This window comes from Tsukamurella sp. NPDC003166, from assembly GCF_040611135.1.
Classification (GTDB): domain Bacteria; phylum Actinomycetota; class Actinomycetes; order Mycobacteriales; family Mycobacteriaceae; genus Tsukamurella.
In genome coordinates, this window is record NZ_JBEXNL010000017.1 from 1 (window position 1) to 55794 (window position 55794).

A 55794-nucleotide genomic window follows, 5' to 3' on the forward strand; every position below is an offset into this window, starting at 1 on the left:
GGGTGTGGGAGAGTAGGACACCGCCGGACTAAAATTAGATACAGGACGAGCCCTCGGAGGCCGGTGAGCGGAAACGCTCCCGCCTCCGAGGGCTTCGCCGTATCCGCGGTCCTCGCCGTAGCAGGACCCCGCGCCCCGGGGACGGGGCACCGTCGAACCCGTACCGTAAGGTGGAACCCGTGCGTGTCGTGATTGCCGAATGCCAGGTCGACTACGTGGGCCGGCTCACCGCCCACCTCCCGATGGCCCGCCGGCTGATCCTCGTCAAGGCGGACGGCTCGGTCAGCATCCACGCCGACGACCGCGCCTACAAGCCCCTGAACTGGATGAGCCCGCCGTGCTGGCTGGAGACGGCACCGTCGGACGAGGAGTCCAAGGACGTGCCGGCGGGGCACCAGCTGTGGATCGTCCGGAACAAGGCGGACGAACAGCTGCGCATCCTGATCGGGGAGATCGAGCACGACAGCAGCCACGACCTGGGCGTGGACCCCGGCCTGGTGAAGGACGGCGTCGAAGCGCACCTCCAGGAGTTGCTGGCGGAGCACACCCAGACCTTCGGCCCCGGCTACACCCTCATCCGCCGCGAGTACATGACGGCCATCGGGCCCGTGGACCTGCTGTGCCGCGACGCGGACGGCGGGACGGTGGCGGTGGAGGTGAAGCGCCGCGCGGAGATCGACGGCGTCGAGCAACTCACCCGCTACCTCGAGCTCCTCAACCGGGATCCGCTCATCGCGCCCGTCACGGGCATCCTCGCGGCGCAACAGGTGAAGCCACAGGCTCGGACCCTTGCGGAGGACCGCGGGATCCGCTGCGTCACCGTCGATTACGACGCGTTGCGCGGCACCGAGGACACGTCCTACAAGCTCTTCTGATGGGGCGCAGGCCCGTCTCCCGGAAGCGAGCGGCCGCCCGGGACGGCAACCGCCCGCTCAGCACGGGCGGGTTCGGGTCCCGGGTCGAACTGGGCGACGAAGCCTACCAGGTGCGGACCGTCACCGGCAGTGGCGCCGCCAAGGACTACCGCTGCCCCGGGTGCGATCAGCTGATCCCCGTGGGCACGGCCCACGTCGTCGTGTGGCCGTCCGCGGAGAGCGGCGGGGTCACCGACCGCCGGCACTGGCACAGTGGTTGCTGGCGTCGGGAGGCCGGCCGACGGTCGCGCTGATCAGCGCTTGGCGACGGTGTTGATCGCGACCGTGTCGTCGGTGGCCGGCGAGGTCTTCATGGCGACCGTGTCGGCGGAGGCGAAGTCATCGGCCCCGAGGACCTTCTCCGCGCGCTGCGCGGCCGTGGGCCCGTCGTCGGTCACGTGGTCGGCCCGCGGCGGCGTGGCGGCCTCGTAGGCGGCCGGATCGATGCGCTTCTCGACCACGGGCGTCTCGTTGTCACCCGTCGCAAGGGCCTCGGGCACCAGCGAGAGCTGGCGGCGCACCGTCTCGAGCTGGTCCAGGATCGATGCGCGCAGCGCCTGCATGTCCTCGGTGATCCGCCGGGCATTGGCGACCTGCGTGGCGATGCGGGTGTTGGTGTCCTCGAGCTTCTGCTCCGCCGTCGCGTTCGCGGTGTTGAGCGTCTGCTCCGCGCGCTCATTGGCCGCGTCGATCCGGTCCCTGGCCTCGGTCTTCGATGCTTCCTCGAGCTCGGTGATCGTGCGGATCGCCTTGTCCCGGCGCATCGACATGGCCATGTCGAAATCATCCTGCACACGCTCGCGGTTCTCCGCCGCCGACCGCGAGAGCTTGTCGGCCTCGGCCTCCGCCTCGGCCTTGATCCGGTCCGCCTCCTCGCGGGCACGGGTCATGGTGGCCTCGTGCTCCTGCTCCATCGCCTCGCGGCGCGAGGTCATGTCGGCGCGGATCCGGTCCGCTTCCCTGCGGGTCGTCTCCGCCTCCTGGCGGGCGAGCGAGCGTACCTCGGCGGATTCGTTCTGCGCCGCGGCGCGGATCTCGGAGGCCTCGTCGGACGCGAGGCGCATCATGCGGGCGATCCGGTCGCTCATGCCCTCCGCGCTCGTGGGCGGGACGCTGAGCCGGTCCACCTCACGACGCAGGTTGTCGATCTCGTCCTGCGCCTCGTCGAGGAGGTCGGTCAGTTCGCGGGCGTGGGCCGACGCGGCGTCCCGATCGGCCGCGAGAACCCGCAGTTCAGCCTGGTAGCGGTGGAACTGCTCGCTGACCTGGTCGCGGTCGTACCCGCGCAGGACCACCGCGAACGGTGCGGGCGCCGGGCCGCCCGCGATGTTGTCCGAATTCGCCATGCTCCGATGGTACGTGGGCGCCCCGCGTCCGCGGCGTCAGCAGTCGCACAAGGTCCGATTCCCGGGACCGGGTCCCGGCGTCAGGATGCGGGCTCGACCAGCTCCACGAGGATCCCCCCGGCGTCCTTCGGGTGCAGGAAGTTGATCCGGGAACCGGCGGTGCCCATGCGGGGGGCGTCGTAGAGCAGACGCACGCCCTGCTCCTGCAGGTGCGCCGTCACCGCCGCCAGATCGCTGACCCGGTACGCGAGCTGCTGCATGCCCGGGCCGTTGCGGTCGAGGAACTTGGCGATGGTCGACTCGGGGGTCAGGGGGGCGAGGACCTGCAGCTGGGCCGCGCTCGACGGTGCGCCGTCGGCCGCCAGCAGCGAGGCCGGGGACAGCATGCCCTCGCGGACGCCCTGGGCCTCGTTGATCTCCTCGTGGGTGCACACCATGCCGAGCACGCGGGCGTACCACTCGAGCGCCGCGTCGAAATCGGACACGGCGACGCCGACGTGGTCGATACCCAGGACGTATTCGGCCGGGACCCCGTGCGAGGCGGGGTGCTGGCCGTGGGCGGTGTGATCGGTTCCGTGCGATTGGCTCTCTGTCATACCTCGAATGTAGCTTTGAGGTGGAAGTCCCATGCCCACGAGGAGGAACGAAGTGGCTCCGTCCGCATCTCATCAGGATCCCAACACCGATCCGACGGTCATCGTCGCCGGCGCTCGGACGCCCTTCGGCAAGCTGCTCGGCGCGCTCAAGTCGCAGTCCGGCACCGATCTGGGAGCGGTCGCGATCCGCGGCGCCCTGGACAAGAGCGGCGTCGACCCGCAGACGATCGACTACGTGATCATGGGCCAGGTCCTCACCGCGGGCGCGGGACAGATGCCGGCGCGCCAGGCCGCGATCGCGGGCGGCGTCCCGTGGGACGTGCCCACACTGACCATCAACAAGATGTGCCTGTCGGGTATCAACGCCATCGCGCTCGCGGACCAGCTGATCCGCGCCGGCGAGTACGAGGTCGTCGTCGCCGGCGGTCAGGAGTCGATGACGCAGGCGCCGCACATCCTCACCGGCAGCCGCGAGGGCCACAAGTACGGCAGCATCGAGATGCTCGACCACACGGGGTACGACGGCCTCCACGACGTCTTCACCGACCAGCCGATGGGCGGGCTCACCGAGCAGCTCAACACCACCGACACCGTCACGTACTCCCGCGAGGAGCAGGACGCGTTCGCCGCCGACTCGCACCGCAAGGCCGCCGAGGCCTGGGCCGCGGGTAAGTTCGCCGACGAGGTCGTGCCCGTCGAGATCCCCCAGCGCCGCGGCGAGCCGGTCCGCGTGACCGAGGACGAGGGCGTCCGCGGCGACACCACTGTCGAGTCGCTCGCCAAGCTGCGTCCGGCCTTCGCCAAGGACGGCAGCATCACGGCCGGCAACGCCTCGCAGCTCACCGACGGCGCCGTCGCCGTCGTCGTCATGCGCAAGAGCAAGGCGCAGGAGCTCGGCCTGCCCTACCTCGCCGAGATCGGCGCGCACGGCGTCGTCGCCGGCCCGGACTCGTCGCTGCAGCACCAGCCCTCGAACGCCATCAAGAAGGCCTGCGACAAGCAAGGCATCACCCCCGCTGATCTCGATCTGCTCGAGATCAACGAGGCCTTCGCCGCAGTCGGCCTCGCGTCCACCGCGGACCTGGGCGTCGACGCCGAGAAGGTCAACGTCGACGGTGGCGCCATCGCCATCGGCCACCCCCTCGGCGCCTCGGGTGCCCGCATCGTCCTGCACCTCGCGTTGGAGCTCGCCCGCCGCGGCGGCGGCACCGGTGCCGCGGGCCTCTGCGGCGCCGGCGGCCAGGGCGACGCGCTGATCATCACCGTCCCCGAGCAGTGAAGGAAGCTGTGAACACCAAGAACCTCACCACCGCGTTCAAGATCGTCGCCTTCCTGGAGGCGCTCACCTGGGTCTGGCTGATCATCGGAATGATCATCAAGCGCGTCAACGACGAGCCCGGCGCGGTGCAGGCGCCCGGCATGACCCACGGCGTCGTCTTCATCGTGCTGGTCGCCCTCACGCTCGCGGTCGCCCGCGCGCTGAAGTGGGACGCCAAGACCCTGGTCCTCGGCCTGCTGGCCACGATCGTCCCGTTCTGCTCGGTGGTCTTCGAGGTGTGGGCGCAGCGCGCCGGCAAGCTCGACGCCCCGATCGTCGCGGCGAAGGCGGCGGAGCCCGCCGACGCGATCGGCGGTTAGGTCAGCGCGGCTCGGGGCCTGCGGGTACGTTGATTCGCTGACCGAGACGTCAGTCGACCGGAGGACGGGGACATGGTGGACATCCTGGGCGGACTTCCCGGAGGCAGGGCACTCGAAGCGTCGGTGAACCGGCTGGCGGCCACCGCGCGCAACGGCTTCGAGGTACTCACCCAGGGCGGCCTCGAGACCGGGCAGAAGCCCTCGCAGTACTCGGTCCTCGAGCGGTCTCCGATGTACCGGCTGCGGCGCTACTTCGCGGACCGCGCCCCGGCACCGTCGGCGGACGACCGCCCGGTGATCCTGCTGGTCCCGCCGATGATGGTCGACGCCAACGTCTTCGACGTCACCGAGCACAACGGCGCGGTGTCGGTGCTGCATCGTGCCGGCGTGGACCCGTGGGTCATCGACTTCGGCTCGCCGGACCGCGAGGAGGGCGGGCTCGAGCGCAACCTCGCCGACCACGTCGTCGCGATCTCCCGCGCGATCGACCAGATCGCGGCTTTCCGCGGCCGCGACGTGCACATCGGCGGCTACTCGCAGGGCGGCATGTTCTGCTACCAGGTCGCCGCGTACCGGCGGTCGCGGTCGATCGCCAGCCTCGTCACCTTCGGCAGCCCCGTCGACATCTCGGCCGGGCTGCCGCTGGGCGCCCCGCCCGCGCTGGTGAACAAGGGCGCCGAGTTCGTCGCCGACCACGTCTTCAACCGCTTCTACCTGCCGAGCTGGATGGTCCAGCGCGGTTTCGAGATGCTCAACCCCGTCAAGGCGGTCCGCTCGCGGATCGACTTCGTGCGGCAGCTGCACGACCGCTCGGCCCTCTTGCCACGCGAGGACCAGCGGCGCTTCCTCGAGGCCGACGGCTGGGTCGCGTACTCCGGCCCCGCAGTCGCCGACCTGCTCAAGCAGTTCGTGGTGCACAACCGCATGCTCACCGGCGGTTTCGCGATCGACGGTGACGCGGTCTCGCTGGCATCGATCACCAGCCCGGTGCTCGCCTTCGTCGGCCTGTCGGACCAGATCGGCCGGCCCAGCGCGGTGCGCGGCATCCTGCAGGCCGCTCCGAAGGCGACGGTGTACGAGGCGCAGGTCTCCGCCGGGCACTTCGGCCTCGTCGTCGGCAGCTCGGCGGGCGCCGTCACGTACCCGACGGTGTCGCAGTGGGTCCTCTGGCAGGAGGGGCGCGGGCCCGAGCCCGAGAACATCGCCGCCATGCAGCCGGACGACGACCGCGACGCCGGTGTCAATCCTCTGGTCGCGGGCGTGGGCGGGCTCGCGACCGTCGGCTTCGTGGCGGCCCGCGACCTGCTCGACGCGGCCTCCGCGACCGCCGCGGGCGCGACGGCGGTGGCCCGCGAGGTCACGCGCGGCCTGCCGAAGCTGGCGCGCCTGGGGCAGCTGCAGGCGCACACGCAGGTCTCGCTCGGCAAGCTCCTCGCGGAGCAGGCCGCGAGCGACCCGCATGGCGAGCTGTTCCTCTACGAGGACCGGGTGCACACCAAGCAAGCGGTCAACGAGCGCATCAACCGCGTGGTCAGCGGTCTGCTGCAGGTCGGCGTGCGGCAGGGCGAGCACGTGGGCGTGCTCATGCACACGCGGCCCTCGGCGCTCGTGGTGATGGCGGCGCTGTCGCGGCTCGGCGCCGTCGTGGTGCTGCTCCCCCCGGGCACCGACTACGCCGCGGCGCTGCGGCTCGGCGAGGCGACATCGGTCATCACCGATCCGGAGCACGCGGAGGAGGCCGTGGCGGTCGCCGAGCGTGTGTTCGTCGTCGGCGGTGGTGACCGCCGCGACCGCCCGGGCGCGGCGCGGCAAGACCTGGGCGCCGAGCTCGTCGACCTCGAGCAGGTCGACCCCGACAACGTGCGGATCCCGCGCTGGTACCGGCCGGACGCGGGCCTGGGCCGTGACCTCGGGTTCGTGATGTTCTCCGAGGTGGGCGGCAGGCTCCGGGCGAAGCGGGTCACGAACGGCCGGTGGGCGTTGTCGGCGTTCGGCACCGCGTCGGCCACGCGGCTCTCGCAGAGCGACACCGTCTACTGTCTCACCCCGCTCAGCCACAGCTCCGGGCTCATGACGAGCCTCGGCGGCGCGCTGGCCGGCGGCTCGCGGATCGCCCTGACCCGCGACTTCGACCCGGACCGGTTCATGGTCGAGGTGCAGCGGTACGGCGTGACCGTGGTCTGCTACACCTGGAACCTCATGCGGGCGGTGCTCGACGATCCGCGCCTCGAGGTGCCGCGCTACCACCCCGTTCGCGCGTTCATCGGCTCCGGCATGTCGGCCGAGCTGTCCCGCCGGGTGGGCGAGGCGTTCGCGGCGCAGGTGGTCGAGTTCTACGCCTCGACCGAGGGCGAGATCGTGCTCGCCAAGGTCCGCGGCGGGAAGCCCGGCGCCAAGGGCCGCAGCCTACCCGGCAGCGCCGAGGTCGCGCTCGTGGACTACTACTTCGACACGGGCCGGTTCGTCGAGAACGGCGACGGCTTCCTGCAGGAGGTCCAGCAGGGCGAGGTGGGCGTGCTCATCGGCCGCGCGGATCCGGACACCACCCATCGGGACGTCCTGCTGCGCGGCGTCTTCCGGCCGGGCGACGCGTGGTTCTCGACGGGGCACCTGTTCCGCCAGGACGAGGACGGGGACTACTGGCTGGTCGACGACGTCCGCACCGTCGCGGTCACCGAGCGCGGCCCGGTGTACTCGATCCCCGTCACCGACGTCCTCGAGCAGCTCGGCCAGGTGGAGCAGGCCGTCGTCTACCAGGTCCCGGGTGAGCAACCCGACGGTCCGCCCCGCGTCGTCGCCGCGGTCACGCTCCGCGACGACGCCACCCTCACCGCCGACGACATCACCGACACCTTCGCCGGCCGCCACGGCCAGTACCCGGACGCGGTGCACGTGGTCGACGACGTGCCGCTCACCAGCTGGTACCGGCCCCGGCGCGGCGCGCTGGCCGCCCGCGGAATGCCCGTGCCCGGCCCCACGTCGTGGCGCTTCGATCCGGACCTGCAGCGCTACGTCTGATTCCGGGGCCGTGCCAAGATGGAGGGGTGACTACACCGCGCGCCCCTCGTGGCGCTTCCAGGCAGGACCAGGAGCGGGCGCTGCGCACCGCCGCTGCGATGGCGGGGGCGGTCGACCTCTCGGGCCTCAAGGCCCGCGCGGAGGCGAAGGCTGCGCAGCAGGCTCGGCCCGCACCGTCGGACCCGCAATCGCAGGGCGACGGTGCCCCCGGGCCCGGCATCGTCGACGTGACGGACCAGAGCTTCCCCGTGGATGTGATCGACCGATCCGCCGGCTCGCTGGTCGTGGTGCTGCTGTCGGCGGCCTACAGCGAGCAGTCGCAGGCGATGTCGGCGGTGCTGGAGAAGCTCGCCGCCGCGGACGGCGGCCGGTGGACGCTCGCCCGGGTCGATGTCGACGGTGCGCCCGGCGTGGCGCAGGCCTTCGGCGCGCAGTCGGTGCCGATGGTGATCGCGGTGGCCGGGGGCCGCGCGGTGACCGCGTTCGCCGGCGCGCAGCCGGAGGCGGCGGCACGGCAGTGGCTCGACGACGTCCTGGCCCAGCTCCCGCCGGAGTTCGGCGGCGGCGGTGGCACGGGTGCGGGGGAGGCACCGTCGGACCCGCGGCGTGAGGCGGCGGAGCAGCTCGCGGCCGACGGCGACTACGACGGCGCCCGCGCCGCCTACGAGGCGATCCTGCACGCCGACCCGGGCGATGCGGATGCGGCGGCCGCGGCCAAGCAGATGGCCTTCTTCGCGCGGGCCACGCGCGGCGAGCCGGGTGCGATCGAGCGGGCGGACGCCGCGACGGGGGCGACCGGCGCGGAAGCGGTGGAGCTCGCGCTCGCCGCAGCCGACGAGGAGCTGCTGGCGGGCACCCCGGCGCGCGCCTTCGGACGGCTGATCACCGCGATCCGAACCACCTTCGGTGACGACCGCACCGCGCTGCGCACCCGCCTGCTCGAGCTCTTCGACCTGTTCGACCCGGCGGATCCCGCCGTGCTGGAGGCCCGCCGGGGCCTGGCGGCCGCGCTGTTCTAACGAGCTTCGGCGGCGTCCGGGGGCCCACACGCCGTGGGTTTGCGATACTTACTCCCGTGTCTGACTTCAGCATGTCCCGTCGCTCGATGCTGACGGGGATCGGCGGCCTCGCCCTCGCCGGCGCTCTGGCGGCGTGCGGCGGAAACACCGGCCGCGATGGCGGTGCCGGGAGGGACCTGCGGGCCTGGTTCCACCAGTACGGTGAGAAGGGCGCGCCCGAAGCGCTCGCCCGCTATGCGTCCGAGTACCCCGGCGGCGGGGTCCGGGTCAGTTCGTTCCCGGGCGACTACGACCAGAAGATCTCCTCGGCGCTGGTGAGCGGCGACGGCCCGGATGTCTTCGAGTTCGCCAACGGCCCCACGATCGACATGATCACGGCGGGCCAGGTCGCGGACCTGACCGACGTGCTGGGTGACGCGCGCTCGGATTTCACACCGTCGCTGCTGGACCGGATGACTCACGGGGGCCGCGTGTACGGGATCCCACAGGTCATGGACATGCAGCTGCTGGTGTACCGGCGGTCGACGCTCGAGCAGTCCGGCGTCGTGCCGCCCCGGACGCTCGGCGAGCTGGTGTCGGCGGCGCGGGCACTCAACAAGGGCACCACCAAGGGCCTGTTCCTGGGGAACAACGGCGGCGCGGACGTGCTCGGCGGTGTGCTGCTGTGGTCGTCGGGCCACGACTACCTCACTCCCGAGCGCAAGCCGGGCTTCGTCGACGAGGAGGTCGCGGCGGGCCTGCGGACGATGCGCGCGCTGTTCACCTCGGGCGACCTGTTGCTGGGCGCGCCGCAGGACTGGTCCGATCCCGGGGCGTTCATCGCGGGCCAGACCGCGATGCAGTGGACGGGGCTGTGGGCGCTGCCCGCGATCACCGCGGCGCTGGGTGACGATGTCGGCGTCCGGGCCTTCCCCGCGATCGGCGCGAACGGCGGCACCAGCGTGCCCTTCGGCGCGTACGGTGCGGCGGTGAACGCGAAGGGCGATGTCGCGCGGGCGAAGAAGTTCGTGCAGTGGCTGTGGGTCGAGCGCACGGACCTGCAGCTGGACTGGGCGCAGAGTTACGGCCTGCACGTCCCGGCGCGGCGCTCGTTGCTGCCGCGCGCCACCAAGCTGGCGACCGGGTTGTACAGGGAGGCGGCCGATCTCGTGAACACTGTGGGGCATCCCCAGACGCCGCTGCTGTGGACGGCGCGCTGCGCCACCGCGTATCGGGACGCGCTCGACCGGATCATCCGGGGCGGCGCCGATCCCATGACCGAGCTGCGGGGCGTCGGAGGCGTGGTCGAGAAGGAACTCGAGCGGTTCCCGAGCTGATGCGCGCGCGCTCGGCACGGACCGAGAGAGGCGGGTGGCGCGACTCGCCGCACCTGTGGTTCTGGGTGCTGACGGGGCCCTTCCTCGCGGGACTGACGATGTTCGTCGTCGTCCCCATCGGGTGGAGCGTGTGGCTGAGCCTGTTCGAGGCCCGGAACACGGTGACCCCGACGCATTTCGTGGGACTGGACAACTACCGCGACATGCTGGGCGACCCGGCGTTCCGCTCGAGCCTGGTCACGTTCGTGGTGTTCGCCGTGATCCTCGTCCCGCTGACCTTCGCCGGCTCGCTCGCGCTGGCGGTCCTGGTGAACGGGGTGCGGCTGTTCCAGCGCTTCTTCCGGTCGGTGTTCTTCCTGCCGATGGCGTGCAGCTATGTCGCGGCGTCGCTGATCTGGCGCGGGGCGATCTTTCCCGGCGTGCCCACGGGCGTGGCGAACACGGCGCTGCGCGCGGTGGGGCTCGAGCCGGTCGCGTGGCTGTCGGTGGTGCACCCGCCCTGGTACTGGTTGGTGCTGGTCACGGTGCGCCTGTGGTTGCAGCTGGGCTTCTACATGATTCTGTTCCTCGCGGCCCTGCAGCGGGTGCCGGCGACGCTGTACGAGGCGGCCGCGCTCGACGGTGCGTCCGGCTGGACCGTCTTCGCCCGGATCACCCTCCCGCAGCTGCGCGCGGTGTCCGTCGCCGTGCTGCTGCTGGCGACGGTGAACGCGTTCTCCGCCTTCGACGAGTTCTACGGCGTCATGTCCACCGCGCAGGGGTATCCGCCGTATGCGCGACCGCCGCTGGTCTACCTGTACTACGTGGCCGTCGGCAACGGTCAGGACTTCGGCAGCGGCGGTGCGGGCGGGGTGATCCTCACCATGCTGATCGCCCTGTTCGCCCTGCTCCAGGGCAGGCTGACGGGGTTGCTGGGGCGGAGGGGCCCCCGATGACACTGTCCCGCGCCGCCCGCTACCTGATCCTGACCGGCCTCGCCGTCCTCTTCCTGGTGCCCTTGTACCTGCTGGTCCGCGGCGCCCTCGGTACGTCGATGGACGTCGCGACGGGGTCCTGGGGGCTCCGAGCGCCCGTCTGGAGCAACCTTTCGGAGGTCTTCTCCGACGATGCCCGGCCGCTCGGCCGCGCCCTGCTCAACTCGACGGTCGTCGCGGTGCTGCAGACGCTCGGGACGGTCGCGCTGGCCCTGCCCGCCGGGTACGCCTCCGCGCGGATCCGGGTCCCGTACGCGGGGGCGGTGTTCGGGGTGGTGCTGGCGACGCTGCTGGTCCCCGCCGCGGTCACCTTCGTGCCGACCTTCGTCATGGTCTCCTCGCTGGGCTGGGTGTCGTCGCTGCAGGGCCTCGTGGTGCCGGGTCTGTTCCAGGCCACGGCGGTGTTCCTGTTCCGGCAGCACTTCCTGGGGTTCCCGCGGGAGCTCGAGGAGGCCGCCGTGCTCGACGGTGCCGGCCCCGCCCGGATCCTCCTGCGCGTCGCCCTGCCGGGCGCGGGCGCGGTGACGGCCGCGGTCGCCACGATCACCTTCGTCGGCAGCTGGAACGCGTTCCTGTGGCCGCTGGTGATCGGCCAGGACCCGCAGTCCTGGACCGTGCAGCTCGTCCTCTCCAGCTACATCACCGCGCAGTCGGTGAACGTGCCCGCGATGTTCGCGGCCGCGCTGGTATCGATCGCGCCGCTCCTGGCGTTCTTCCTGGTAGCACAGCGATGGATAGCGGCAGGCGTGGAGCGCAGCGGCATCTCCGGCTGACGGGTGACGGTGGTCACCGCGGACGGCGGGCGGTCGAGCGGGACACGTGCGTGCGGAAAACCAGCAGATGTGCTGGATCGGGGTGGCTGTTCCGCTTAGTCTGAACCGGTTCTGTCCGACCCCGGAGGTCGGGCGAGAGGAGACGACGATGTCTGTGACCGCGCATCGCGGCGTGAGCGCCCAGTCGGCGCTCGCCATCGCGGGAGCCAAGCTGCTGCTGCGGCCCCTGATCTCCCTGTACCCCGTGCGGTCCTGGAGTTTCGGGCCCCTCGCGCTGGGCGAGGCGCTGGCCGAACTCATCGGCTGGATGCCCGACGACGTCGAGGTCGACCGGATGGAGCTCGCCGGCGTGCAGGTCGAGCGCCTCGTGCCCACCGCCGGTGACCTGCGCACCGACGTCGCGATCTGCTACTACCACGGCGGCGCATTCCTCGCGGGCGGCCCCGCGACGCACCGACGGGTCGCGGCCGCGCTGGCCCGCGCCCTGGGCGTCACCGTCTTCAACGTCGACTACCGCCAGCTGCCCGACGTCGGCATCGGCACGTCCGTCGAAGACGGTTACCGGGTGTACCGAGCCGTCGTCGATTCGGGCCGGTACCGCCAGGTGGCGGTCGGCGGCGATTCCGCGGGCGGCTACATCTCCGCGAAGGTCCTCGAGCTGGCCTACCTGGACGCCGCGCCGGCCCCGGCGGCCTACTTCGGATTCTCTCCGCTGCTCACGCCCACCGTCGAGGACGGTGACCCGCGCTACGACATCGACGACGCCTACCTCACGGCCGGCAAGCTGCGCGGCCTGCGGGAGTTCTTCGATCGCGGACCCGTCGATCCGCGCGGCCACGACGACGCCACCGAGATCAGCCCCGCCGCGTTCCCGCCGGCGCTGGTGATCGCCTGTACGGACGAGATGCTCCGGGTCGACGCCGAGCGCCTGCACGCCCGCCTCGACGGTGCCGGCAAGCTCTGTGACCTGCACCTGTACGAGGGCGGCGTGCACGCCTTCCCCGTACTCGCCGGCGCGACGCCGGAGAGCGAGCAGGCCGTGCAGATCACGGCCCTGTTCCTCGAGGCCGCGTTCGACGCGCGCCTGCAGCACCACGCGGCGTAGCGGGGCCGTCGGCAGCGTGTCGGCATAGGCTGGGGGCATGCTGCTGCCGCACACCGTGACCCCCGTCCCGCCCGGCTCCGACGGTGAGCCGGCCGTCACCGTCGGGGGCAGGACGCTGACGCGGACTGAGCTGATCGGCGCCGCCACCGCCGTCGCCGAGCGGCTGAACGGCCTCGGCGTGCGCGGCCCCGTCGCGGTGTGGGCCGAGCCGACCCTCGCCACCGTCATCGCCATCGTCGGCGGGCTACGTGCCGGCGTGCCCGTGGTCCCCGTCCCGCCCGACTCCGGCAGCGCCGAGATCGCGCACGTCCTCACCGATTCCGGCGCCCAGGCCTGGTTGGGCGTCACCCCGGAGGATCCGCACGGCCTGCCCGCGGTTCCGGTCCGCGAGCACGCCCGCGGCTGGCACGCCCTGCCGGAGCCGCCGGCCCGCGCGACCGCGCTGATCATGTACACCTCGGGCACGACCGGCGCCCCGAAGGGCGTCCCGATCCGGCGCGAGGCGATCGCGGCGTGCATCGACGGCCTCGCCGACGCCTGGGCCTGGACCGCGAATGACACGCTCGTGCACGGTCTTCCGCTGTTCCACGTGCACGGGCTCGTCCTCGGCGTCCTCGGCCCGTTGCGCGTGGGCAGCCCGCTCGTGCACACGGGCAGGCCCACGCCGGAGGCCTACGCCGCCGCCGTTCGGGACCACGGCGGCACGATGTACTTCGGCGTCCCCACCGTGTGGTCGCGGATCGCCCGCGATCCGGAATCCGCTGCGGCGCTGCGCGATGTGCGCCTCCTGATCTCGGGTAGTGCGCCCCTGCCCGCTCCGGTGTTCGAGCGGATCCGCGAGCTGGCGGGCCACGAGATCGTCGAGCGGTACGGGATGACGGAGACGCTCATCACCGTGAGTGCGCGTGCCGACGGCGAGCGCCGTCCCGGCTGGGTCGGTTTGCCGATCACGGGCGTCGAGTCGCGGATCATCGGCGAGTCGGGGGAGGAGGCACCGCACGACGGCGAGTCCATCGGCGCGCTGCAGATCCGCGGCCCGATGGTCGGCACCCAGTACCTCGGCCGCCCCGAGGCCACGGCCGAATCCTGGGTCGGCGAGGGCTGGTTCGACACGGGCGATGTCGCGGTCATCGACGCGGGCGGCTTCCACCGCATCGTGGGCCGCGCGTCCACGGACCTCATCAAGACCGGCGGTTTCCGGGTCGGCGCGGGCGAGATCGAGGCGGCGCTCCTGGGGCATGCGGATGTCCGCGAGGCGGCCGTCGTCGGACTTCCGGACGAGGACCTTGGGCAGCGCCTGGTCGCCTTCGTCGTGTCCGACGGTGCCCACGACCCTGCGGCGGCCGCCGCACTCACCGAGTTCGTGGGGGAGGTCCTGTCGAAACACAAGCGCCCCCGTGAGATCCGCTTCGTCGACGACCTCCCGCGCAATCCGATGGGAAAGGTGCAGAAGAAGCAGTTGCTCGCCGACTGAGCCGGCGGGGGCCGCCCTGTGGTGTAATCGCGGCATGAAGTGGGGATGGATCACTGTGCTCGTGGCGGGCGCGCTCGTCGCAACGGGATGTTCGTCGTCGACGGGCGGGACGGCGGTGCCCACGAGCACGACGACCTCCGCAGCGTCGCAGGGCGGCGGCAACGGCATCCCCGCGGGGAGGGGCTCGTTCAAGCTGGACGGTGCGTACGTCCAGAACGCCGAGAACATGACCGTCATGTGCACTGTGACGAGGGAGAAGACCACTGTTCTCACCGTCGGCGTCAGCATCTCGATGGAGGTCCGGAACGCCGTGGTGCCGCAGGTGACGAAGTTCAGCTATCTCTCGGCGAACGGCGTCCTCGAGGGCGCTCCCGCGGGCTTCCGGCTCACACACGACGGTGACGCCACGGTCGTCACCGGCAACCTCTCGGGCACGGTGTTCACCGCGGGCGGGGCGATGGAGTCGGTCACCAAGCCGTTCGAATTCCGTTACACCTGCTGATCCCCGGCGGCGCGGGCGATCACGAACTCGTGCAACCGTCGGGTGACCGGACTGACCGTAGCCGTCGCTCGCGCCAGCGCGATCGCCCGGCGGTGCTCGCCCGTCAGCGGCACCTCCACCACGTCCGACGGTGCGCGGTCGTCGTGCGGCAGCAGGGCCACGCCCAGGCCGCGGGCGACGAGCTCGCGGATCGTGGTGAATTCGGTGACCTCGACGGCGATGTCCGGGGTGAAACCGGCCGCGGCGCACCACTGTTCGGTGGCGGAACGCAGGTGGTAGCTGGGCGGGTTGGCGATGAAGGTCTCAGCCCGTAGGTGCGCCAGCGGGATCCGCCGGGACTGCGCGAGCGGATGACTGATGGGCAGCGCCGCCCCGATCTCCTGCGCTCCGATGATCGTGTGCGGCAGCCGGTCCGGCGGCGGGATCGTCACGGCCAGGTCGAGCGATCCAGTCTCGAGGTCGCGCACGAGCTCGGAGCCGTGGGCCTGCTTGAGGGTCACGGTGATCCCCGGATGCGCCCGCCGGAACGCGGCCAGCAGGTCGGGGACGAGCCCGGCACCCATGGTCAGGGGGAATCCGAACCGGACGGTGCCGTGCTCGCCGTCGGTCTCGCCGACCACCGCGTCGATCGCCATCTCCAGTTCGTGTAGCGGATCCCGGACCCGGCGCGCGAGCTCCTCTCCGGCCTCGGTGAGGCGTACCGTGCGCCCGGCGTGGATCAGCAGGGGCGTTCCCAGGTCGTTCTCCAGCGCGTGGACGCGCCGGCTCATCGAGGACTGCGGGATCCCGAGCGCGGTCGCGGCGCGGGTCATGTGTCCGTCGTGCGCTGCGAGCTCGGCGAGTGCCTGGAGCTGTGGGGCGAAAAGGCTCAACCATTGATCCACCTTCGGATCATATCGACGCAATACTTCATTGGACGGATGGGTGGCGGCGGATCGATGCTGGAGCGGTACCCGATCACGCGGTACCGCCCACTGTTCGAGGAGGATCCGATGGCCACCCATTCCACCCGGGGATTCGACGCCGATGTCGTGCTGATCGGCGGCGGCATCATGTCCGCGACGCTCGGCGCGATGCTCGTCGAGCGCAGGCCCGACCTGCGGATCGTGCTGCTCGAGCGCGCCGACGCGCTGGCGACCGAGAGCAGCGGTCCGTGGAACAACGCGGGCACCGGGCACACCGGCTTCTGCGAGCTCAACTACATGCCCGATCCCACCGACGGCGCGAAGCCGATCGCCATGGCCGAGCAGTTCGGCCGGACCCGTGCCTGGTGGGACGGGCTCGTCGCGGCGGGCCGGCTCGACGGGGGCTTCCTGCACGCGACCCCGCATCTGGATGTCGTGTTCGGCGAGCGCGACATGACCTACCTGCGGCAGCGGTACGAGACCCTGCGCACCCACCCGGCGTTCGCCGCGATGGCGTACACGGAGAACCCCGAGACGATCCGGCAGTGGGCGCCGCAGGTGATGGAGGGGCGCGGTCCCGACTCCATGTGGGGCCGGATGGCCGCGACGCGGCACCCCGGCGGCACCGACGTCGACTTCGGTGCCCTGACCCGCGGACTCACGACGATCATCACCGGCGCGGGCGGCGAGGTCCGGTTCGGACACGAGGTGACGCGGCTGCGTCGCACCCTTGCGGGCTGGACGCTGCGCGGTCGCGGCCCGCACGGTCGGTTCGAGATCCGCGCCCGCCGCGTGTTCGTGGGTGCCGGCGGCATGGCGCTGCGGCTCCTGCAGAGCGCGCGGGTCCCGGAGGTGCGCGGCTACGCGGTGCTTCCGGTCGGGGCGGCGTTCCTGCGCTGCTCGGACCCCGACGTCGCACGCCGCCTCGACGGCAAGGTGTACGGGCAGGCCGCGATCGGCGCGCCGCCCATGTCCGTCCCGCACCTGGACCGTCGGTACGTCGACGGTGCCGACCACCTCATGTTCGGCCCGTACGCCACGTTCAGCACGAAGCTGCTCAAGCGGGGGAGCCTCGTCGACTTCTTCACGACGCTGCGGCTTGGCAACCTGCACGTGATCGCGGCGGCGATGGCCCAGAACCTTTCGCTGGTGCGGTATCTGATCACCGAGCTGGCCGCCGGGAAGCGGAAGAAGTTCGCCCAGCTCCAGCGGTACTACCCGGACGCCGATCCGGCGCAGTGGGAGCTCATCGCCGCCGGGCAGCGCGCCCAGCTCGTCACCCCCGACCGCCGCCGCGTCGGCGTGCTGCAGCAGGGTACCGAGCTGGTGACCGCCGCCGACGGGACCATCGCCGGCCTCCTCGGCGCGTCGCCCGGTGCGAGTACCGCGGTCCCGATCATGCAGGACCTGCTCGCGCGCTGGGGATTCGGCGAGGATCAGGAGGGCGTGGCCGCGAGCGGGCTGGTCGCGAACGCCGCCAGCACCGACGCCGGCACCTCGCCGTCGGCCCCCGGCGAGGGCTCGATCGCGGTGTAGCCGGTGCGGACCGGCAGCACCCCCGACCAGCCGCCCTCGCTCGCGGATGCGCCGCCGCTGCGCTGCTTGGTGATCCAGTTGTCCGCCGTGATCGGCAGCGTGAGGACCAGCGTCGCGGCGAGTTCCTTGCGGGTGTTGGCCCGCAGCTCAGCACTCCGCCCGGGGAGCAGTCCGTCGACGAACCGGTCGAGAAGCTCCGTGGCGTCCGCGGATTCGGTCGCGAGATTCCCGCGGACCACCGCGGACCGGTAGTTCATCGAGTGGTCGAACGCGGTGTCGGCCACGACGAGCCCGTCCACGTGGGTCACGGTCAGCGTGGCCGGGGCGCCCGCCGCGACCCGGCGCAGCGCACCCGCGCCCGTCGAGCCGTGCAGGACGATGCGGTCGTCGACGCGGACGTAGGCGAGGGGGACGGACCAGGGCAGTCCGTCGACCACCGTCGACAGGACGGCGACCACCCCGTCGTCGAGCACCTCATCGAGCAGGGCGCGGTCGCCGCCGCGGTCCGGGTAGCGGGTGAGTGTCTCCATGGGACGATCCTGGCATCGATACCGGCACCCTGTCGCTACCAGTTTCAGTCAGAATGTGAATCCAGTATTCTCGGTCGGTGCCCCGGCCTCCTGCACAGATCCCCGACCTGTGGCCGTCGCCGCTGCCGCCGCGCGACGACGGTCGGGGCGCTCCCCAGGCGATCGTCGACCTCGTACTCGACGCGCTCGACCGCGCGACGCTGCACCCGGGCGATCGTCTTCCCTCGTCCCGCGCGCTGGCCGTGCACCTGGAGGTTCCGCGGGGCGTGGTCACCGTCGCCTATGACACCCTTGCGGCGATGGGTGTGGCCCGCACGGTGCCGGGGAGTGGAACCACGATCGCGGAGGGGTCGGACGGCCTCGCGCGCGCCCTGCTGTCCCCGGGCCCGACGGTGCCCCCGTCCCCGCCTCCGGCTCGGCCGGTGATCAGCCTCGAGCCCGGTCTGCCGGACGTCGCGCTCATCGACGAGCGGCGGTGGCGCCGCTCATGGCGGCACGCCACCCGGCTGACCGCTCCCGCCGACCTCGACGCACGGATCGCCGAGCTCCGCGCGGTACTCGCGGCGCAGCTGCGCCGGAGCCGTGCCGTGGTGTGCGCATCGTCGGACATCCGCCTGTTCCCCGGGGTGAACCCGGCGCTCCGCACGATCGCCGACTGGTTCGGTGCGCCGATCGCGATGGAGGACCCCGGGTACCGGCGGGCGTTCGACGCCTTCCGAGCCACCGGGAATCGGGTCGTGTCCGTCCCCGTCGACGACGAGGGGCTCGTCGTCGACCGGCTCCCCGATCGACGGTGTCTGGTGTACGTCACCCCGGCGCACCAGTACCCGACGGGCGTGCGCATGTCGATGTCGCGCAGGCTCGCTCTGCTGCGATGGGCTCGTGGGACCGGCGGCCTCGTCCTGGAGGACGACTACGACGGCGAGTTCTCCTACGACGTGGCCCCGCTGCCGGCGCTGCACCGCCTCGACCCGGAGTCGGTGGTCTACATCGGGACCGCGTCGAAAGCGCTCAGCCCGCTGTTGCGGATCGCGTGGGCGGTGCTCCCGGAGCGGTGTCGCGAACTCCCCAACGCCGGAAACGGATCCGGCGCGGGCGTGGACGGCACGGCGGCGACGATGCTCGCGCATTTCATCTCCTCCGGCGGGTGGGACAACCACATCGCGCGGGCCGGCCGGACCTACGGCGCGCGCCGGGCCGCGGTGCGGCGCGCGCTCGCGCTGCACGTTCCGGACGCGCACGTGATCGGCGTCGAGGCGGGCCTGCACCTCACCGTCGACCTCGGATCGCCCGATGCGCTCGCCGCGGTGCTCGACAACCTCGAGGACCACGGCTACCGGGCGAGCACCGTCGCCGCCCACGCGCTGCAGGACCTCGGATCTCATGATCGCGACCCGCGCGAGCGCGCCGGGCTCCTGGTGTCCTACGCGGTGATCCCGGAGACGCGAGCGGACACCATCATCCGCCTCCTCGCCCCGCGGTAGGCGCGGAGTGAGGGGCGGCACGGTCAGAAGGGCGGCGGTTCGTCGTCGGGCGGTGGGAGCGACGCGGGAGTTGCGCCGGCGAGTACCGCGGCGAGGCGTCGTTCGACGGCACTGACCGTGTCGGGGTGGGTGCGGCGTTCGAGTTCCTCGAGATTCCGGTCGCGGATCCGTTCGCGCCGTTCGTGTTCGCGTTGCAGCCGGGTGGGACCGCCGGGTCTCCGAGGCTTCGACGGTGCCGCCGACGGATTCGTCCAGGTGATGCGGGTCAGGTCGGGGAACAGACCCAGGATCGTGCCCGACGGGTCGACGACGACCCGCCTACCGTTCGGTCCCGTCCACAGGATGCGGCCGTCGGCGAGGTGGGAGTCGACCCAGATCCCCGCCGTCTTCAGCTGATGGTGGGGCACGCACAGGGGCTGGCCGTTGTCGGCAGTAGTGGCTCCGCCGCGGGCGGGGTCGAGGTGGTCGTACTCGCGGGCGTGGTCGATCTGGCAGCGTGCCGCCGGCCGCGTGCACATCGGGAACACGCAGCGGGGGAACAGGATGTGGAAGTACCGCTTCAGGTCCGCCGAGAACCGGTACCCCGCGCTGCCCTGCGCGATCACCAGTGCCCGTGGGCTCAGTGCTCGCGGGGAGCGAGTCGGAGCGACTCGAGTATGTGCCGGAGGGGGAGTGGCGGTATCCGCTGCGCCATGAGTGTCTGCCTCACCGTCCGCGTCTGCGGCGCGGCGGCAGCGTGACGCGAGCAGGATCCCCACCGGACGACGGCGCACGAGGTCGATTCCGGACCACCGGTACATCGAGCCCGACAACGGTTCCGCGGTGCGGTCCGGAACGAGCTCAGCCTCCGGCGACGTGCTCGGATCATGTGTCCGCTCAATTGATTCAGGGTCTGCGCTCACCTCGGGATCGACGCCCGCCGCGGACTCGGCGGTGGGGGAGTCGTCGAGCTCCTGGCCGAAGGGGCGGATCACGGCATCGTTGCGGCGACTGATCTCGCGGGCGTGCTCGGCGGTGATCGGGCCGTGGCCGATCAGGTACGCGGCATCGGTATCGCTGGGATCGGCGAGGGTCTTCTCGTTGATCACGACGTGGATGAGGGTGCGGTACCGGACGATGACGCGCGCACCGTCGGAATCCTCCTGGCACTCACCCGCATGCCGGATCGGGGCGAACCGGCACACGGGGAGGGCGCACCGGCAGCCCAGCGTCACGAAACCGCGGACGAGCATGACGAAGGCGTCGGCGCGCCGCTGGGAGGCCGACCGCGGATCGCAGTCGCACACCGTTGCCGCGACCTCGTCGACCCGGGACTCGAGCTCCCGGATCTCGTGTGCGGTGAGCAGTGCGTAGGCCACCGCCATGCCGTCGTCCGCGGGCCGCACGGTGAACGTGCGGTCCTCCTCAGCCTGCTTGCGCTGCCGTTCCGCGGCCGCGGGGTCGATGTCGTGCACGATCCGGTCCGCAGCTTCGCGCAGCGCGGGAATCGCGGTCAGCTGCTCGGCGCCGGCCGTGAGCACCTCGGCGAGGCGTTCGTCGAACTCGAGCGCCTGTGCCGTCGACAGCGCGCGGCACCGGCTCAGCGACTCCTGCCCGCCGCGCGCAGAGATCACGTTCGCGTCGATGAGCGCGAACACCCGCGGCAGCCGTTCGACGAAACCGATCGCCTGGTCGATCGCCGTCTCGGCCGCGGTGGGACCGAGACGCAGAGCGACCATCACCTCCGCCTTCAGCGAGGAGTACGCCAGCGACAGCTCCTGCCGTCGCGCGTAGAAGTCCGCCCCTTGCTCGATGTCCGACGACAGGAACGCCGACTCGCGCTCGCCGTATCGGTCCCGGAACAGGGCGTACGTCGCCGTCATCGTTCGACAGAACGCCCTGTTCTCGACCCGCCGCTGCTCGTCGAGCACCTCGCCCAGCTCGACCGAGGGCACCACGGCACCGACCAACCGCGGAGGCAGCAGTGCCTCCGGGATGCTCGTCAGGGCGGCGGTGTGATCCATGACTCAATGGTACAGGTGTTCGAATGGGGCCGCAATGATTGATCTACAGAGAGCGAGACGCGCATCGCGGCAGTGCACGTCGCGGACGAGCCCCGGATTGCCACTGCAAAACTCCGGCGGATCTCGACCGAATACTCGACGCGTGTGCTTTCCTCCAGACGGGCGTACCGCCCGAAATCGGTTCCGTGCCTAAGGAGGCCCGCTATGAATCGCACCCTAGCCCTCACTTCCGCGATCGTGTTCGCGTCGATCGGACTCGTCGCGTGCGGCGGTGGCTCCGACAAGGGGTCCGACTCGAATTCCGCGAGCACGGACGCCAAGACCACCGTCACGGTCGACGGGAAGGAACTGACCGGCGTCGACCTGAGCAAGGTGGGCTGCACCAAGCAGGGCGACCGGATCGCCATCGGCGCCGGCGGCACCTCCGGCGGCGTCGGCGCCACCCTCAAGGACGGAAACCCGCCCACCGTCGAGACCGTCGCCCTCACCGTCGACGGGAACGCCCTCGGCGTCGGACCCGGTGTCGGCGAGGCCACCGTCAAGGTCGACGGTAAGCGCTACACGATCTCCGGCACGGCGCAGGGCGGCAGCCTGAGCAACCCGATGGCGGGGATCGTCAAGAAGCCCTTCGAGATCGTCGTCACCTGTAGCTGACGCGCGCCCGCGCGACCGCCTCGGCGGGGCTCCCGTGCCACGGCTCGCCGTGGCCGGGGGCCAGCACGCCGGCGTCGAGCGCTGCGATCGCCTCGAGGGTGTCGACGGTGCGCGGCAGGTCGTGGCTGAAGAAGCCGGGCAGGAGCTGCGGCCCCGTCGAACCCGACAGCGGATGGCCGGTCACCAGGGCGTCACCGGTGGCGACGACGCCGCCGGGCAGGAGGAACGCGGTGTGCCCGGAGGTGTGGCCGGCGCAGGGGATCGGTACGGGTGCGCCGGGCAGGTCGAGCGGAGCGCCCGCCGCGCGCACGGAAAAGGGTTCGGCGTAGGGCATCTCGACGTGGCCGAGCACGCCGACGCGCGCGACATCGGCCATCCACCGCAGCGTGCGCGGGCGCCAGGCGATGGGCAGCAGGTCGAGCGGCGCGGCCTGCTCGTGCGTCTCGCCGCGGGCGTGTGCGATCTCGTCGGGGTGCGCGAGAACCGGTGTCCCGTAGCGCTCGTGCAGTCTCGCGACGCCGCCCACGTGGTCGATGTGCGCGTGCGTCACGAGGATCGCGCGGACGTCCTCGGGGCGCCGGCCGATCGACGCCAGCGCGGCCTCGACGCGGTCCACGTCGCCCGCCCAGCCCGCGTCGATCAGCGTGACCTCGGCGCCGTCGACCAGGGCGAGGAAGTTGACGTGCGTCCCGGACCCGAACCACACGCCGCTCGCGAGCTCGCGCATCAGGCCTCGACCGCGGGCTTCCCGTCGAAGGTCAGCCACACCGCCGAGTTGGGGCCCAGTACGACTTCGACAGAGGCCTCGCGGCCGTGCCAGGAGCGGGACTCCGCGCTCACGCCGCCCATGTTGCCCGCACCGGTGCCCTCGTATGCCGAGGAATCGGTGTTGAGGATCTCGCGCCACGAGCCGGCGAAGGGGACGCCCACGCGGTAGCGCTCGTGCGTCTGCCCGGAGAAGTTGTACAGGCACAGCACCACGGAACCGTCGCTGCCCCAGCGCAGGAAGCTCAGCACGTTGTTCTGCGAGTCGTTCGCGTCCACCCACTCGTAGCCCGACGGGGTGGTGTCCTGGCTCCACAGCGCCGGGTGGGAGCGGTACGCCGCGTTGAGATCCCGCGTGAGCGCCTGGATCCCGGCGTGCAGCTCGCCCTCCCAGCCGTCGAGGCTGTCCCAGTCCAGCGAGCGCTCCTCGGACCATTCCCGGACCTGCCCGAACTCCTGGCCCATGAACAGCAGCTGCTTGCCCGGGTGGCCCCACATGTACGCGAGGAGGGCGCGGACGCCGGACGCCTTGGTGTGGGCGTCGCCGGGCATGCGCGTCCACAGCGTGCCCTTGCCGTGCACCACCTCGTCGTGGCTGATGGGGAGCACGAAGTTCTCGCTCCACGCGTACATCAGGGAGAAGGTGACCTCGTGGTGGTGGAAGTTGCGGTGCACCTGGTCGCGCCCCAGATAGCCCAGGGTGTCGTGCATCCAGCCCATGTTCCACTTCATGGTGAAGCCGAGGCCGCCGAGGTTCGTCGGGCGGGTGACGCCGGGCCAGCTCGTGGACTCCTCGGCCACCGTGACCACGCCCGGGAACAGCTTGTGGACCGTGGCGTTCATCTCCTGCAGGAACTCCACCGCCTCGAGGTTCTCCCGGCCGCCGTACACGTTCGGCGTCCAGCCGCCGTCGGGGCGGGAGTAGTCGAGGTACAGCATCGACGCCACGGCGTCCACGCGCAGACCGTCGACATGGAACTCGTCGAACCAGTAGAGAGCATTGGCCACCAGGAAGTTCCGCACCTCGCGGCGACCGAAGTCGAAGACATAGGTGCCCCAATCCAGCTGCTCGCCGCGCTGCGGGTCGCCGTGCTCGTAGAGCGGCTTACCGTCGAACCGGGCGAGCGCCCACGCGTCCTTGGGGAAGTGCGCGGGCACCCAGTCCATGATCACGCCGATGCCGCGGGCGTGCATCACATCCACGAACTCGCGGAACTCGTCCGGGGTGCCGAACCGGGAGGTCGGCGCGAAGTAGGACGTGACCTGGTAGCCCCAGGATCCGCCGAAGGGGTGCTCCGCCACCGGCAGCAGCTCGATGTGCGTGAAGCCGGTCTCCGTGACGTAGTCGGCCAGCTCGTTCGCCAGGTCGAGGTAGCTCAGACCCTGCCGCCACGAGCCGAGGTGCACCTCGTAGGTGCTCATCGGCCGGTCGGTGGGGATCTGCTTGGCGCGCTCGGCGATCCAGGCGTCGTCGCGCCACGCGTGATGGCTCTCCGTGACGATCGACGCCGTGGCGGGCGGTACCTCGGTGCGGCGGGCCATCGGGTCGGCCTTCTCGACGGGGCCGCCCTCGGTGAAGATCCGGAACTTGTAGGCGGCGCCGTCGCCGACTCCCGGGACGAAGACCTCCCAGACACCCGACGAGCCGAGCGTGCGCATCGGGAAGGACTCACCGGACCAGTACTCGAAGTCGCCGATCACGGTGACCCCACGCGCGTTCGGGGCCCATACGGCGAAGGAGGTGCCACTGACCTCGCCGTCGGGCGTGGTGTAGCTGCGCACGTGGGCGCCGAGCACGTCCCACAGCCGCTCGTGCCGGCCCTCGGCGATCAGGTGCTGATCCAGTTCGCCGATCGTCGGCAGGAACCGGTAGCCGTCCGCGACGATCGTGCTGCCCGTGGGGTAGAGCACCTCGTAGCGGTAGTCGGCGAGATCGGAGATCGGCACCTCGGTGCCCCACAGTGCGCCCTGGATGCGGGCCATCGGGTAGTGCTCGCCGCCGATCACCGCCGCCACCGCGGTGGCGCCGGGCTTGAGCGCGCGCAGCACCGTGCCGCGGGGCGTCGGGTGCGCGCCCAGGATCGCGTGGGGGTCGTGATAGGCACCGGACAGCAGGCGGCCGGCGGTATCGGGGTCGACGGCAGCCGCAGCCGAACTGGGGCCGACGGGGTTCTCGCTCATCATGCCTCCCGGTAGGACAGGTCGCGACGGTGCTGCGGGCTCAGTTGGGGCAGCACCAGGATGTGCGCGACATTGCGCCAGGGCTCCAGCCGCACGAAATTGGCCTGGCCCCAGTGATAGACCTCGCCCGACACCTCGTCGCGCACGGGGAACCGCTCGTGCCAGTCCATTCCCAGCGCCGGCAGGTCCAGCCACACGTTGCCGGCCTCGGCGCCGAAGGGGTTGAGGTTCACCACGATCAGGACGAGGTCGCCGGTGTTCGGATCGTGCTTGCTGTAGGCGATCAGCGCATCGTTGTCGACCGCGTGGAAGTGCAGGTTCCGCAGTTGCTGCAGCGCGGGGTGCCGGCGCCGGATGTCGTTGAGCCGGGTGATCCACGGCTCCAACGACTCCCCGCGACTCTGTGCCGCCTTGTAGTCGCGCGGGCGCAACTCGTACTTCTCCGAGTCGAGGTACTCCTCGCTGCCCTCGCGGACCGGGACGTGCTCGTAGAGCTCGTATCCCGAGTACATGCCCCAGCTGGGGGAGAGGGTGCCGGCGAGTGTCGCGCGGATGGCGAACATGCCCGGCCCGCCGTGCTGCAGGCTCTCGTGCAGGATGTCCGGCGTGTTCACCCAGAGATTGGGGCGGCAGATGTCGGCGTTGGCGGCGTGCTCGCGCGCGAACTCCTCGAGCTCCCACTTCGCCGTGCGCCACGTGAAATAGGTGTAGCTCTGCGTGAAGCCCAGCTTGCCCAGGCCGTACATCCGTGCCGGGCGGGTGAATGCCTCGGCCAGGAACAGGACGTTCGGGTTGACCTTCTTCACCTCGGCGATGAGCCAGTGCCAGAAGTCCGGCGGCTTCGTGTGCGGGTTGTCCACCCGGAAGATCTCGATGCCGCGCTGCACCCAGAACAGCGTGACGCGCAACAGCTCCCGGTAGATGCCGGTGCGATCCTCGTCGAAGTTGATCGGGTAGATGTCCTGGTACTTCTTCGGCGGGTTCTCGGCGTAGGCGATCGTGCCGTCGGGCAGGACCGTGAACCATTCGGGATGTTCCCGCGCCCACGGGTGATCCGGCGCCGCCTGGAAGGCCAGATCGAGCGCCACCTCCATACCGAGGTCGCGGGCGCGCTGGGTGAAGTAGTCGAAGTCCTCCAACGTGCCCAGCGCGGGATGTACCGCGTCGTGCCCGCCCGCGGTCGAACCGATGGCCCACGGCACGCCGACATCGTGCTCCTCCGGCGTCAGGGTGTTGTTGCGCCCCTTGCGGTTCACCTCGCCGATCGGATGAATCGGCGGGAGGTACACGATGTCGAAGCCCATCTCGGCCACCCGCGGCAGGTCCTCGGCGGCGGTGTGGAAGGTGCCGTGCACCGGCTTGCCCTCGTGATCCCAGCCGCCCGTCGATCGCGGGAACAGCTCGTACCAGGATCCGAAGAGCGCGCGCGTGCGGTCCACCCACACCCGGTACGTCCGCGACTTGGTGATGAGGTCGCGCACCGGATACTGCTGCAGGAGCCGGGTGATGTCGGGATGCAGTGCGGCGCCGGTCCGTTCGACGAGGCTGCGGTCGCCGTCGCGCAGGGCCGCGGCTGCGGCGCGGACCGAGGCCCGGTCACCGTCGGGCACGCCGCCCGCGGCGCGCTCGAGAAGGCGGGCACCGAGCTCGAGGTCGTTCGCGAGCTCCGCCGGGCCCTGGCCCGCGGCGAGCTTCTTCTGCACCGCGCTGCGCCAGGTGGTGGCCGGGTCGGACCAACCCTCGATGCGCAGCGACCAGTAGCCCGTGAGGTCCGGCCGGAACAACGCGTGGAATACGTCGGGCTCCGCGGCCGGCGACATGCGGATGTAGGTGGACGAGCCGTCCGGCCCGGTCACGACGACGGACGCCGCCACGGCGTCGTGACCCTCGCGCCACACTGTCGCCGACACCGGCACGACCTCGCCGACGACCGCCTTGCCGGGGTATTGCCCGCACGAGACCACGGGTTCGATGTCATCGATGCCGATGCGTCCTGTCACCGGGCCAACGGTAGTCGACGCGGCCGGTTTACGGGCGAGTACTCCGGGCTCGTCCGGGCCCGGCGCCGCGCCGCCTGCGGGCCTTTCCGGTTGTGCCCGGACGGGTCCGGAAAACGTGGTCAGGTCTGGGAGAGACGCTGGAGCGCCGCGACCGCGACGTCCCGGTCCGCGGTCTCCCAGAACGGCGGCAGGGAGGCGCGGAGGAAGCCGCCGTAGCGCGCCGTCGCGAGCCGCGAGTCCAGCACGGCGACGACGCCCTTGTCCTCCGTCGAACGCAGCAGCCGGCCCACGCCCTGCGCCAGCAGGAGCGCCGCGTGGGTGGCTGCGACGGCCATGAAGCCGTTGCCGCCCCGCGACTCGACGGCGCGCTGCCGGGCGGTCAGCAGCGGATCGTCGGGCCGGGGGAACGGGATCCGGTCGATGAGCACGAGCGAGAGCGACGGTCCGGGCACGTCGACGCCCTGCCACAGGCTCAGGGTGCCGAACAGCGAGGTCGACGGGTCGGCGGCGAAGTCGCGCACCAGCTGGCCGGTGTTGCCCTCGCCCTGGCACAGGATCGGGGTGTCGATCCGCTCGCGCAGCGCCTCGGCGGCGGCCTTCGCTGCGCGGGTGGAACTAAACAGCCCCAGGGTGCGGCCGCCGGCGGCCTTGATCAGCGTCTCGATCTCGTCGAGGACGGCGGGATTGGTGCCGTCGCGGCCGGGCGGCGGCAGTTTCGTGGCCACGTAGAGGATGCCCGACCGCGGGTAGTCGAAGGGCGAGCCCACGTCGAGGTGGCTCCATTCGATCTTCGCGTCGGGCTTCTTGCCGGTTGCGAGCGACGGGTCGCGGTCCGGTTCGGTCGACGGTGCGCCGTCCGCGCGGGGCAGGCCCCACGATCCGGCGACCGTGTCGAAGGCGCCGCCGACGGCGAGGGTCGCCGAGGTCAGCACCACCGTCGACTCGCCGAACAGCCGGGTGCGCAGCAACCCGCCCACCGACAGCGGCGCCACGTACAGCGTCCGGCGGAAGCCGCCGCCGCGGACCGGGACGTCGGAGGTCCAGACCACGTCGCGGCGCTTCGCCTCGTCGGGCTCGTCGAAGGCGGTGAGGACGCGGACCGCGGTGTCGTGCACGTCGTCGAGGGCCGTGAGAGCGGCGCTGCGTGCGGCCGCGGCGTCCGAGTCGAGGTTGGCTCCGCGCGCCGGGCCGACGGCGGTCCGGACGGCCCACGCGGCGTCGCGGACGGCCGCCAGGGCGGGCCCGGCACCGTCGGGCAGGCCCAGCCAGCGGCGCGTGCCGGACGCGTCCAACAGCTGGGTGAGCCCCTCGGAGGCGGCGACGAGCGCGTCGGCGATCTCCTCCTCGACGAGTTTGCCCGCGCGACGGGCGGCGGCCGCGACCACGCTGCCGGTGAGCTCCGCGGTGGCGACGGAGGTGACCCGGTCCACCAGCTCGTGCGCCTCGTCGACGACGACGGCGTCGTGGTCCGGCAGCACCTTGACCTCGGTCATCGCGTCGATGGCGAGGAGGGCGTGGTTGGTGACCACCACGTCGACCTGGCCCGTCTTCTTGCGCGCCGCCTCGGCGAAGCAATCCTGGCCGTAGGTGCAGTTGGTAGCGCCCAGGCACTCCCGCGCGCCGACGCTGACCAGACGCCAGGACTGGTCGCCGACGGCGGGGGTCAGCTCGTCGCGGTCGCCGGTCTCGGTGTCGCTGCTCCACTCGCGCAGGCGTTTCATCTCGCGTCCCAGACGCGAGGCGGCGAACGGATCGAACAGTTCCTCGCTGTCCGGCTCGGAGGCCACCGAGCTGTGCAACTTGTTGAGGCACAGGTAGTTCCCGCGACCCTTGAGGATCGCGAACTCGGGCTCACGGCCGAGGTCCTTCTTCAGTGCCTTGGCCAGGCGGGGCAGGTCGCGGTCCACCAGCTGCTGCTGCAGTGCGATGGTCGCGGTGCTCACCACGACCGTCTTGCCGGAGGTCACGGCGTGCCGGATCGAGGGCACGAGGTAGGCCAGCGACTTGCCGGTGCCGGTGCCGGCCTGCACCGCGAGGTGCTCGCCGGTGTCGAGGGAGTGGGCCACGGCGGCGGCCATCCGCACCTGTCCGTCGCGCTTGCTGCCGCCGAGTGCGGTGACCGCGATGTCCAGCAGCTTCGGCACGATCGGCGGTTCGGTCACCCGGAGATCCTACCGGCTGGGCGTCGTCGTGATCTCGCCCCGCTGCTCGGCGAGCGCCGCGAACGGGACTGCCCCTGTTCTAGCGGTACTGCTCGGGCGTGAGGTGCTCGCGCAGGGTGCGGGTCATCGCGCCCGCCGCCGCCGACGGTGCCGCCCGTGTCGCGAGGGACAGGTTGGTCCGGGCGGACCGGGCGATCGGCACCGTCGACAATCCCGGGCGTCCGCCCGCCATCGAGGCCGTGAGCACCGCGACGCCGGCGCCGGCGGCCGCGAGTGCGAGGAGGGCCTCGGGGGAGTGGGCCTGGACCGCGGGCTCGACGGTGACGCGCTCCGCGGCGCACGTCATCGTCAGGGCCGTGCGGACGCCGGTGCCGGAGGGAAGGCACAGCACCGTCGTGCCGGCGAGGTCCGCGCACGTGATCGACGGTGCTTCCGCCCACTCGTGGGACTCGGGGATCACCGCGGTCAGGGGCTCGCGGATGAGGCGGTGCGCCGCGAGGTCCCCCGGCAGCGATCCGGCGTGAGCGACCAGCGCCACGTCGAGCGCGCCGGTCATCAGGTCCGCGATCAACTCGTCCGAGTTGCCTTCGGTCACCTCGACGGTGACGGCCGGATGTGCCGCCCGGAACTCGGCGAAGCCCGCCAGGTAGCCGGGGATCGTGCAGCCGATGACGGTGCCCAGGCGCACGTGGCCGCGGACCACGCCGGTCAGCTCGTCCGCGACCGTGCGCACCGTCTCCACGGCCCCGAGCGCGGCGCGCGCGTGCGGGAGGAGCTCGGCGCCCTCGGTGGTGAGCCGGACGGTGCGCGACGCGCGTTCGAGGAGGCGGTGGCCGAGCTCGCGCTCGAGCTTGGCCACCTGCGCGGAGACCCCGGATTGTGCGACGTGCAGCGCCTCGGCGGCCGCGGTGAACGAGCCGTGGTCCGCGACCGCGACGAGATACCGGAGTTGATGCAGTTCCATCACTGATGATGATAGCTCGGATCAGAATCAGCTGTTGGACTTCTGATTGTGGCCGCCGCAGGATGGAGTCATGACCGAGAACATCACCCCCCGCCAGATCGCCGAGACCTACTTCCGCTGCTGGGAGGCGAAGGATTTCGCGCCCCTCCGCCCCTACCTCGCGCCCGACTGTCGTTTCGTCGGAGTCTTCGGGGTGGCGGCCGGACCGGATGAGTTCCTGGCCGGCCTGAACGGCATGGCGCAAGCCACCGACTCGCTCGAGATTCTCGCCCGTCTCGCCGACGATCACGACGTCATCACGTGGTTCGACCTGGGGCTGGGTGGCGCCCCGGCGACGGCGGTCGCGAACTGGACGCACGTGGAGAACGGCCTGATCACCGCGGTGAACGTGACCTTCGACCCCCGCGAGATCCTGGCCGCCTCCGCCTGAGGGCTCCGATTCCGGGCCGCGCCGGCGGTTCTCCCACCCGTTTCGCGGGTGTCCGCGGGCTCCCACCCGTTTCGCGGCAGCCCACCTCGCGTGCGGGGTGGGCTGCCGTGCCAGGGGCGGGAGCAGTGGGCGCTACCGGGCCCGGACGCCGTCGGCGATCGCCGAGATGAACACCTCGATGAGCCGATCGAGCTCCTGCGGCGTCGCCCCGAGGTCGCCGGGGCGCCACGCGAGTGCGAGCAGTCCGTTGACCGCGGCCCAGAGTGCCGTGGCAGTGCGATCCGGGTCCAGGTCAGCGCGCGCGAATCCCGTTGCCATACCCTCGCGCAACACGCCGGCGAGCTTCGCGTTCTGCTCGCGCGTGAGCTCGGCGATTCGGGCGACGGCGGCGGGAACGTCCGGCGGCTCGACGAGGATCCGGAACTCGTAGGGTCGCTCCCGGGCGAACCGCGCGTACTCGGCGGCCGCCACCATGATCTTCGTCTCCGGGTCGCCCTCGGATCGGTACGCGGCGTCCATGTACGCGCGGTTCTCCTCCATCGCCTGCTCGGCGACGGCGGTGAGCAGGGCGGACCTGCCCCCGACCCGGTTGTAGATGGTCTGCACCGCGACATCGGCGCGTTCCGCCACGGACTCCAGCGTCATCGCCTCGGCGCCGTGTACCGCGACGATCTCCCGCGCCGCGTCGATGACGGCCCGCCGGTTCGCCTCGGCTTTGCGTTGGGCGCGGGTCGGTTCCATGGCACGAGCGTAACGCATCACATTGTTGGAATCACTTCCAATGTTGGTATCAAATCCAGTACTCTTGCCGCATGAGCAGAGAAGACATCGCATTCGCGTCCGGAACCTCCCAGTGTGCGGCCTGGCTGTACCGGCCCGAGGCGGCCGAGGGGGAACGGCGGCCGATCGTCGTCCTGGCCCACGGCCTCGGCGGTGTCAAGGAACAACGGCTCGACGCCTTCGCCGAACGGTTCACCGCGGCCGGCTACGCGTGCCTCGTCTTCGACTATCGGCACTTCGGCGCCAGCGGCGGCGAGCCGCGGCAGCTGCTGGACGTGGGGCTGCAGCGTGCGGACTGGCGCGCCGCGGTCGCCTTCGCGCGCACCCTCGACGGCGTGGACCTCGATCGGGTCGTCGTGTGGGGCACCTCGTTCGGCGGCGGGCACTCCATCGTCACCGCCGCCGACGATCCGCGGATCGCGGCGGCCATCAGCCAGTGCCCATTCACGGACGGTCTCGCATCCTCGCTCGCGATTCCGCCACTGACCTCGGTGAAAGTCACCGTGCGGGCGATCCGGGACTTGCTCGGTGCTCGGATCGGCCGCGAGCCGCAGCGGGTGCCCACGTACGGTGCGCCGGGATCGACCGCGCTGATGACCTCACCCGATTCCGTGTCCGGTATGGAGGCGCTGAGCCCTCCCGGGGTGAGCCTTCCGCATGATGTCGCCGCCCGGTTCGCGCTGCAGATCATGCGAGAGTTCCCCGGCCGGCGGATCAAGGACATTCAGTGCCCGCTGTTCCTCGCAATCTGCGAGAGGGACACCGTTGCTCCCGCCGGCCCGACGCGGAAGTACGCGGCGCAGGCGCGCGACGCAGACGTCAAGCTGTACGACGCCGGCCACTTCGACATCTACGTCGGCGACGACTTCGAGCGCAATGTCGCCGATCAGCTGGACTTCTTGCGGCGCCACGTCCCCCTCAGCTGACTCAGGAGATCGCGTCGCTGGGGATCGAGCGGCCAATGCGCTGGAGCAGGTCGGCGGCGTTGGCCATCGACCGCGCCGGGTCCGGCTCGAGTTCGGCGAGTGCCAGTGCGCGCTGGAAGCCCGCTGCGCGGATCTGGTCCGCGCCCAGGAGATTCCGTCCGGACACGGCGATCACCGGGATACCCGCGGCCCGGGCCGCCGCGGCGACGCCCACGGGGGCCTTGCCGTGCAGCGTCTGCTCGTCCAGCGAGCCCTCACCGGTCACGACCAGGTCGGCACCGTCGAGCTGGGCGGCGAAGTCGACCAGCTCGAGCACGATGTCGACGCCCGGCCGCGCCTGCGCGCCCAGCACAGCCATCGCGCCGAAGGCGGTCCCGCCCGCGGCGCCCGCACCCGGGACGTCCCGGGCGTCGTGCCCGCCGGCAACGGTGAGGAGGTCGGCGAAGACCCGCAGCGCGGCGTCGAGCAGTGCCACGTCGCCCGAGGTCGCCCCCTTCTGCGGGCCGTAGATCGCGGCCGCGCCGTCGGGGCCGAGCAGGGGGTTGTCGACATCGCAGGCGAGGGTGAATCGGGCCTGCGCGGCCGCCGGGTGCAGGCCCGCCAGGTCCACGCGCGCGGCCCGGGCCAGCGCCGCGCCGCCGGAGGGGAGCGGGGCACCGTCGGCGTCGAAGATCGTGACCCCGAGGGCCTGGAGCATGCCCGCGCCGGCGTCGGTGGAGGCGCTGCCGCCGAGGCCGACCACGATGGACCGGGCCCCGTCGTCGAGGGCGTGCCGGATCACGGCGCCCAGTCCGAAGGTGCCGGCGCCCAGGGCATCCGGCACACCGTCGGGCAGTAGCTCGAGGCCGACGGCCGAGGCGAGCTCGACCACCGCGGTCTCGCCGCGCCGGGCGTACGAGGTGGAGACCGGGGCACCCGTGGGGCCGGTGGTCTCCACTCGGACCCGCGTCCACCCGGCGGCCACCGCCGCGTCGACGGTGCCGTCGCCCCCGTCGGCGATGGGGGCGCGGCGCACCGTCCACTCCGGACGGGCCTCGGCGATGCCTCGCGCCAGGGCGTCGGCGACCCCGACGGCCGAGAGCGAGCCCTTGAACTTGTCGGGCGCCAGCAGCACACGCATGTCGACTCCCTAGTCCAGCAGGAGGAGCGCGGTCGGGGCGTCGGCACCGGCGAGCGCCAGCTCCTCGAACTCGGCGACGTTGTCGAGCTCGGTGCCCATCGCGATGTTGGTGACCTTCTCCAGGATGATCTCCACGACCACCGGCACCTTGTGCTCGCGGGCCAGCGATTGCGCCGCGCCCAGGGTCTCGGCGATGCGCGCGGGATCGGTCACGCGCAGTGCCTTGCAGCCCAAGCCCTCGGCCACCTTGACGTGGTCCACGCCGTAGCCCTTGGGGACCTCGGCGATCGCGGCGTCGTGGGCCTCGGAGACGTCGGCATTGATGTTGTCGAAGCCGAGCTGGACGTGGAAGTCCATGTCGAAGGCGCGCTGCGCCTGGCGGATCAGGCCGAGGTAGGAGTTGTTCACCACGACGTGCACGTAGGGCAGGTTGAACTGCGCCCCGACCGCCAGTTCCTCGATCATGAACTGGAAGTCGTAGTCGCCCGAGAGCGCGACCACGTCCGTGCCCGGCTCCGCCTTCACCACGCCGAGCGCGGCGGGGATGGTCCAGCCGAGCGGGCCGGCCTGGCCGCAGTTGATCCAATGGCGCGGCTTGAAGACGTGCAGGAACTGGCCGCCGGCGATCTGCGAGAGCCCGATGGTGCTCACGTACCGGGTGTCCCGGCCGAAGACCTTGTTCATCTCCTCGTAGACCCGCTGGGGCTTGACGGGGACGTCGTCGAAGTGCGTGCGGCGCTGCATCGTCCGCTTGCGCTCGGCGCAGGACTCGACCCACTCCTCGCGGTTCGGCAGAGTGCCCGCTGAGCGCCGCTCGCGGGCGATCTCGACCAGCTGGTCGAGCGCGGCGCCGGCGTCGGAGACGATGCTGTAGTCCGGCGCGAAGACCCGGCCGATCTGGGTGGGGTCGATGTCGATGTGCACGAAGGTGCGTCCCGCGCGGTAGACGTCGAGCCCGCCGGTGTGCCGGTTGGCCCAGCGGTTGCCGATGCCCAGCACGAAGTCCGAGGCCAGCATGGTGGCGTTGCCGTAGCGATGCGCGGTCTGCAGCCCGACCATGCCGGCCGCGAGCCGGTGGTCGTCCGGGATCGTGCCCCAGCCCATCAGGGTGGGGATCACCGGGACGTCCAGCAGTTCGGCCAGCTCCACCAGCTTGTCGGAGGCGTCGGCGTTGATGACGCCGCCGCCGGAGACGATCAGCGGGCGCTCCGCGGCCTGGAGCATGTCCAGGGCCTTCTCGGCCTGCGCGCGGGTGGCCGCCGGCCGGTACACCGGCAGGGGCTCGTAGGTGTCCGGGTCGAAGTCGATCTCGGCGAGCTGCACGTCGATGGGCAGGTCGATGAGGACCGGGCCGGGCCGACCCGAACGCATGAGGTGGAAGGCCTGCGCGAACACGCCGGGGACCTGCGCGGGCTCGAGCACCGTGACCGCCATCTTGGTGACGGGGTTCGCGATCGACGCGATGTCGACCGCCTGGAAGTCCTCCTTGTGCAGCCGGGCGACCGGCGCCTGCCCGGTGATCGCGAGGATCGGGATGGAATCGGCCATCGCCGAGTACAAACCGGTGATCATGTCGGTGCCGGCGGGGCCCGACGTGCCGATGCAGATGCCGATGTTGCCGGCCTTGGCGCGGGTGTAGCCCTCGGCCATGTGGGAGGCGCCCTCGACGTGCCGGGCGAGCACGTGGCTGATGCCGCCGTGCGCGCGGAGCGCCGCGTAGAAGGGGTTGATCGCCGCGCCGGGCACGCCGAACGCCTGCGTCGCGCCCTCGAGTTCCAGGATCTTCGCCGCAGCTTCGGCGGCACGCATACGAGCCATGTCAGTACTCCAGTGTGGTTGTGGTCAGGGAGGTTTCGGGTGTCAGCTGCTGCGACCGGACAGGCGCTCGACGCCGCGCAGCAGCGCGGAGTGGTCGAGGCCGCCGTCGCCGTTGGCGCGGGCGGAGGCCATGAGCTGGGCGACGAGGCCGCCGAGCGGCGCGACGACGCCGGCCTCACGCGCGGCCGAGGTGACGATGCCGAGGTCCTTGTGGTGCAGCTCGATCCGGAAGCCGGGCTCGAACTCGCGGTCGAGCATCTTCTGCGCCTTCTGGTTCAGCACCGCGGAGCCCGCGAGGCCGCCGCCGAGGACCTGTACCGCGGCTGCGGTGTCGACGCCGTAGGCCTCGAGGAAGATGATCGCCTCGGCGAGGAGCTGGATGTTGCCCGCGACGATGAGCTGGTTGGCGGCCTTGACGGTCTGGCCGGAGCCGCTGGGGCCGACGTGCACGATGGTCTTGCCGACCACGTCGAGAACCGGCTTGGCGGCCTCGAAGTCAGCGGGAGCGCCGCCGACCATGATCGACAGGACGGCGTTCACCGCGCCGGCCTCGCCGCCCGAGACGGGGGCGTCGATCAGCCGGAAGCCGCGCTCGGACGCCTGCTCCGCGAGGCGGGCGGTGACATCGGGGCGGATGCTCGAGAAGTCGATGATCAGGGCGCCGGCGGGGGCGTTGTCGAAGACCCCGCCCTCACCCGCGAGGACGGCCTCGACGTCGGGAGAGTCCGGCACCATGACGGCGATGACCTCGGCGTCGGCGACCGCGTCGGCGATCGACGATGCGCAGCGGCCGCCCGCGTCGACGAGCGGCTTGGCCCGCTCCGGCGTGCGGTTGAAGCCGGCCACGGTGTGCCCGGCGTTCTGCAGGTGCACGGCCATGGGGCTGCCCATGATGCCGAGTCCGATGAAGGCGATGTTCGTCATGAGGAGTTCCTTTGCTGGAAGAGGAGATCAGGAGGCTGCGACGACGGCGTTGCGCTCGGTGACGGGGAGCCAGGCGAAGGGGTCGCTCTGGCTCTGCTTGTACTCGAGGCCGATCGGGCCTCGGTACCCGACGCGCGCGAGGTGCGCGAGGTGTCCGTCGAGGTCGAGGGTGCCCGTGCCGGGCTCGCCGCGGCCGGGATCATCGGCGATCTGGACGTGCCCGATGCGGCCCGCGTGGGCCTCGATAGCGGCACTCACGTCGTCGCCGTTGACCTGCAGGTGGTACAGGTCGGCCAGCAGGCGCAGCGCGTCGACGCCCTGTTCGTCGCGCACCCGGTCCATGACCGCGACCGCGTCGGCGGCGGTGCGCAGCGGGTAGCGCGGGGCCCCGCTCACGGGCTCGACGAGGACGACGGCGCCGGTGCGCGCCGCGGCGCGGCCCGCCGCGGCCAGGTTCTCGGCCGCGACGGCGTCCTGCTCCTCGGGCGCGACACCGTCGATCCGGTTGCCGTACAGGGCGTTGAAGGCGGGGGTGCCGAGGCGCTCGCCGATGCCGACGGTGACCTCGATGTTGTCGCGGAACTCGGCGACGCGGGCCGGATCGGAGAGGATGCCGCGGTCGCCGTTCGGCATGTCGCCCGCGAAGAAGTTCAGGCCCGTGAGCTGCACGCCGGCGTCCTCGATCGCGGTCACGAAGGCGTCGACCTGGCGGTCGCCGGGGACGGCGGTGGCGAACGGCCACCAGAACTCGACGGCCTCGAAGCCGGCCTCGCGGACGGCGCGGGGGCGCTCGAGGACGGGCAGATCGGCCAGCAGGATCGAGCAGTTGACCGTGTACTTGGCGGGGGCGTTGGCGCTCATGAGTGGCTCCTTCTTCAGGCAGGACGTACGGCGGTGCAGGTTCGGGCGAGGTCCGATTCGACCTGCTAGCTTTCGCCTGTTGGAAAGATCATTTCCGTACTATGGAATTGTGGCATGTGATGAGAGTCACGTCAACCCCTTGCGCGGGGTTGCTCCAGGCCGGCCCGGAGACGACGAAGCCGGAGTGCGCGTCGGGATGCGCACTCCGGCTTCGGGGTCGACGGTGCCGTCGGGCCGGTTCGGCTCAGTGACCGGTACTGGGCTTCGGCGGATTGCTCCGCTCGTCCGGGACGGCCGCGAACACCGACACGTCGGGCCGGTTGCCGGCCTTGATCTCGTTGAACAGGAAGTTGAGGACCACCGCGACCACGGCGGCCGCGCTGATGCCCGAGTGCATGATGGTGCTGACCGCCGTCGGGAACTGGTCCCAGAACTTCGGTGCCGCAACGGGGATCATGCCCATGCCGAGCGAGACCGCGACGATCACCATGTTCAGGTTGCCGTCGAAATCCACCCGCGAGAGCGTCTTGATCCCGCTCGCGGCGACCGAGCCGAACAGCACGATGCCGGCGCCGCCCAGGACGGGGTACGGGATCGCGGCGATGACGCGACCCACCACGGGGAGGAGGCCCAGGACGGCGAGGATGCCGCCGCCCATCGCCACCACGTAGCGGCTCTTGATGCCCGTCAGGGCCACGAGGCCCACGTTCTGCGCGAACGCGCTGCACGGGAAGGCGCTGAACGCCGGTGCCACCGTCGTCGAGAGCATGTCGGCGCGCAGGCCGGCGGCGACGCGCTTGGCATCGACCGGGGTGCCCACGATCTCGCCGATGGCCAGGATGTCGGCGGTGGTCTCCGTCATGATCACCAGGATCACGATCGTCATGGAGATGATGGCGCCGACCTCGAAGGTCGGCGAGCCGAAGTGCATCACCGGCGGCAGGGCGAACACGGGGCCGGAGCCCACGCGGGAGAAGTCGACCTTGCCGAAGATCGCCGCGATGCCCGTGCCGACCACGATGCCGATGAGGATCGACAGCCGCGAGATCGCGCCCTGGAAGAGCCGGCTGATCACCAGGATGATGAGCAGGGTCAGTCCCGCGAGGCCGATGTTGGCGGTGGAACCGAGGTCCTTCGCGCCCGCGCCGCCCATGGCCCACGTGAACGTCGTCGGGAGCAGCGACAGCCCGATGACGGTGATGATCGTGCCGGTGACGACGGGTGGGAAGTACCTGATCAGCTTGGCGAAGATCGTCGACAGTGCGAGTCCGATGAGGCCGGCGACGATGATCGCGCCGAAGATCGGCCGCACGCCGCCGTCCTTGGCGATCGCCGTCATCGTCGAGACGCTCGCGAACGAGAGGCCCTGCACGATCGGCAGTCTCGCGCCGAAGGGCCCGACTCCGATGGTCTGCAGGATCGTCGCCAGGCCGCTGACGAACAGGCCGGCGGTGACCAGCAGGCCCATGTCGGTGGCGGAGAGCCCGGCTGCGCCGCCCACGATCAGTGGGGGTGCGATCACGCCTCCGTACATCGTGAGGATGTGCTGGAGACCGTAGATGAAGGTCCGTCCGAGGGGAAGTTTCTCGTCTTCGGGACGCGCGATGGTGGCTGTGGTCATGGTCGTGGGTCCGCTAGCAGAATCCGGGAACCGCGTGCCACGCCGAGCCGGCGTCGGAGGCGTCGTCGCGGACGACGCTCGCCTCGATCAGGCCGTACGGGCGGTCGGCGGCGATGAACACCTCGCCCGGGTTCTCCACGCCGAAGGGCGAGAGGTCCACGAGGAAGTGGTGCTTGTTCGGCGCGGAGAACTTGATCTCGGCGACCTCGGGGTGCTGCTCGAGGACGGCCTCGCCCATGCCGTACAGGGTCTGCTGCAGTGCACGGCTGTGGATCTCGGCGAACCGCTTGAGCATGATCGTGCGGATCGAGCCGAAGGACGCGTCCCAGTCCACGTCGGTGCGGTCGTAGCGCCACTTCGCCACCAGCGAGGTCGCGAGGATACGGTCGTCGGTCTCCTGCAGCGTCGTGTACTTGTCCTTGAGGAAGCCGTGGAACTCGGAGCCGGTGGACTTGAGCAGCGTCAAGTCGTGGATGCCGGAGACCACGTGGGCAGTGCGGTCGGCGCCGCGACCCTCGATGTTCACGACGGTCGAGCGGATTCCGCCGCCCGACCGGACGAACGCGTGGTCGTGGCCCTCGCCGTCGACCTGGATCCGGTCCCAGGGGTACTCCTCGACCGCGATGCGGGCACCGTCGGCGTTGGGCGTGGAATCGATGAAGTGACCGCCGAGGGTGAGGGCGTAGTCCTCGATGGCACCCACGCCCTTCTCCTTGGCGAAGGAGAAGGCGGTGTTCTTCTGGGTGTCGGTGGGCAGCACCGCGGCCTGATCGCCGCTGATGTGCGCGTCCTCGAAGTTCCCGCGCAGCGCCGAGGAGACGTTCAGGTCGCGGATCGTGTGGCGTGCGGTATCCCGGTAGATCCGCACCACGCGGTTCTCTGCCTTGCCGTACTGGTTGGGGCCCAGGTGGATTGCCATGATGGTCAGCTTCCTTTGTAGGTGGAGTAGTGGAACGGGCTGAGCAGGAGGGGGACGTGGTGATGGGGCACGGCGCCGTCCTGCGCGATGAGACTGAAGGTGATGGCGACCTCGGGGAAGAAGTTCTCCTGCCCGGTGGCCGCGGCGTAGCCGGCGACGTCGAAGGTGAGCCGGTAGACGCCGGCCGCCAGGTCGTCGGGGCCGAGGTCCTTGACGCGTCCGTCGTCGTCCGTGACGCCGTGCGCCACGGGTTCGACGGTGCCGCCCGGGCTGATCCGGTCCATCCGGACCGGTACGCCGGCCGCCGGGACACCGCGCGCGGTGTCGAGGACGTGGGTGGTGACGGTGCTCATGAACGCCTTTCTGCGAGTTCGTCTTCCAGATCCAGGACGCGGGCCAGGCGGCGCAGTGCGATGCCGCGCAGCTCGCTCGCCGTGGCGACCGCCTCGGTGGCCGCGTCGTTCTCGAGCCGCTGCTGCAGCTTCGCGAGGACCGTCTGCGCGTCGAGCCCGGCCGCGTTCACCAGGAAGACGCGGTTGAAACGGTCCTCGTAGGCGCGGTTCCCGGCGACGAGGGCGGCCTGGGTCTGCGCGTCGGTGGAGACACTCGACTGCTCCTTGCGCGACCACGCGGCCTCGGTCGAAGCGCCCTGGGCACGCTCGCCGATCCGGGGGTGCGCGGCCAGCGCGCGATCGACATCGGCCGGGGTGAACGCGCCGGCGGCGGTGCCGGCGACGCGCAGGATCTCTCCGGTGTCCGCGTAGGGGCGGCCGGCGAGCACCGTGTCCGCCCAGGAGGGCACGTCGCAACACGCGAGGAGAGTGGCCCGGAGTTCGGCGAGGTCCGCCGAGTTGAAGCCTTCGAGGTCCATCTGACCTGCCTTCTTTCGGTCTGCGGAAGAAGTTTTCCACTAATCGAAGGATGGCATGTGAGCTGCGTCACGTCAACAGTTTGTTGAAAAATTGTTGCGGGCTACCATCGGGTGATGCGTTTGACCGCGGAGTTCACCAGCGAGCCCTTCCAGGGGGAGGGCGAGGTACCGCCCCATGCGGAGCGTGCCGTGGAGGCCCTGCGCGAGGCCGGGCTGGAGCACGACTTCGGCCCCCTCGGTACCGCGGTCGACGGCGAGGCGGGTGCGGTCCTGGAGGCCTTGCGTGACGCCCTGAGCAGGGCGTTCGCGAGCGGAGCGACACGGGTCACCGTCCAGGTGGACCGCCTGCCATGACGGAACCGACGCACCCCCTCGTGGAGGCCGTCCGCGAGCTGGTCGAACGGCTCGACGGCGAGATCGTCGGCGCGGAGGGGCTGCGGCGCGGTGACGTCCCGCTCGTCTGGGAGGGCGAGACGATCGCCGGTGTCCGGCTGCCCCCGGTGGACGCGCCCGTCGGGGATCTCGACGGCCTCCTCGCGAGCCTCGCGGACGAACTGGGGGCGCCCCTCAATCGGCTGGATCGCGGCGAGAAGCAGCGCGCCGTCCGGCTCCTCGAGGAGCGCGGCGCGTTCTCCTACCGCAAGTCGGCGGAGGTGGTTGCCGAGGCGCTGGGCGTCACCCGCTTCACCGTCTACAACTACCTCAACCGGATCCGCGGCTGACCTCGACGGGGCTCAGGGGGACGGCCGTCACGCCGGCGTCGGCGGTCCTCGCGAGCGTCGGGGTGTACCTGGTGCTGTTCGCGCTGGTCGGTCGCCGACCGACGTGACCGTTGTACGGCTTCGTACAGCGACGTACGATTCTCGTATGACCACGGTCAGTGCGAGTGAGGCGCGGCAGACCCTGCCTGCGCAGTTGGACCGCGTCGAGGCGGGGGAGCAGGTACGGATCACGCGGCACGGACGGGTGGTCGCCGTGCTCGTCTCGCCCGATGCGCTGCGATCGCCGCGTGCTGCGGCTGCGTGGGCGGCCGCGGACGCGATCGGTGCGCGCCTGGAGGCGGCCCGGCGGCGCCCCCTCACGCCGGGAATCTCCGTCGAACGGGCGGATGAACTCGTCCAGGAGATCTACGCGGACCGGCAGGCGCGGTGAACCCACTCGTCGCCTTCGACGCAGACGTTCTCATCTACGCCGGACAGCTCGGCCACCCGTTGGGACGCCGGATCGTGCGGCTGTTTCCCGACGTTCCCGATGAGATCGCAGGAGTCGGCTCCCTGAGCCTCCTGTCGGAAGTCCTCGCGAAGCCGATGCGCCTCGATCCCGCTTCCGCGGATTCGCAGCGACTCCTCGAACTGGTCGGTCGGCTCGACCTCTATCCCCTCGATGACTCGACGGCACGGTTGGCGCTGACGCTCGCGATCGAGTACAAGCTCAAAACCGCGGACTCGGTACACCTCGCGACGGCGATCGTGGCGGGGGCCGATCGGTTCCTGACGAACAACCGCAGGGACTTCCCGAAGACGATCACCGAGATCGTTATCGTCTACCCGGACGACATCCCGGATCCAGGCGAAGAATCCGACGACGTTCCCGCCGAATGATTCTCAGGCCACTGTGATGCCGGCGGCGGTGAACTCCGCCAGGGCGGCCTCCGTGGAGGCCTCCGCGACGCCCGCGGTGTAGTCCGCGAGCACGCGCACCGTCAGGCCCGCGGACCTCGCGTCGAGCGCCGTGGCGCGCACGCAGTAGTCGGTCGCGATACCGACCACGTCGACCGACGAGACGTCATGCGCCGCCAGCCATTCGGCGAGTGAGGCACCGTCGGCGTCGTGGGCCTCGAAGCCCGAGTACGCGGCGGAGTAGGCGCCCTTGCTGAACACCGGCACCCGCAGCGGCAGCCGTAGATTCGGGTGGAACTCCGCCCCGGCGGTCCGCGCGCGGCAGTGCACGGGCCACGAGTCCACGAAGTCCGGGGCCGCGGAGAAGTGCGCGCCGGGATCGATGTGCCAGTCCCGGGTGGCGACGATCGTCGGGTAGCGGTCCAGGAGGTCGTCGTGGATCGCGCGGGCCACAGCGGCGCCGCCGGCCACCGCGAGGGACCCGCCCTCACAGAAGTCGTTCTGCACGTCCACGACGATCAGTGCGGTGCTCATCGGCGCTCCTCGAACCGCGTCGCGATGGCGGGCTCTCCGTTGGACAGGCCCAGCCCCTCCCAGGGGAGGCTCACGAGCGCCTCCCGCAGGTGCGTGCGGGCTTCCTCGAGGCCGGGCAGGCCGTCCACCTGATCGCCGCCGCGGACCAGCGGGATCTGCAGCGGCGTCGCGGTCAGGTGCGCGGGCACCGTCGGCGTGGCGCCGGGGCGGAACAGCACCTCCTCGACGATCGTGCCGGTGCCGCGCGCGAGCCGGACCGCACGCTTCTCCCCGCCCTGGGTCTCCTTGTGCGAGCTGCGCTTCGCGACCGGCAGGCCGTCGACCTCCACGAGCTTGTAGACCATGCCCGCCGTCGGCGCGCCCGAGCCGGTGACCAGCGAGGTGCCGACGCCGTAGACGTCGATGGGCTCGGCGCGCAGCGCACCGATCGCGTACTCGTCGAGGTCCCCCGAGACCACGATCTTCGTCCGCGCCGCGCCCAGGCTGTCGAGCTGTGCCCGGACCTGGCGGGTGATGATGCCGAGATCGCCCGAGTCGATCCGCACGCCGCCGAGCTCGGGTCCCGCCGCGCGCACGGCACGATTGACGCCCTCGGTGATGTCGTAGGTGTCCACCAGCAGTGTCGTGCCGGCGCCCTGCGCCGCGACCTGGGCCGCGAACGCGGCCTCCTCGTCCGGACCGTCCGGGCCCGTGTGCAGCAGGGTGAACGCGTGCGCCGCCGTGCCGCCCGACGGGACGCCGTAGGTCCGGGCGGCCTCCATGTTCGAGGTGCTGGTGAAGCCGGCGAGGTACGCCGCGCGGGCCGATGCCACGGCGGCCCGCTCGTGCGTGCGCCGCGAACCCATCTCGATGAGCGGGCGGCCCGCGGCCGCGGACACCATGCGCGCCGCGGCGGAGGCGATCGCGCTGTCGTGGTTGAGGATCGACAGGATCAGCGTCTCGAGGATCACGCCCTCGGCGAAGCTCGCGCGCACCGTCAGGAGCGGGGAGCCGGGGAAGTACAGCTCACCCTCGCGGTAGCCGTCGATCTCGCCGGTGAAGCGGTAGTCCCGTAGCCAGGCCAGCGTGTCCGGGTCGAGGAAGCGCTCGACGACCGCGAGCTCGTCGGGCCCGAACCGGAACCGGCGCAGCTCGTCGAGAACGCGGGCGGTGCCCGCCACGACGCCGTACCGGCGCCCCGTCGGCAGGCGGCGCGCGAACACCTCGAAGACGCACGGACGGTGCGCGGTGCCGTCCTTGAGCGCGGCCGCCAGCATCGTCAGTTCGTACTGATCGGTGAGCAGGGCGGAGCTCCGCGAGGGGGAGCCGGCCCCGTTTTCATCTACCGTCACACTGGGTACCCTAGAACCATGACCGACAGCAGCGCAGCGGCCCCGGGAAGTGCCGGTGGTCCGGGCGGAGGTTCCACTGCTGCCCAGCCCGGTACGTCGGCGGTGCTCGAGCGCAAGACCGACGAGGCGATCGACAAGCCCTGGGTCACCGTCGTCTGGGACGATCCGGTGAACCTCATGTCGTACGTCACCTTCGTGCTGCGGAAGCTGTTCGGGTACAGCACCGACAAGGCCAAGGAACTGATGATGCAGGTGCACACGGAGGGGAAGGCCGTGGTCTCCACGGGCGACCGCGACAAGGTGGAGGGGGACGTCCGCAAGCTGCATGCGGCCGGTCTGTGGGCGACGATGCAGCGCGACAGCTGAGTGCGTAACTGGCAGGTCAAGCGGGGCGTGCGCGGGGATGTCCGCTTCGTCTCGAAGATGGATCCGGAGGAGGTCGGCCTCGTCCGATCCCTCGTGGGCTCCCTGATCGAGCTGTTCGACGAGCGCGAGGACTCCGCCCCGCACGACGAGCTGGCCGAACTCACCGGACTGCGGACGGGGCACTCCGAGCCGCCGCCGGAGACGGTGCTACGGCGCCTGCTGCCGGACTTCTACCGACCCGACGCGAACGCACCGGGCGCGGAAGGGGCACCGTCGGGCGAGTTCGCCCAGGACCTGAACGGAGCGCTGCGCTCCCTCAACGAGCCCGAGGTGATCGACGCGAAGCGCGCCGCGGCGCAGACGGTGCTCGCCACCCTGCCCGAGCGGGCGGGCACTGTCACCCTCACCGAGAGCGAGGCGCAGGACTGGCTGACCTGCGTCAACGACCTGCGCCTCGCGTTGGGCACGCTGCTGGGCATCACGGCGGACCTGCCCGACGGGCCGTCGTCGGACGATCCGACGCGCGCCGGGCACGTGGACGTCTACCACTGGCTCTCGGCGCTGCTCGACGTGCTGGTCTCGGTGATGCTCGACCGCGAGCCGGAATAGCCCGCGCCCGGGCGCGGTTGCAGGGTGCGTGACGGGCCTGCACATCCGGCGTGAGCTGGTGGAGAAGATGATCGCGCACGCGCGCCGCGATCACCCCGACGAGGCGTGCGGCGTGATCGCCGGTCCCGAGGGTTCCGACCGCCCCGAGCGCTTCATCGAGATGCTCAACGCCGAGCGCTCGCCCACCTTCTACCGGTTCGATGCGGGCGAGCAACTGCAGGTCTGGCGCGGCATGGACGAGCGCGACGAGGAACCGGTCGTGATCTACCACTCGCACACCGCCACCGAGGCGTACCCGTCGCGCACCGATGCGCGGTTCGCGTCCGAACCGAACGCCCACTACGTCCTGATCTCCACCCGCGACGACCTGGGCCCCGATGCGGAGGTCCGCAGCTACCGCATCGTCGATTCCGTCATCACCGAAGAGCCCGTCCACCTCGAGGAGGACTGATGTCCGTCACCGTCTCCATCCCGACCATCCTGCGCCCGCTCACGGGCGATGCGAAGCGGGTGCCCGCGTCCGGGGCGACCCTGGGGGCCGTCATCGACGATCTCGAGACGCGGCACGCCGGGATCAAGGACCGCCTCATCGCCGACGGGGCGCTGCACCGGTTCGTCAACGTCTACGTCGACGACGAGGACGTGCGGTTCACCGGCGGGCTGGACACCCCCGTCGCCGACGGCGGCACGGTGACGGTGCTGCCTGCAGTGGCCGGGGGATAGGCGCGCAGTGCCCAGGTTCGACAGCCTGCTGGACTCGCTCGGCGGGACGCCGCTGGTCGGGCTGCCGAGGCTCTCGCCCCGCTGGGAGGGGACAGACGGTGCGCCGCACGTCCGCTTGTGGGCCAAGCTTGAGGACCGCAACCCGACGGGGTCGATCAAGGACCGCCCGGCGCTGCGGATGATCGACGAGGCCGAACGCGACGGTCGGCTGCGCCCCGGCGACACGATCCTCGAGCCCACCTCCGGAAACACCGGGATCAGCCTGGCGATGGCCGCGAAACTCAAGGGCTACCGGCTCGTGTGCGTGATGCCCGAGAACACCTCCGCGGAACGGCGACAGCTGCTCACCATGTACGGCGCGCGGATCATCGACTCGCCCGCCGCCGGCGGCTCGAACCGCGCCGTGGCGGAGGCGAAGAAGCTCGCCGCCGAGCATCCCGACTGGGTGATGCTCTACCAGTACGGCAACCCCGCCAACGCCCGCGCGCACTACGCGGGCACCGGGCCCGAGCTGCTCGCCGACCTGCCCGAGATCACCCACTTCGTGGCCGGCCTCGGCACCACCGGCACGCTCATGGGCACCGGCCGGTACCTGCGCGAACACGTGCCCGGCGTGCAGATCGTCGCGGCCGAGCCGCGCTACGGCGAGCTGGTCTACGGGCTGCGCAATCTCGACGAGGGATTCGTTCCCGAGCTGTACGACGAGTCCGTCCTCACCCGCCGGTTCTCGGTGGGCTCCTACGACGCCGTGCGCCGCATGCGGCAGCTGATCGACGAGGAGGGCGTCTTCGCCGGGGTGTCCACCGGCGGCGTGCTGCACGCCGCGCTCGGCGTCGCGAACAAGGCCCTGACGGCAGGGGAGCGGGCCGACGTGGCGTTCGTCGTCGCCGACGCCGGATGGAAGTATCTGTCGACCGGCGCGTACGACGGTACGTTGGAGGATGCGGAAGAGGCCCTCGAGGGCCAACTCTGGGCCTGATCGGCCGGAGGCCGCACGCGCGAGGAGGTCGCCATGACGATTCCCAGCAACGACGGTGCGCCGCGCTCCCTGACGAGCCGGGTCGCCGGGAGCACGGCGGGGCGCTCGGCCATCCTGATCGTCGTCTTCGTGGCGGCGCTGTGGCTGATCGAGGGCATCGACACCGTCCTGGGCAACTCCCTGGACCAGTGGGGGATCCACCCGCGCTCCGGGGAGGGCGTGCTCCGGGGCGTCGTGCTGGCGCCGCTGCTGCACGGCGGGTGGGAGCACCTGGCCGCCAACAGTGTTCCGGCCCTGGTCCTCGGCTTCGTCGGTCTCGCCGCGGGCGCGGGTCGGTTCGTGATCGCGACCGCGATCATCTGGCTGGTGGCGGGCGCCGGAGTCTGGCTCACGGGCGGTGCGGGCACCGTCGTGATCGGACTCTCCGGTGTTCTGTTCGGCTGGATGACATACCTGGCGGTCCGCGGACTGTTCACGCGCAGGGCGCTCGACATCGTCGTCGGCGTGGTGCTGATGGTCATCTACAGCGGCATGCTGTGGGGAGTCCTGCCCGGTCAGCCGGGTGTTTCGTGGCAGGGACACCTGTGGGGAGCGATCGGCGGCGTCATCGCCGCGGTGCTCGTCGGCCGCCGCGGCCGCACCCGCCCGGGTACGGGGAATTCACGGCAGGTCGGCGCGATCGCCACGTGACGATCGCGGATCTGGCAGCATGAGCGGCATGCGTCTCACCATCCTCGGGTGTTCCGGCAGCGTCGGCGGTCCACGGGCGGCCTGCTCGGGCTACCTCTTGGAGGTGGACGGGCACGAGCCCGTGGTCATGGATTTCGGTCCCGGGGTCCTCGGCGAGTTGCAGCAGCGAGTGGACCCGAACACCGCCACGGTGATGCTCTCGCACCTGCACGCGGATCACTGCCTCGACCTGCCCTCCCTGCTGGTGTGGCGGCGCTACCATCCGACGCCCGCCGCGGGCCGTGCGCGCCTGATCGGACCCGCTGACACCCCCGAGCGGATCGGCCGCGCCTCCGCCGAATCGGCGGCGATGCTCGACGACATCTCCGACACCTTCGACTTCTCCGCCTGGGCCGAGGGGGAGGACCATGCGATCGGCGGCTTCACCGTGCGGCCCTTCCGCATGTTCCACCCGCCGGAGTCGCACGGCCTGCGGATCACCGCGCCCAGCGGCAAGGTCCTGGCGTACACCGGTGACACCGGCGTGTGTGACAACCTCGTCGAAGTGGCGCGCGGCGCCGACGTACTGCTCGCCGAGGCCAGCTGGACCCACGACCCCGCGAACCGGCCGCTCGGCGTGCACCTTTCGGGTGTGGAGGCGGGGCAGGCCGCCACCGACGCCGGCGTCGGACGCCTGCTGCTCACCCACATCCCACCGTGGACCTCACGGGAGGCGGTGCTCGCGGAGGCCCGATCCGTCTACGACGGCCCCGTCGACGCGGTGACGGGCGGCGACGTCTTCGAGCTCTGATGACCCCGGCACCGTCCTAGGCGATAGGCTGGGGCGCGTGAGCAGACGCGCAGACGGCAGGGCCGACGACGAACTCCGCCCCGTGACCATCACCCGGGGATTCACTCAGAATCCCGCCGGCTCGGTGCTGGTGGAGTTCGGCAACACGAAGGTGCTGTGCACCGCCAGCGTCGAGCTGGGAGTGCCGGGATGGCGCCGCGGCTCGGGGCAGGGGTGGCTGACCGCCGAGTACTCGATGCTCCCCGGTGCCACCCATGAGCGCAGCCGTCGCGAGTCCACCAAGGGCAAGGTGGGCGGGCGCACCCACGAGATCTCCCGGCTGATCGGCCGGTCGCTGCGCGCATGCATCGACCTCGCGGCGCTGGGCGAGAACACGATCGCCATCGACTGCGATGTCCTGCAGGCCGACGGCGGCACGCGGACCGCGTCGATCACCGGCGCGTACGTCGCGCTGTGCGACGCCGTCACCTACCTCGGTGCGGCGGGCAAACTGACCGACCCGCAGCCGATCTCGTGCGCCATCGCCGCCGTCTCGGTGGGCGTCGTCGACGGGCGCGTACGGCTGGACCTGCCCTACGAGGAGGACTCGCGCGCCGAGGTCGACATGAACGTCGTCGCCACCGACACCGGCACGCTGGTCGAGGTGCAGGGCACCGGCGAGGGTGCCACTTTCGCCCGCACCACACTCGACTGGATGCTCGATTCCGCGATCGCGGGCACGGAGAAGCTGTTCGCCGTGCAGAAGGAGGCGCTCGCGGCGCCGTACCCCGGCGTGCTGCCGGAGTTCGAGGGCGAACAGAAGAAGAAGTTCGGTCAGTGACCGCGCGTCTGTTGCTCGCGTCCCGGAACGCCAAGAAGCTGCGCGAGTTGCGGCAGGTCGTCGCGGACGCGGGCATCGTCGGCCTCGAGGTCGTGGGCCTCGACGAGGTCGAGCCCTTCGAGGAGCTGCCGGAGGACGCACCGTCGTTCGAGGGCAATGCGCTGATCAAGGCGCGGCAGGGGCACCAGCGGACCGGCTTGCCCTGTCTCGCGGACGATTCCGGGATCTGCGTCGATGCGCTGAACGGCATGCCCGGCGTGCTGTCCGCTCGCTGGTCCGGACGCCACGGCGACGACCCGGCCAACACCGCGCTGCTGCTCGCGCAGCTCTCCGATGTGCCCGCCGAACGCCGGGGCGGGGAGTTCGTCTCCGCCTGCGCGCTCGTCTCCGATTCCGGGGAGTCGACGGTGCGCGGTGTCTGGCGGGGCGCAATCCTGCGCGAGCCCAGGGGCGACGGTGGCTTCGGTTACGACCCGGTCTTCCTCCCCGACGGCTCCGAGCGCACCGCCGCCGAGCTCACGGCGGACGAGAAGAACGCGATCAGCCACCGCGCGCGGGCCCTGGCCCAGCTGGTGGAGCCGCTTCGGCAGCTCGCGGTGCGCGTCCCGGAGTAGCACGCAGTTGCGCTGCACCCGTCGGGCATCGGCGGTACGGTCGCCGCATGACTATAGTAAATACAGCTAATAATATTCCTGATAGTGACGGCCGCTACGTCCTCGTCCTCCCCGCCGACGGACGGGATCACGAGCGCGCCCTGCGTCGCGTGATGGGTGCCTCGGACGTGTACCGGACGCTGGACGCCACCGACGCATCGGACGCGGGGGAGTTCCTCGGGGCCGACGCCGTGGTGTTCGACACCCTCGGTCTCGCCGTCGTCCACGTCGACCCCGACCAGCGGGAGTCGCTCCGGCGGGCGTCCGACGACATCCTCTCCGTGGAGCCGGAACGACAGTTCCATCCCGTCGCCGCGAGGGCGGCGGAGTACCTGTCCGGCTATCGCGACGGCGTCGGCGATCTCGCCCGGCGGATCGACGGGGGAGCCGAGGAGCGTCCCCGGTGGTTCGTCGGACCGGAGCCGATCGGTGATGACGCGATCTCCACCTGGGGGCTGCGCGCCGTGGGAGTGGACGCCATCGAGGCGGGTGGCGCCGGCATCAAAGTCGCGGTGCTCGACTCCGGCTTCTCCTTCGATCACCCGGACTTCGCCGACCGCGATTTCTACGTGCGTTCGTTCATCCCGGGGGAGGAGCCCGACGATGGTCACGGCCACGGGACGCATTGCGGCGGAACCGCATGCGGGCCGCGAGTGCCAGCGACGGGCGTGCGCCGCTACGGCGTCGCCCACAGCGCGGACCTCTACGTCGGCAAGGTGTTGTCCAGTCGCGGCACGGGCACGGACACCAGCGTCTTCGCCGGTATCGACTGGGCGATCCGTCAGGGCTGCGAGGTGATCTCGATGTCGCTCGGCAGCGACGATCCGCGGGTGTCGGTAGCGCACGAGCGCGCCGGTGCCGCGGCGCTCGAGCGGGGGAGCCTCATCATCGCGGCGGCCGGCAACAACGCCGACCGCCCGTGGTACCCGGGCTTCGTCGGGGTTCCCGCGAACAGCCCGTCGGTGATGGCGGTCGGCGCCGTCGACAGTGCGCTGCAGGTCGCGTCCTTCTCGGCGACCAGTAATCCGGTGCCGGGCGGTCAGGTCGACATCGTCGGGCCCGGTGTGGGCGTCTTCTCCTCCTGGCTCGCGCCGCGGTGGTACGCCACCCTCGACGGTACGAGCATGGCCACCCCGGCGGTCGCGGGACTCGCGGCCGTCTACGCCGAGACGACCGGCCGTCGCGGTCGCGATCTCTGGGCGCAGCTCGTCCAGACCGCGCAGCGTCTTCCGGCGTCGTCGGCCGACGTCGGCAGCGGGTTGGCGCACGCGGCGGCGTGAGGGATATCGTCGGATCATGGCTGCGGTGACGCTCACACTGGGCTGTTCGGACGACGCGATCGACTCGCTCGTTCGAGAGGTCGAAGCCACGGGGATGCGTGTCGATCACGTGCACCGCACCCTCGGCATCCTCACGGGCGAGGTCGATCCGTCCCGCATCCCCGAGCTCAGCCGCCTCGACGGCGTGACCGCCGTCGAGGCGGCGCGGGGGTTCTTCACCCCGCCGCCCGACGGCGACGTGCAGTGAGGGCGTGGGCGCGCGGATCGTGCCCTCCGCGGTGCGACGGAGGACGAGGAAGGCGCCCCGCCGCGTTCGCGTGAGCGCGCCGTGCTGGTCGCGCCGCCGCGACGGCTCCCGGCGCGCGTCCCTGAGTCGGTCCGCGCAGCACGGTACCGTGGCGTCGTGAGCAGCAGACCGTCATCGGGCCGCGGTGCCCGCGTGGCCATCGCGCTGCTGTCCGTGCTCGTGCTCGCTGTCACGGGAACCGTCTGGTGGAGCACGAACCTCGTGATCGGCGGCTTCAACGTCTCGCGGGCGCTGGCCGAGGCGAAGGTGGCGAAGTCCACCGGCGGGGCCAAGAACATCCTGCTGATGGGGCTCGACACGCGGAAGGATCAGAACGGCGACGATCTGCCGTCCGACATCCTTCAGCAGCTGCACGCCGGTACCAGTGACAACGGCGGCTACAACACGAACACCCTGATCCTCATGCACATCCCGGCGGATGGCAAGAAGGTCACGGCCTTCTCCATTCCCCGCGACGATTACGTCACTTTCGCCGGCGTCGAGTCCCGGAAGAAGGGAAAGATCAAGGAGGCCTACGGCACTCGCAAGGCGGAGGTCGAGGACAAGCTGGTCGCGCAGGGGGTGAGCGATCGCAAGGAGCTCGAGAGCAAGGCCCGCGAGTCCGCGCGCGCCGCGACCATCGCCACCGTCGGGAAGCTGGTCGGCGTGCCGATCGACCACTTCGCCGAGGTCAGCCTCGTCGGCTTCTACGACCTCGCGCAGACCCTCGGCGGTGTCGAGGTGTGCCTCAACAATCCCGTGCGCGACAGCTACTCCGGTGCGGCCTTCCCCGCGGGGCGGCAGAAGCTGAGCGCCGCGCAGTCGCTGGCCTTCGTCCGCCAGCGGCACGGGCTCGCCGACGGTGACCTCGATCGCACGCACCGGCAGCAGGCCTTCATCGCGGGCGTCATGGTCCAGTTGCAGAAGCAGGGCGTCTTCGGCGACGTGCGCAAGCTGCAATCGCTGATCGCGGTCGCGCAGAAGGACGTCGTGGTCTCCGACGGCTGGGACCTGCAGGAGTTCGCGCAGCAGGCCGGCCGGATCGCCGGCACGAACCTCACGTTCACGACCCTGCCCGTGCGCGGCTACGCCACCGTCAACGAGCAGGCGGTGAACATCATCGACCCCGCGGCCATCCGCGCGCAGGTGCAGAAGGCCTTCGGGCAGTCGGTGCCCGGCAGTGACGAGTCGGCCGCGTCCGACGAGTCCTCGAGCTCGTCGGCCGCGTCGGACGGCGCCACGCAGGCGCCGCACCCCGTCGGCTACACGAAGCCCGCCTCGCCCGCGATGACCGTGTCACCCACCCCGTCCGACGGTCCCACGCCCGACGCCGGAACCACCCTGCGGGGCGGCCAGATCCCCTGCGTGGATTGAGGGCGCGGGCGGTACGGTCGGATCCGTCCGTTTCGTCGAGGGTGAAGAGGTGCCGCGGATGACAAGCTCCACTACGGGATACCGATTCGGCGCGGCATTGCTCGCCGTGGCGTTCGTCCTCGTCGGATGCACGAAGCAGGGCGGCGACACCACCTGCGAGAACTACCAGAAGATGTCCGATTCGGACCAGCGTGATCAGGTGACGAAGCTGTACAAGGACAAGCACGATCAGGAGCCGTCGGCGATCGTCGTGAGCGGCCTGCAGCAGCAAGCGCTCCTGTACTGCAAGACCGCGGGGAAGCCGGACTCGAAGATCAAGGAGATTCCGATCTCCTGATGGTCCACGCGGCGAAGGCGCCGGCTCATGGAGCCGACGCCTTCGTGGTGCGGCGTCAGTACTGCGAGCAGGTCCTGGCGACCGTCGCGATCGTGCCGTTGATCTTCTCCTGGTTCTGCTGGTAATACGCGGCGAGCTGCGGGTTCTGACGCCCCAACTCGTGAATCCGTGCGTTCCGCTCCGCAGGGGGCAGGGCGAGGATCCGCTGCGCCTCGGCCCGTCCGCCCGGCAGCCGGTTCACCATCGTCTGCGCCTCCGGCGCGACTGCGACGGTTGCGCGTTCGACCTGGGCGACGGTGCAGTTCGTCCCGGGGACGGGATCCGACGGAGCCGCCTGCGCGACGGCCGCCGGGGCCAGGACGAGCGCGCCGGCCGCGCCGGCGGTGGCGGCGATCTTCCACTGAGTCAGCATGGTGTTCTCCTTTCGTGGTCGCCCGGATGCATCGGTGGATGCCGATCCGGGCCACGTCGCCGAACGTACAGAGATGAATCTGAGTTCGGGCCAAGAGAATTCACAGGTAACGCGCCGGATCACGCTGGTGGGCGCCGTGTGCGAAGGGCCTGGGCAGGGGTGATCGCACCTGAGAAGGTGGCCGAAGTAGTTCGGCGAAAAAGTTCCCGCCGCAGGGTCAGTGTGATCGAGGTTGGCCACTGCGTGCCCTCATCGAGACCCGCAGGCCCGTGGATTCGTGGAGCCGCTCGGGACGTGTGCGCCCGGGGGGACTTGAACCCCCACACCCTGAGGTACTGGAACCTAAATCCAGCGCGTCTGCCAATTCCGCCACGGGCGCGTGCGACAGCGAGCGGCACCCGCTGCGGCGCAGGTCACGATACCGGTTTTCGGACGGCGTCGCCGAGACGGGTACCGTCGAGGGCGTGAAACGTCGTCGCCACCGTCCCGCGCTGATCGCGTTCGTCGTGGTCGCCGCCGTGGCGTGCCTGGCGCTCGGCTGGTGGCAGTGGGGACGATTCGAGTCGACCGCCGGATCCGCTCGCAACCTCGGCTACGCGATGCAGTGGCCGCTGTTCGCCGTCGCCTTCATCTGGGGCTACAAGCGGTTCGTGCAGCTCGAGGACGAGGCGGAGCTGCAGGAGCAGCTCGAAGCGGAGGAGGCCGGCGCACCCGCCGCGGACCGGCCCGCGCCGAAGTCCGTCGCGCCGGTCGCCACGAAGCTCACCGCGATCCCGGAGGGATTCCTGCCGAGCCGGGCGAGCGCACCGTCGGCCCCGGACACCGCACCCGACGACGCTGCGCACGACGAGTACAACCGCCTCCTCGCCGACCTGGCGACGAGCGAGACGATCGAGGAGAAGAAGTGACCGAAGCAGTCAAGCCGACCGCCCAGCAACTGGCGGACAAGCGCCGTACCCAGATCAAGGGCGCGCTCGGCCGCTACCGCTTCATGGCCAACTTCACCGGCGTGTTCCTCCTGATCCTGTGTGCAGAGCTGATCTATAAGTACGTCTTCGCCGAGATCTGGAAGCTGCCTGCGCCGGAATGGCTCTGGTACATCGGCGCGGTGCACGGCTGGGGATACGTGATCTACCTGCTGTTCACGTTGGACCTGGGAATGAAGGTGCGCTGGCCCGCGCTCCGTTTCTTCCTGACGCTGCTCGCCGGCACCATCCCGTTCGCCTCGTTCTACTTCGAGAAGAAGAACTCCGACGAGATCCGGGCGAAGTTCGACCTCTGACGGTGTGAAACGAGGAACGCCGCCCACTCCCGATGGAGTGGGCGGCGTTCGCGTATCCGAAGGTCAGCCGTAGATGTCGGCGATGTCTGCGGCGCGCAGGTCCATGACGACGTTGCGCTTGACCTTGAGGGTCGGCGTGAGCTCGCCGCCCTCGATGCTGAAGTCGCTGGTGAGTAGGCGCCACTCCTTGACCTGCTCGGCCTTGGAGACCAGCGAGTTCGCGGTGTTCACCGCCGAGCGGATCTCGGCCTTCAGCGCGTCGTTCGCGACGGCGTCCTCGATCGAGGTGTCCGCGGGCAGCCCGTGCGCCGACAGCCAGCCGGGCAGCGCCTCGGCGTCCAGGGTGATCAGTGCAGCCACGAAGGGCTGCTTGTCGCCGAGGAGCATGGCCTGCGAGACCAGCGGGTGCTGGCGGAGGGCGTCCTCGGTCTGTGCGGGCGCGATGTTCTTGCCCGCCGCGGTCACCAGGATCTCCTTCTTGCGGCCCGTGATCGACAGGTAGCCGTCGGCGTCGAGCGAGCCGAGGTCGCCCGTGTGGAACCAGCCGTCCTGCAGTGCGTCGGCCGTCGCCTCGGGCAGGCCCCAGTAGCCGCCGAAGACGACGGGGCCGCGGAGCAGGATCTCGCCGTCGTCGGCGATCGCCACCTCCTGGCCGGGGATCGGACGCCCGACGGTGCCGACCCGCTGCTCGGAGGGGCTGTTGCAGGTGATCGCCGCGCTGGTCTCGGACAGGCCGTAGCCCTCGTACACGGTGACGCCGGCGCCGCGGAAGAAGTGGCCGAGGCGCGCACCCAGGGGAGCACCGCCCGAGACGGCGCAGGTGCAGTTGCCGCCGAGGGCCTCACGCAACTTGGAGTAGACGAGCTTGTCGAACAGCGCGTGCTTGAGCTTGAGCACCAGGCCGGGGCCGCCGGCCTCGAGGGCCTTGCTGTACTCGATCGAGGTCTCGACAGCCGCGTTGAAGATCGTGCCCTTGCCGCCCTCCTCGGCCTTGCTGCTCATCGTGTTGTAGACCTTCTCGAACACCCGCGGCACGCTGAGGATGTAGGACGGCTTGAGCTCGCCGAACAGGCCGGTGATGTTGGACAGGTCCGCGGTGTGCGCCACCCGGATGCCGTGCTGAACGGCGGCCACCGAGATCGCGCGGGCGAAGATGTGGGCGAGCGGCAGGAACATGACGGTGCTGTCGCCCGGCTTGGTCATCTCGCTCAGGCCCTGGTGGATGCCGTCGTACTCGGAGAGCAGGTTGTCGTGCGTGAGCACCACGCCCTTCGGCTTGCCGGTGGTGCCCGACGTGTAGACCAGCGTGGCCTCGGCGGTGGACTCCACCGCGGTGGCGCGGGCGAGGTAGGCCTCGTCGGTGACGGCGGCACCGTCGGCGGTGAGGGCGTCGACGAGCCCCTCCTCGATGACCCAGACCTGCACGCCCGCGGGCACGCCGGCCGCGATCCGGTCCGCGGTGGCGCGGGTGTCCGTGATCAGGGCGATCGAGCCCGAATCGGAGAGGATGTGCTCGACCTGGGCGGCCGAGTTCGACTCGTAGACCGCCACCGTCGAACCCCCGACGGACCAGTTGGCGT

The 55794-nt window shown here is 71.0% G+C and carries 59 protein-coding genes and 1 tRNA gene (1 of these 60 only partly in view); 36 read left to right on the forward strand and 24 right to left on the reverse strand.

What is annotated here, in order from left to right:
- The first annotated feature begins 179 nt into the window (after window positions 1–179).
- Window positions 180–875: an endonuclease NucS gene (gene nucS, locus ABZX10_RS17615; RefSeq protein WP_355542612.1), complete on the forward strand. Its 696-nt coding sequence runs from the start codon at window positions 180–182 to the stop codon at window positions 873–875.
- Window positions 875–1168, forward strand: a complete 294-nt coding sequence (locus ABZX10_RS17620) for a hypothetical protein (RefSeq protein WP_355542615.1) — start codon at window positions 875–877, stop codon at window positions 1166–1168. The genes nucS and ABZX10_RS17620 overlap by 1 nt, the downstream gene beginning before the upstream one ends.
- Here ABZX10_RS17620 and ABZX10_RS17625 read toward each other — a convergent pair whose 3' ends face one another.
- Window positions 1169–2260 carry a hypothetical protein gene (locus ABZX10_RS17625; protein WP_355542618.1) on the reverse strand — a complete coding sequence of 364 codons (1092 nt, stop codon included), beginning with the start codon at window positions 2258–2260 and terminating at the stop codon, window positions 1169–1171.
- Between the two features lie 80 nt (window positions 2261–2340).
- Window positions 2341–2856 (reverse strand): methylmalonyl-CoA epimerase, encoded by a 516-nt coding sequence (mce, locus tag ABZX10_RS17630; protein ID WP_355542621.1) that lies wholly within the window; start codon window positions 2854–2856, stop codon window positions 2341–2343.
- 52 nt (window positions 2857–2908) lie between these two features.
- Between mce and ABZX10_RS17635 the strand changes: the two genes are divergently transcribed.
- From ABZX10_RS17635 to ABZX10_RS17680, 10 genes are all read left to right on the forward strand, one after another.
- Window positions 2909–4135, forward strand: a complete 1227-nt coding sequence (locus ABZX10_RS17635; RefSeq protein ID WP_355542624.1) for an acetyl-CoA C-acetyltransferase — start codon at window positions 2909–2911, stop codon at window positions 4133–4135.
- Between the two features lie 8 nt (window positions 4136–4143).
- On the forward strand, window positions 4144–4494 hold the full coding sequence (locus tag ABZX10_RS17640) for a DUF3817 domain-containing protein (RefSeq protein ID WP_355542627.1): 351 nt from the start codon (window positions 4144–4146) through the stop codon (window positions 4492–4494).
- A gap of 72 nt (window positions 4495–4566) precedes the next feature.
- Complete coding sequence (locus tag ABZX10_RS17645) at window positions 4567–7512, forward strand: AMP-binding protein (protein ID WP_355542630.1); 2946 nt, start codon at window positions 4567–4569, stop codon at window positions 7510–7512.
- A gap of 26 nt (window positions 7513–7538) precedes the next feature.
- A complete protein-coding gene (locus tag ABZX10_RS17650) occupies window positions 7539–8531 on the forward strand; it encodes a tetratricopeptide repeat protein (RefSeq protein WP_355542633.1) in 993 nt (330 codons plus the stop codon).
- Window positions 8532–8587: 56 nt separating this feature from the next.
- Entirely contained in the window at window positions 8588–9847 is a 1260-nt protein-coding gene (locus ABZX10_RS17655) for an extracellular solute-binding protein (protein WP_355542636.1), read from the forward strand.
- A complete protein-coding gene (locus tag ABZX10_RS17660; protein WP_355542639.1) occupies window positions 9847–10782 on the forward strand; it encodes a sugar ABC transporter permease in 936 nt (311 codons plus the stop codon). Before ABZX10_RS17655 ends, ABZX10_RS17660 begins: the two co-directional genes overlap by 1 nt.
- A complete protein-coding gene (locus ABZX10_RS17665; RefSeq protein WP_355542642.1) occupies window positions 10779–11594 on the forward strand; it encodes a carbohydrate ABC transporter permease in 816 nt (271 codons plus the stop codon). The genes ABZX10_RS17660 and ABZX10_RS17665 overlap by 4 nt, the downstream gene beginning before the upstream one ends.
- Window positions 11595–11742: 148 nt before the next feature.
- Window positions 11743–12699, forward strand: a complete 957-nt coding sequence (locus ABZX10_RS17670; protein ID WP_355542645.1) for an alpha/beta hydrolase — start codon at window positions 11743–11745, stop codon at window positions 12697–12699.
- Between the two features lie 37 nt (window positions 12700–12736).
- The gene (locus tag ABZX10_RS17675) at window positions 12737–14173 is read left to right on the forward strand and encodes an acyl-CoA synthetase (RefSeq protein ID WP_355542648.1); all 1437 of its coding nucleotides are present in this window, start codon (window positions 12737–12739) and stop codon (window positions 14171–14173) included.
- A 34-nt stretch (window positions 14174–14207) separates the two neighbouring features.
- Entirely contained in the window at window positions 14208–14675 is a 468-nt protein-coding gene (locus ABZX10_RS17680) for a hypothetical protein (protein ID WP_355542651.1), read from the forward strand.
- Here ABZX10_RS17680 and ABZX10_RS17685 read toward each other — a convergent pair.
- A complete protein-coding gene (locus ABZX10_RS17685; protein ID WP_355542654.1) occupies window positions 14663–15559 on the reverse strand; it encodes a LysR family transcriptional regulator in 897 nt (298 codons plus the stop codon). The two genes, ABZX10_RS17680 and ABZX10_RS17685, sit on opposite strands and share 13 nt — an antisense overlap.
- Before the next feature lie 108 nt (window positions 15560–15667).
- Here ABZX10_RS17685 and ABZX10_RS17690 point away from each other — a divergent pair, with 108 nt between their 5' ends.
- Complete coding sequence (locus ABZX10_RS17690; RefSeq protein ID WP_355542845.1) at window positions 15668–17116, forward strand: malate:quinone oxidoreductase; 1449 nt, start codon at window positions 15668–15670, stop codon at window positions 17114–17116.
- Here ABZX10_RS17690 and ABZX10_RS17695 read toward each other — a convergent pair.
- Window positions 17017–17646, reverse strand: a complete 630-nt coding sequence (locus tag ABZX10_RS17695; protein WP_355542657.1) for a pyridoxamine 5'-phosphate oxidase family protein — start codon at window positions 17644–17646, stop codon at window positions 17017–17019. The two genes, ABZX10_RS17690 and ABZX10_RS17695, sit on opposite strands and share 100 nt — an antisense overlap.
- A gap of 77 nt (window positions 17647–17723) precedes the next feature.
- On the opposite strand from ABZX10_RS17695, the gene ABZX10_RS17700 reads away from it, so the two are divergent.
- Window positions 17724–19130, forward strand: coding sequence for a PLP-dependent aminotransferase family protein (locus ABZX10_RS17700; RefSeq protein ID WP_355542660.1), 1407 nt, complete (start codon window positions 17724–17726; stop codon window positions 19128–19130).
- Window positions 19131–19153: 23 nt separating this feature from the next.
- On the opposite strand, the gene ABZX10_RS17705 is transcribed toward ABZX10_RS17700, so the two are convergent.
- Window positions 19154–21133, reverse strand: a complete 1980-nt coding sequence (locus tag ABZX10_RS17705) for a DUF222 domain-containing protein (RefSeq protein ID WP_355542663.1) — start codon at window positions 21131–21133, stop codon at window positions 19154–19156.
- A gap of 204 nt (window positions 21134–21337) precedes the next feature.
- On the opposite strand from ABZX10_RS17705, the gene ABZX10_RS17710 reads away from it, so the two are divergent.
- Window positions 21338–21787 (forward strand): lipoprotein LpqH, encoded by a 450-nt coding sequence (locus ABZX10_RS17710; protein WP_355542666.1) that lies wholly within the window; start codon window positions 21338–21340, stop codon window positions 21785–21787.
- On the opposite strand, the gene ABZX10_RS17715 is transcribed toward ABZX10_RS17710, so the two are convergent.
- From ABZX10_RS17715 to ABZX10_RS17735, 5 genes are all read right to left on the reverse strand, one after another.
- The gene (locus ABZX10_RS17715) at window positions 21774–22514 is read right to left on the reverse strand and encodes an MBL fold metallo-hydrolase (protein WP_355542669.1); all 741 of its coding nucleotides are present in this window, start codon (window positions 22512–22514) and stop codon (window positions 21774–21776) included. The two genes, ABZX10_RS17710 and ABZX10_RS17715, sit on opposite strands and share 14 nt — an antisense overlap.
- Window positions 22514–24733 carry a 1,4-alpha-glucan branching protein GlgB gene (gene glgB, locus ABZX10_RS17720; protein WP_355542672.1) on the reverse strand — a complete coding sequence of 740 codons (2220 nt, stop codon included), beginning with the start codon at window positions 24731–24733 and terminating at the stop codon, window positions 22514–22516. The genes ABZX10_RS17715 and glgB overlap by 1 nt, the downstream gene beginning before the upstream one ends.
- Window positions 24733–26733 carry an alpha-1,4-glucan--maltose-1-phosphate maltosyltransferase gene (locus ABZX10_RS17725; protein ID WP_355542675.1) on the reverse strand — a complete coding sequence of 667 codons (2001 nt, stop codon included), beginning with the start codon at window positions 26731–26733 and terminating at the stop codon, window positions 24733–24735. The genes glgB and ABZX10_RS17725 overlap by 1 nt, the downstream gene beginning before the upstream one ends.
- Window positions 26734–26852: 119 nt before the next feature.
- The gene (locus tag ABZX10_RS17730; protein WP_355542678.1) at window positions 26853–28895 is read right to left on the reverse strand and encodes an ATP-dependent DNA helicase; all 2043 of its coding nucleotides are present in this window, start codon (window positions 28893–28895) and stop codon (window positions 26853–26855) included.
- A gap of 79 nt (window positions 28896–28974) precedes the next feature.
- A complete protein-coding gene (locus ABZX10_RS17735) occupies window positions 28975–29859 on the reverse strand; it encodes a LysR family transcriptional regulator (RefSeq protein WP_355542681.1) in 885 nt (294 codons plus the stop codon).
- A 70-nt stretch (window positions 29860–29929) separates the two neighbouring features.
- Between ABZX10_RS17735 and ABZX10_RS17740 the strand changes: the two genes are divergently transcribed.
- Complete coding sequence (locus tag ABZX10_RS17740) at window positions 29930–30289, forward strand: nuclear transport factor 2 family protein (RefSeq protein WP_355542684.1); 360 nt, start codon at window positions 29930–29932, stop codon at window positions 30287–30289.
- A gap of 132 nt (window positions 30290–30421) precedes the next feature.
- On the opposite strand, the gene ABZX10_RS17745 is transcribed toward ABZX10_RS17740, so the two are convergent.
- Window positions 30422–31030, reverse strand: a complete 609-nt coding sequence (locus ABZX10_RS17745; protein ID WP_355542687.1) for a TetR/AcrR family transcriptional regulator — start codon at window positions 31028–31030, stop codon at window positions 30422–30424.
- Between the two features lie 71 nt (window positions 31031–31101).
- Here ABZX10_RS17745 and ABZX10_RS17750 point away from each other — a divergent pair, with 71 nt between their 5' ends.
- Window positions 31102–31995, forward strand: a complete 894-nt coding sequence (locus ABZX10_RS17750) for an alpha/beta fold hydrolase (RefSeq protein ID WP_355542690.1) — start codon at window positions 31102–31104, stop codon at window positions 31993–31995.
- A gap of 1 nt (window position 31996) precedes the next feature.
- Here the strand turns inward: ABZX10_RS17750 and ABZX10_RS17755 are convergent, their stop codons facing one another.
- From ABZX10_RS17755 to uraD, 8 genes are all read right to left on the reverse strand, one after another.
- Entirely contained in the window at window positions 31997–33115 is a 1119-nt protein-coding gene (locus ABZX10_RS17755; RefSeq protein ID WP_355542693.1) for a glycerate kinase, read from the reverse strand.
- A 9-nt stretch (window positions 33116–33124) separates the two neighbouring features.
- A complete protein-coding gene (gene gcl, locus ABZX10_RS17760) occupies window positions 33125–34933 on the reverse strand; it encodes a glyoxylate carboligase (RefSeq protein WP_355542696.1) in 1809 nt (602 codons plus the stop codon).
- Between the two features lie 42 nt (window positions 34934–34975).
- The gene (locus ABZX10_RS17765; RefSeq protein ID WP_355542699.1) at window positions 34976–35857 is read right to left on the reverse strand and encodes a 2-hydroxy-3-oxopropionate reductase; all 882 of its coding nucleotides are present in this window, start codon (window positions 35855–35857) and stop codon (window positions 34976–34978) included.
- 27 nt (window positions 35858–35884) lie between these two features.
- Window positions 35885–36718, reverse strand: coding sequence for a TIM barrel protein (locus ABZX10_RS17770; RefSeq protein WP_355542702.1), 834 nt, complete (start codon window positions 36716–36718; stop codon window positions 35885–35887).
- 244 nt (window positions 36719–36962) lie between these two features.
- Window positions 36963–38339, reverse strand: a complete 1377-nt coding sequence (locus tag ABZX10_RS17775) for a nucleobase:cation symporter-2 family protein (protein ID WP_355542705.1) — start codon at window positions 38337–38339, stop codon at window positions 36963–36965.
- Between the two features lie 13 nt (window positions 38340–38352).
- Window positions 38353–39258 carry a factor-independent urate hydroxylase gene (gene pucL, locus ABZX10_RS17780; RefSeq protein WP_355542708.1) on the reverse strand — a complete coding sequence of 302 codons (906 nt, stop codon included), beginning with the start codon at window positions 39256–39258 and terminating at the stop codon, window positions 38353–38355.
- Between the two features lie 5 nt (window positions 39259–39263).
- Window positions 39264–39611, reverse strand: coding sequence for a hydroxyisourate hydrolase (gene uraH, locus ABZX10_RS17785; RefSeq protein WP_355542711.1), 348 nt, complete (start codon window positions 39609–39611; stop codon window positions 39264–39266).
- The gene (uraD, locus tag ABZX10_RS17790) at window positions 39608–40129 is read right to left on the reverse strand and encodes a 2-oxo-4-hydroxy-4-carboxy-5-ureidoimidazoline decarboxylase (RefSeq protein WP_355542714.1); all 522 of its coding nucleotides are present in this window, start codon (window positions 40127–40129) and stop codon (window positions 39608–39610) included. The genes uraH and uraD overlap by 4 nt, the downstream gene beginning before the upstream one ends.
- A gap of 114 nt (window positions 40130–40243) precedes the next feature.
- On the opposite strand from uraD, the gene ABZX10_RS17795 reads away from it, so the two are divergent.
- The 4 genes from ABZX10_RS17795 (at window position 40244) to ABZX10_RS17810 (ending at window position 41730) form a co-directional block, all read left to right on the forward strand.
- Entirely contained in the window at window positions 40244–40483 is a 240-nt protein-coding gene (locus tag ABZX10_RS17795; RefSeq protein ID WP_355542717.1) for a thiamine-binding protein, read from the forward strand.
- Window positions 40480–40851: a helix-turn-helix domain-containing protein gene (locus ABZX10_RS17800; RefSeq protein WP_355542720.1), complete on the forward strand. Its 372-nt coding sequence runs from the start codon at window positions 40480–40482 to the stop codon at window positions 40849–40851. The genes ABZX10_RS17795 and ABZX10_RS17800 overlap by 4 nt, the downstream gene beginning before the upstream one ends.
- Window positions 40852–40996: 145 nt before the next feature.
- Window positions 40997–41281, forward strand: a complete 285-nt coding sequence (locus ABZX10_RS17805) for a type II toxin-antitoxin system Phd/YefM family antitoxin (RefSeq protein ID WP_355542723.1) — start codon at window positions 40997–40999, stop codon at window positions 41279–41281.
- Window positions 41278–41730, forward strand: coding sequence for a PIN domain-containing protein (locus ABZX10_RS17810; protein ID WP_355542726.1), 453 nt, complete (start codon window positions 41278–41280; stop codon window positions 41728–41730). Before ABZX10_RS17805 ends, ABZX10_RS17810 begins: the two co-directional genes overlap by 4 nt.
- A gap of 3 nt (window positions 41731–41733) precedes the next feature.
- On the opposite strand, the gene ABZX10_RS17815 is transcribed toward ABZX10_RS17810, so the two are convergent.
- Together ABZX10_RS17815 and ABZX10_RS17820 are read right to left on the reverse strand one after the other, a co-directional pair.
- Window positions 41734–42282 (reverse strand): isochorismatase family protein, encoded by a 549-nt coding sequence (locus tag ABZX10_RS17815; RefSeq protein ID WP_355542729.1) that lies wholly within the window; start codon window positions 42280–42282, stop codon window positions 41734–41736.
- Complete coding sequence (locus tag ABZX10_RS17820; RefSeq protein ID WP_355542732.1) at window positions 42279–43613, reverse strand: nicotinate phosphoribosyltransferase; 1335 nt, start codon at window positions 43611–43613, stop codon at window positions 42279–42281. Before ABZX10_RS17820 ends, ABZX10_RS17815 begins: the two co-directional genes overlap by 4 nt.
- An 18-nt stretch (window positions 43614–43631) precedes the next feature.
- On the opposite strand from ABZX10_RS17820, the gene clpS reads away from it, so the two are divergent.
- The 13 genes from clpS to ABZX10_RS17885 all read left to right on the forward strand — a co-directional run bounded on the left by clpS (window position 43632) and on the right by ABZX10_RS17885 (window position 52520).
- On the forward strand, window positions 43632–43979 hold the full coding sequence (gene clpS / locus ABZX10_RS17825; protein ID WP_082777927.1) for an ATP-dependent Clp protease adapter ClpS: 348 nt from the start codon (window positions 43632–43634) through the stop codon (window positions 43977–43979).
- Window positions 43980–44588, forward strand: a complete 609-nt coding sequence (locus ABZX10_RS17830; protein ID WP_355542736.1) for a DUF2017 domain-containing protein — start codon at window positions 43980–43982, stop codon at window positions 44586–44588.
- A 28-nt stretch (window positions 44589–44616) separates the two neighbouring features.
- A complete protein-coding gene (locus ABZX10_RS17835; RefSeq protein ID WP_355542739.1) occupies window positions 44617–45039 on the forward strand; it encodes a M67 family metallopeptidase in 423 nt (140 codons plus the stop codon).
- The gene (locus ABZX10_RS17840) at window positions 45039–45311 is read left to right on the forward strand and encodes a MoaD/ThiS family protein (RefSeq protein WP_355542742.1); all 273 of its coding nucleotides are present in this window, start codon (window positions 45039–45041) and stop codon (window positions 45309–45311) included. Before ABZX10_RS17835 ends, ABZX10_RS17840 begins: the two co-directional genes overlap by 1 nt.
- A 7-nt stretch (window positions 45312–45318) precedes the next feature.
- Entirely contained in the window at window positions 45319–46290 is a 972-nt protein-coding gene (locus ABZX10_RS17845) for a cysteine synthase (protein WP_355542745.1), read from the forward strand.
- A gap of 33 nt (window positions 46291–46323) precedes the next feature.
- On the forward strand, window positions 46324–46980 hold the full coding sequence (locus ABZX10_RS17850) for a rhomboid family intramembrane serine protease (protein ID WP_355542748.1): 657 nt from the start codon (window positions 46324–46326) through the stop codon (window positions 46978–46980).
- A gap of 28 nt (window positions 46981–47008) precedes the next feature.
- A complete protein-coding gene (locus tag ABZX10_RS17855; RefSeq protein ID WP_355542751.1) occupies window positions 47009–47770 on the forward strand; it encodes a cyclic nucleotide-degrading phosphodiesterase in 762 nt (253 codons plus the stop codon).
- 37 nt (window positions 47771–47807) lie between these two features.
- Complete coding sequence (gene rph, locus ABZX10_RS17860) at window positions 47808–48590, forward strand: ribonuclease PH (RefSeq protein WP_068536789.1); 783 nt, start codon at window positions 47808–47810, stop codon at window positions 48588–48590.
- Window positions 48587–49204, forward strand: coding sequence for an RdgB/HAM1 family non-canonical purine NTP pyrophosphatase (gene rdgB / locus ABZX10_RS17865; protein WP_355542756.1), 618 nt, complete (start codon window positions 48587–48589; stop codon window positions 49202–49204). The genes rph and rdgB overlap by 4 nt, the downstream gene beginning before the upstream one ends.
- A gap of 47 nt (window positions 49205–49251) precedes the next feature.
- Window positions 49252–50523, forward strand: coding sequence for a S8 family serine peptidase (locus ABZX10_RS17870; protein ID WP_355542759.1), 1272 nt, complete (start codon window positions 49252–49254; stop codon window positions 50521–50523).
- A 16-nt stretch (window positions 50524–50539) separates the two neighbouring features.
- Complete coding sequence (locus ABZX10_RS17875; protein WP_355542762.1) at window positions 50540–50770, forward strand: hypothetical protein; 231 nt, start codon at window positions 50540–50542, stop codon at window positions 50768–50770.
- Between the two features lie 156 nt (window positions 50771–50926).
- On the forward strand, window positions 50927–52183 hold the full coding sequence (locus ABZX10_RS17880; protein WP_355542765.1) for an LCP family protein: 1257 nt from the start codon (window positions 50927–50929) through the stop codon (window positions 52181–52183).
- Between the two features lie 58 nt (window positions 52184–52241).
- Window positions 52242–52520, forward strand: coding sequence for a hypothetical protein (locus tag ABZX10_RS17885; protein ID WP_355542768.1), 279 nt, complete (start codon window positions 52242–52244; stop codon window positions 52518–52520).
- Window positions 52521–52575: 55 nt separating this feature from the next.
- On the opposite strand, the gene ABZX10_RS17890 is transcribed toward ABZX10_RS17885, so the two are convergent.
- Both ABZX10_RS17890 and ABZX10_RS17895 read right to left on the reverse strand, forming a co-directional pair.
- A complete protein-coding gene (locus tag ABZX10_RS17890) occupies window positions 52576–52932 on the reverse strand; it encodes a hemophore-related protein (RefSeq protein WP_355542771.1) in 357 nt (118 codons plus the stop codon).
- A gap of 297 nt (window positions 52933–53229) precedes the next feature.
- A tRNA-Leu gene (locus ABZX10_RS17895) sits at window positions 53230–53311 on the reverse strand.
- A gap of 85 nt (window positions 53312–53396) precedes the next feature.
- Between ABZX10_RS17895 and ABZX10_RS17900 the strand changes: the two genes are divergently transcribed.
- Window positions 53397–53840, forward strand: a complete 444-nt coding sequence (locus ABZX10_RS17900; protein ID WP_355542774.1) for a transcriptional regulator — start codon at window positions 53397–53399, stop codon at window positions 53838–53840.
- On the forward strand, window positions 53837–54214 hold the full coding sequence (locus ABZX10_RS17905) for a DUF3817 domain-containing protein (protein WP_355542777.1): 378 nt from the start codon (window positions 53837–53839) through the stop codon (window positions 54212–54214). The genes ABZX10_RS17900 and ABZX10_RS17905 overlap by 4 nt, the downstream gene beginning before the upstream one ends.
- Window positions 54215–54277: 63 nt before the next feature.
- On the opposite strand, the gene ABZX10_RS17910 is transcribed toward ABZX10_RS17905, so the two are convergent.
- Window positions 54278–55794, reverse strand: the 3' portion of a protein-coding gene (locus ABZX10_RS17910) for a long-chain fatty acid--CoA ligase (RefSeq protein ID WP_355542780.1). It continues 262 nt past the right edge of the window; 1517 of the gene's 1779 nt are visible here — the last part of the coding sequence; its start codon lies off the right edge, out of view; the stop codon is at window positions 54278–54280.

Coding starts and splice junctions, on each gene's coding strand:
- ABZX10_RS17620 (WP_355542615.1), top strand. CDS start 875: ATGGGGCGCAGGCCCGTCTCCCGGAAGCGAGCGGCCGCCCGGGACGGC.
- ABZX10_RS17800 (WP_355542720.1), top strand. CDS start 40,480: ATGACGGAACCGACGCACCCCCTCGTGGAGGCCGTCCGCGAGCTGGTC.
- ABZX10_RS17855 (WP_355542751.1), top strand. CDS start 47,009: ATGCGTCTCACCATCCTCGGGTGTTCCGGCAGCGTCGGCGGTCCACGG.
- gcl (WP_355542696.1), bottom strand. CDS start 34,933: ATGGCTCGTATGCGTGCCGCCGAAGCTGCGGCGAAGATCCTGGAACTC.
- ABZX10_RS17795 (WP_355542717.1), top strand. CDS start 40,244: ATGCGTTTGACCGCGGAGTTCACCAGCGAGCCCTTCCAGGGGGAGGGC.
- ABZX10_RS17740 (WP_355542684.1), top strand. CDS start 29,930: ATGACCGAGAACATCACCCCCCGCCAGATCGCCGAGACCTACTTCCGC.
- ABZX10_RS17770 (WP_355542702.1), bottom strand. CDS start 36,718: ATGAGCGCCAACGCCCCCGCCAAGTACACGGTCAACTGCTCGATCCTG.
- ABZX10_RS17890 (WP_355542771.1), bottom strand. CDS start 52,932: ATGCTGACTCAGTGGAAGATCGCCGCCACCGCCGGCGCGGCCGGCGCG.
- ABZX10_RS17705 (WP_355542663.1), bottom strand. CDS start 21,133: ATGGATCACACCGCCGCCCTGACGAGCATCCCGGAGGCACTGCTGCCT.
- clpS (WP_082777927.1), top strand. CDS start 43,632: ATGACCGACAGCAGCGCAGCGGCCCCGGGAAGTGCCGGTGGTCCGGGC.
- ABZX10_RS17875 (WP_355542762.1), top strand. CDS start 50,540: ATGGCTGCGGTGACGCTCACACTGGGCTGTTCGGACGACGCGATCGAC.
- ABZX10_RS17870 (WP_355542759.1), top strand. CDS start 49,252: ATGACTATAGTAAATACAGCTAATAATATTCCTGATAGTGACGGCCGC.
- mce (WP_355542621.1), bottom strand. CDS start 2,856: ATGACAGAGAGCCAATCGCACGGAACCGATCACACCGCCCACGGCCAG.
- glgB (WP_355542672.1), bottom strand. CDS start 24,733: ATGAGCGAGAACCCCGTCGGCCCCAGTTCGGCTGCGGCTGCCGTCGAC.
- uraH (WP_355542711.1), bottom strand. CDS start 39,611: ATGAGCACCGTCACCACCCACGTCCTCGACACCGCGCGCGGTGTCCCG.
- ABZX10_RS17645 (WP_355542630.1), top strand. CDS start 4,567: ATGGTGGACATCCTGGGCGGACTTCCCGGAGGCAGGGCACTCGAAGCG.
- ABZX10_RS17660 (WP_355542639.1), top strand. CDS start 9,847: ATGCGCGCGCGCTCGGCACGGACCGAGAGAGGCGGGTGGCGCGACTCG.
- ABZX10_RS17815 (WP_355542729.1), bottom strand. CDS start 42,282: ATGAGCACCGCACTGATCGTCGTGGACGTGCAGAACGACTTCTGTGAG.
- ABZX10_RS17805 (WP_355542723.1), top strand. CDS start 40,997: ATGACCACGGTCAGTGCGAGTGAGGCGCGGCAGACCCTGCCTGCGCAG.
- ABZX10_RS17690 (WP_355542845.1), top strand. CDS start 15,668: ATGGCCACCCATTCCACCCGGGGATTCGACGCCGATGTCGTGCTGATC.
- ABZX10_RS17735 (WP_355542681.1), bottom strand. CDS start 29,859: ATGGAACTGCATCAACTCCGGTATCTCGTCGCGGTCGCGGACCACGGC.
- ABZX10_RS17775 (WP_355542705.1), bottom strand. CDS start 38,339: ATGACCACAGCCACCATCGCGCGTCCCGAAGACGAGAAACTTCCCCTC.
- ABZX10_RS17750 (WP_355542690.1), top strand. CDS start 31,102: ATGAGCAGAGAAGACATCGCATTCGCGTCCGGAACCTCCCAGTGTGCG.
- ABZX10_RS17670 (WP_355542645.1), top strand. CDS start 11,743: ATGTCTGTGACCGCGCATCGCGGCGTGAGCGCCCAGTCGGCGCTCGCC.
- ABZX10_RS17885 (WP_355542768.1), top strand. CDS start 52,242: ATGACAAGCTCCACTACGGGATACCGATTCGGCGCGGCATTGCTCGCC.
- ABZX10_RS17765 (WP_355542699.1), bottom strand. CDS start 35,857: ATGACGAACATCGCCTTCATCGGACTCGGCATCATGGGCAGCCCCATG.
- uraD (WP_355542714.1), bottom strand. CDS start 40,129: ATGGACCTCGAAGGCTTCAACTCGGCGGACCTCGCCGAACTCCGGGCC.
- ABZX10_RS17695 (WP_355542657.1), bottom strand. CDS start 17,646: ATGGAGACACTCACCCGCTACCCGGACCGCGGCGGCGACCGCGCCCTG.
- ABZX10_RS17745 (WP_355542687.1), bottom strand. CDS start 31,030: ATGGAACCGACCCGCGCCCAACGCAAAGCCGAGGCGAACCGGCGGGCC.
- ABZX10_RS17755 (WP_355542693.1), bottom strand. CDS start 33,115: ATGCGTGTGCTGCTGGCGCCCGACAAGTTCAAGGGCTCGCTCTCGGCC.
- pucL (WP_355542708.1), bottom strand. CDS start 39,258: ATGGCAATCCACCTGGGCCCCAACCAGTACGGCAAGGCAGAGAACCGC.
- ABZX10_RS17715 (WP_355542669.1), bottom strand. CDS start 22,514: ATGCGCGAGCTCGCGAGCGGCGTGTGGTTCGGGTCCGGGACGCACGTC.
- ABZX10_RS17680 (WP_355542651.1), top strand. CDS start 14,208: ATGAAGTGGGGATGGATCACTGTGCTCGTGGCGGGCGCGCTCGTCGCA.
- ABZX10_RS17840 (WP_355542742.1), top strand. CDS start 45,039: ATGTCCGTCACCGTCTCCATCCCGACCATCCTGCGCCCGCTCACGGGC.
- ABZX10_RS17625 (WP_355542618.1), bottom strand. CDS start 2,260: ATGGCGAATTCGGACAACATCGCGGGCGGCCCGGCGCCCGCACCGTTC.
- ABZX10_RS17850 (WP_355542748.1), top strand. CDS start 46,324: ATGACGATTCCCAGCAACGACGGTGCGCCGCGCTCCCTGACGAGCCGG.
- ABZX10_RS17710 (WP_355542666.1), top strand. CDS start 21,338: ATGAATCGCACCCTAGCCCTCACTTCCGCGATCGTGTTCGCGTCGATC.
- ABZX10_RS17665 (WP_355542642.1), top strand. CDS start 10,779: ATGACACTGTCCCGCGCCGCCCGCTACCTGATCCTGACCGGCCTCGCC.
- ABZX10_RS17675 (WP_355542648.1), top strand. CDS start 12,737: ATGCTGCTGCCGCACACCGTGACCCCCGTCCCGCCCGGCTCCGACGGT.